This window comes from Paracoccus wurundjeri (assembly GCF_030678915.1).
GTDB lineage: Bacteria > Pseudomonadota > Alphaproteobacteria > Rhodobacterales > Rhodobacteraceae > Paracoccus > Paracoccus onubensis_A.
The window spans coordinates 1-52,331 of sequence record NZ_JAUUTZ010000031.1 but is presented as its reverse complement, the minus strand read 5'-3'; the positions used below and the strand labels follow the sequence as shown (position 1 = coordinate 52,331).

Sequence of the window (52,331 nt, the reverse complement as noted above, 5' to 3'; positions counted from 1 at the left end):
TGGGGGCAAGCAACGGGGTCCGCGGGCGTTTTCCCGTCCAGTTACACCCTGGGAGTTTTTTTCAACCGGGGGGGGGGCGCGGGCCACCCCCGGGGGGCTCCCCCCGGGACCCCCGAGGTATTTGGACAAAGAAGGAGGGGCGGGCGCGGCGTTCTGACCGGCCCGACCTGATCTGGGAGAAAAAACCGATGATGGAACGGACCTTCGCGGTCAGGGTACGGGATGGGCTGCATGCGCGCCCCGCGACCCAATTCGTGAAACTGGCGAAGAGTTTCGCGTCCGAAATCACGATCACCTGCAACGGGCAGGCGGCAAGCGCCAAGAGTGCGGTGAAGCTTATGCTGCTTGGGATCAAGGAAGATGACGAGGCGACATTGCGGGTCGAGGGCGAGGATGCGCCGGACGCGCTTTCGGCGCTATCCACCTTCCTGCAGAACCCGGCTGCCGGGGACATCGCCCTGCCAAAAACCGGCGGCGCTGCAAATGCGTCCGCTGCGAAGGCGGGGCCGGAGGATGACGGTTCCCACGGGATTGCCGGTATCGCCGCGAGTGAGGGAACCGGCTACGGCCCCTCCTTCGCATTCTTTCCGCCTGTCCTGAAAATCGAACCGCAGGCTGTTTCCGATGCCGAAGCCGAGATTTCGCGCTATCGGGATGCGGTGTCCGGAGTCACGACCGCCTTTGCCCGGAACAAGGAGCGTGCCGGGACCGAAAGCGATACGAATGCCATTATCGATGCATTGATCGATGTCGCGCAGGATACGGAATTCGCGGATGAGATCGAGGCCGCGATCCGTGGCGGTCAGGATGCCGCCAGTGCGACCATGTCGGTGGGAACGCGCCTGACCGAGAGTTTCGAGGCGATGGACGATCCCTATATCCGCGCCCGCGGCGAGGATATGCGCAGCGTGACGCGTCAGATCGTTCTGGCCCTGATCGGGCAGGCGGATGTCTCGCTTGCCGATGTGGAGTCGGGATCGGTGATTGTCGCCGATGAGATCACCGCCTGGGATCTGGCCCGGGCCAATATGGCTGATATCGCCGGGATCGTTTGCCGCAAGGGCGCGGCGACCTCGCATGTCGCGATCATGGCGCGTGCCCATGGCATCCCCGCGGTTCTGGGGGCTTCGATTTCGGCGGAGCGACTGGCGGGTTCCAAAACCGTCGGGCTGGACGGGGCGGCGGGGCAGGTTTTCATCGATCCCGACGCGGCGACCCGTGCGCGGCTGAATGATGCGATCGCGCGGGAAGCCGCCGAGAAGAAGGCGCTCGAGGCATATCGGACGGTCGAGCCGGTCACCTCTGCGGGCATCCGGGTCGAGGTCGCGGCAAATCTGGGAAGCCTGGCCGAAATCCCGGCGGCGCTTGAGGCCGGAGCAATGGGGGTCGGCCTGTTCCGGACCGAATTTCTGTTCATGGAGCGCAAGACCCTGCCGACCGAGGATGAGCAGGCCGAGGTCTATACACGCCTTGCCGAGGCATTCGCCCCTTATCCGGTGGTGATCCGGACCCTGGATATCGGAGGCGACAAACCGATCACGGGCGTCGATTTCGAACATGAGGACAACCCGTTTCTGGGATGGCGCGGGATCCGCATGTGTCTGGAGCGGCCGGATATCTTTAAGCCTCAGCTTCGCGCTCTGCTGCGGGCCTCGGTCGTCGGCAATGTCAAGGTGCTCATCCCCATGATTGCGGACGGCTCGGAAGTTCGGGAAGTTCGCAGACTGTTCGAGGAATGCCGGGACGAATTGCGACCGGAGGGCACCGCCTTCGGCACGTTCGAGCTTGGCGTGATGATCGAAACCCCGGCGGCGGTTTTTCTTGCCGCGGAACTGGCGCAGCAGGTCGATTTCTTCTCGATCGGCACCAATGACCTGACGCAATATGTGATGGCGGCGGATCGTCTGAATCCAAAAGTCGCCAGCCTCAACCGTGCCGAACATCCCGCGGTGCTGCGCGCGATTTCCGCCACCTGCAAGGCCGCGAAGGCTGCCAATATCTGGATCGGCGTCTGTGGTGAAGCCGCGGCGCGTCAGGATCTGACAGGGTTTTTCATCGAGAACGGGGTAACGGAACTGTCAATGAGTTCCACATCGATTCCACGCACAAAGCAGGCAATTACGCGTTTTTGAGGCAGGCCCGACAGGATCGCCCATAGGCCGGACTTCCCGGGCGCCCGGTTAATACTGACCTTCAATGTCAGTAAATGCGCCCGTATCCACAGGCTGGGCGCCGGGTTCGAAACCAACCGCGATTCCCCTCAGATTGGCGGGGGTCATCCATCAGGAATTCCGATTTGTATCGGGCATGTCAGTGGTGTTTGATCTGCGCATATCAGCGCATTCGGGGGACACCTAGATGGAGGGACCAAGGCTCGCGCAGCCGCTGGATCACCGGGAATCCGACATATATCCTCCCCAGCTTTCCTCGCCGGAGCGCCGCTCGCGCCGCTTCGCCTGGGTTCGCAAGGTTCACACGCTTGGCCCGCAGGGCACGAATTGCGAAAAGGCGGCCCGGTTCTGGGTTGATCGCCTTGCTCTCGACGCTCCGATCGTGCTTCATCAGAGCATCGAGCGGGCAGCCACCGAAGTGGCGGTCTGCGATGCCGAGGTCATGCTTGGCGTCGTGGCATATCCCGATCTTCATTCGGTCATGTATACCCATGTCCGGACCATGCGGCTGCTTGATCTGTTCATCATGAACACGGACGAGATGGTGATGGCCGTTCCGCCGGGCAGGGATACCGAGCCGAGGATTTGCGTCACCCATCCCGCCCCGCAAGCCCTGCTGCCCGAGCGGATCCAGCGGCGCTTTGTCGCCAGCACCGCGCTGGCCGCGCAGGAATGCGCATGTGGCAGGGCCGAGGGATGCATCACCACGCTTGCGGCGGCGGACCGGCATGGGCTGCGCGTCCTGCATCGCTATGGCCCCGTTCCGATGGGCTTTACCATTCACGGCCCGGCCGCCCGCGACACCCTGTCCCCCGCCGCCACATGCTGCCGCGCACATTTATGACCCGTCAGAAACCAGAGGACGAGATGGACGAAAAACCATATGTGACCGAGATCGAAATCCGTTATCGCGACACCGATTCCATGGGCCATGTCAGCAGTCCGATCTATTATGATTATCTGCAATCCGCCTATCTGGAATATATGCACGATCTGCTGCGCTTGCCCAAGGATCGCAAACTGCCGCATATCATGGTCCGCACCTCCTGCGAATATGTCTCGCAGGCGATCTATGGCGACAGGATCAATGTCCTGAGCCGGGTGACCAGATTCGGAACCAAGAGCTTCGAAATGGAGCATGTGATGCGGCTGGCCGATGACAGCGCGCGCGAGGTCGCGCGGGCGGCTTCGGTTCATGTGATGTTCGATTACGAGGCGCAGAAGACCTATCCGGTCCCCGACGACTTCAAATCCGCCGTTGCGACTTATCAGGGAAGCGCCTGATTTCCCGATTCGGCTTTCCGGAGGTGGCAGCTATGCAAATGCACTGGAACGAGGCGCAGACCATGATCCGCGCGAAATATGCCCGGATCGGTCAGGCGGAGCGGGACGATCCGGCACCGGCAGAGTTCGACAGGCGCCGATGGGACGACCTTGTTCGGGCCGGAATGTGGCATATGGTCGTGCCCTCGGCCTATGGCGGTCAGGGGATCGACTGGTGGAATTTCACCGCGGCACTGGAAGGGCTGGCCTCGACCATCCGCCATCCCGGGCTGGTTCTGTCGGTGATCGGTCAGGCGGGCATGGTGCGGGCGCTTGAACTTTACGGCACCGAGGCGCAAAGGGCGCGTTTCCTGCCGCGTATCCTTGCCGGGGAACTGAGTGCTACGGCAATCGCCGATCCCGGATCCGGCACGGATGTCCGCGCGACGAGTTCGATCCTGACGCCCGGCCCGAACGAGACCTTCGTGCTGAACGGCGCGAAACATAATATCGCTCATGCACCGATTTCGACCATGGTGCTGATCGTCTGCAAGCTGGCCGGGCAGGACCGGCAGGGGATCTCGCTGGTTCTGGTGGATACCGATCGGGCGGGGCTGACGGCAGGCGCGGTGGATCGCAAGCTTGGCAATGCCGATCTGCCGACGGGACGGCTGGATTTCGATGACATGCGGCTTGATTACGGGGATCTGCTGAGCGAGCCGGGCAGGGGGCTTGGGCATCTTGTCAATATCGTCTCGTTGGGGCGGCTTTATTATGGGCTGGTGGGCGGCTGGCTTCTTGAACCGGCCCTGAATGAGGCGCTGGACTATGCGCAGCAGCGGCAGACCTTTGGCGTTCCGATCCTTGATCACCAATATGTCCAGAAGAAACTCACCGATATCCGCATAGGTATCGAGACCTCGCGCTGGACTGCCTATGGCGCGTTGCATCAGCTTCTGACCGGCGATCCGGCCGCGGCGATGAGCTGTTCGATCGCCAAGATCGCCGGGGCCGACACGGTGGTCGATGCGGCGGTCGATCTGGTCCGGTTGCATGGCAGCGACGGTTATCATGCTGGACCGGTATCGGACCTGCTGCGCGATGCGATGGCCTTTGCCTCGGTCGGCGGTACCGACGAGATGCACCGGCGCAATATCATGGGGCAGATGACGCGCCTGCGCCGGAATGCGCAACAGGTGGAAACGATGCGGGTGGCGGTCTGATGGAAACCGGAACGCTTTGGGTGTTCGGATATGGTTCTCTTATCTGGGACCCGGGTTTTCGGCCTTCCCGGCAACTTCCTGCAAGGCTCGAAGGCTGGCAGCGGCGCTTCTGCATCCAGTCGCAGCATTACCGTGGCACACGTGAGCAGCCCGGTCTGGTACTGGCGCTGGACGAAGCGCCGGGGCGATATTGCGAAGGGCTGGCTTTGGCCGTGCCTGCCGGTCAGGAAGAGGCGGCGCTGGCGTCGCTTCGGGCGCGTGAGCTTGCCCGCCCCGCCTATCGGGAAATCCGGGTCACGCTGTCGCTGCGGCAGGGCGGTCAGGTCGATGCGGTGACGTATGTCGTGAACGGCGCCCATGATTCCTATTGTCTCATGCCCGTGCAGGAACAGGCCCAAATCATCGCGCGCGCCACGGGCGAGAAGGGGCCGAACTGCGATTATCTGTGGAATACCGCCGAGCGGCTGCGCCATCTGCGGATCTCGGATCCCGAGATCGAGCATCTGTCGGACGAGGTGCGGCGATTGCGCGGTGCAGCCTGATCAGCCATCCGGCCAGCCCGGATGCAGCCGCCCGTCCTTCAGATGACCGATACGGTCCGCTACGGCCTGCGCTGCCATCCGGTCATGGGTCATCAGGACCAGTGTCAGATCGCGCTCGTGTTTCAGGTGGTTGAACAGGCCAAGCAACTGGTCGCGGTTTACCGGATCCAGTGCCGATGTGGGTTCATCGGCGACAAGGATGTCGGGGCGCAATGCGATGGCGCGTGCGACGACCAGCCGCTGCGCCTCGCCTCCGGACAGATCCGCCGTGCGGCGGGCGCGGAATTCCGGCGTGTCCGGCAAACCGATATCGCGCAGCAAAGAACCGATGCGCACAGCTTCGGGCCTGTCCCCGGCAAGGCGCAAGGCTTCGGCCAATACCTCGCTGACCGGGAAATGCGCGGCCATCGCACGATGCGGATGTTGCGAGATCAATGCGACTCTCGGACGACGGGAACCGTTCTGCCAGCGAATTCTGCCTTGCGGTTGCGCAATATACCCGGCAAGTATCTGCGCCAGCGTGGATTTTCCGCTGCCGCTTGGACCTAATACGGCAAGGCATTGCCCCGCAGGGACTTGCAACGAAATGTTTCGAAGCAGAGGTTCCCTGCCGATCATATGACAAATCCCCGATATGATGAGGCCGCCTGTCCCGGGTTGTCGCGGCGCGGTGGGTGGGATCGAAAATGCAGGCTTTGTGGCAGGATCCATAAATTTGCGGATGCATTGATGCCGGGGTGCGTCCAGCACATGTGCCGGGCCGATCTCGGCCAGTTCGCCCGCGCGCATAACGGCGATACGATCGGCTAGCTGACGCACAAGCTTCAGGTCATGCGAGATCAGAAGCTGCGCCCTTTCCCCGGCCCCTTCGACAAAGCACCGCCGGGCCCAGTCGCGATTGGCGGGATCCAGTGCGGCAGAGGGTTCGTCCAGAAGCAGCAGACGCGGTGATTTCGCCAGCGCCAGCGCGGTCAGAACACGCTGGATCTCTCCGCCGCTCAGGTTGCGGGGCAGGCGGGGCAGCAAGCTGGCGGGGATATTGAAATCTGCACAAACCCGATGCGGATCCTGCCCGGTTTCGCGCAGATGCTGACCCACGGTGAGATGCGGGTTCAGTGAATCCGCAAGGGCCTGCACGATCATTCCGGCGTCATGCCTGCGAAAGCTGCGCAGGCATGACGCCGGTGCGCGCAGGACATCGAAACCGTCCACGACGATCTGCCCCGACCATCCGGCCCTGCGCGGAACAATGCCCAGCATCATCCGCGCCAGACTTGTCTTGCCGCTTCCCGACGGGCCGATCAGCCCAAGCGTTTCGCCACATGCGATCTCTAGCGAGATATCCCGCAGGATCGCCTGATCGCCCCGCCACAAAGACAGATTGCGCACGCAGATCATGCCCGTGCCTCGGCGGGGTCGTTTTCGGTCAGCAGCAGCATGATCAGCAGGAATGACGTCAGTGCGAGGGCAGGCGGCAGCAACAGCCAGAGCCACGCTGGCGTATACAGGTAATCCATCGCATCCTGCATCATGCCGCCCCAGGTCAGCAGGCGGGGATCGGTCAGGCCCAGAAAGGCCAGCCCGGCGGCGCGCAAGGTGACCTGACGGATATTCTGGATATACAGCGCCGCCAGCGCCGGCCGGATCGCGGGCATCACATGCCGGCGCAGGCAATAGGTCCGGCTTGCACCCATATGCCGCGCGAAACGGACATTCTCGCGCTGCAATTCGCGGCGCAGCATCGCCAGCGCGACCCGGACATCCTCGTGCCAGCTTGTCAGCCCCAAAAGCAGCGCCAGTCCGGCAAGACCCGGTTGCATCAATGTCCCGAGGAAAAGCAGCACCAGTATCGAAGGCACTACCTGCACGGCATCCACCAGCCGCAGGATCATGTTTCGGATCGTGGCGCTCGCCGCGGCCGCCACCCCTGCAATGATCAGTGCTGTTGCGGTGGCCACCGCGGCGGCGGCAAGTGCCATCAGCACGGTATTTGGCGTCGCATGCAACAATCCTGTCAGCACATCCTGCCCGATATCGTTCGTGCCCAGCAGATGCCCGCGCCCCGGAGGGGCAAGCACGTCGCGGCTGCTGCGGTAGGCGGGCATCAGCGGTTGCGCCGCCAGAAGCAGCAGCAGACCGGCGGCAAGACCGAACAGCACCCGCATGGCTCAGCCCCGCCCGGCCAGTGCTGTGCCGGCTGCATCGATCAGCCAGTTGAGCGCCAGCAGGCCCGCTGCCACGGCGATGGTGGTGCCCTGAAGCAATGTGTAATCCCGGTCCAGAATCGCGCCATAGATCAGGCCGCCGATGCCCGGATAGGAAAAGACGATCTCGATGATCACCACCGCACTGACCAGCCCCGAGACCGAATCGCTGAGCCGGGCGACGAAGATCGGCAATATGTTGCGGCCGTAATATTCCGCCAGCAGCCGGCGGGGCGGCAGGCCGCGCGCGACAGCGTTCAGAACAAAGGGGCGATGCGCCAATACAGCCGCTTCTCCACGGGCGAGATAGTAGAAACGGGCGAATTCATGCAATGCCAGTGCCGTGACCGGCAGGATCGCATGAAGAGCGATCTGACCCGTTCGGATCATTGGCCGGTCAGAGGGAAACATCGGCAATGCGCCGCTGGCGGGAAAGACGGGCCAGAGGATCGCAAGGCCCAGCATCAAGAGGACTGCCGTGACGAATGGCGGGATGCTTGCCAATACGGTCACGAAGCCGGTCAGGCCGCGATCGAACCTGCCGCCCGCTGCCCGGCCGGCGCCGGTACCGGCCAGTGCCGCAAGGACAAGATAGACCGGCATTGCTCCAAGGATAAGAAACAGGGTCCAGGGCAGGCTTTCACCGATAAGCGTGGCCACCGGCCGGGCATGTGTCGCCGAATAACCCAGATCCCCCCGAAGCAGATCGCTTAGCCATGCGCCGAATTGCTCGGCCCAGCCGCCGGCAAGTCCCATGCGCGCGCGCAACTCGGCCAGTTCGGCTTCTGACAGGTTCTGCGTGTAATCCGAAGACAGCATGACGCCCAGCGGATCGCCGGGCAGCAGGCGGGGCAGGATAAAGACCGCCAGAACGACCAGCATCAGCACAGCTAACCGCGCCGCCAGTCCCCAAAGTAGCGCGGCGGCCCATGCCCTGCCCGATATCGGAATTGCCCCGGCCGTCATTCCGTGACGAAGGCCGATTTGTCTATGGTCGTCGGAATGCCGATCAATGCGCCATCCGGCATGAAACTCAGGTCCACCCGGTCATTATGCGCGGTCGCCATGACCGGATCCAGCAGCATCAGCGAAGGCAGTTCCCTGGCATAAAGCCGTTGAAACTCGTGCAGATGTGTCAGGCGCTCATCCGGCGTGGCGGATTGTCCTGCCTCCTTCAGGATCGCGTCCAGCCTTCCATCGCCATGATAGCGGTCGGCGTTCCATGACTGCCCCGTGACCCGGTTTGCGATATCGCTTGGATCTCCGGTTGTGCTGGTCGATGAAATCAGCAGATCGTAATCGCCCCCGGTCGGAACCGCCTGCAATGCGGCCTGTTCCATCAGCCGCAGGTCAACCGTGAAACCGAAAGCCTCGAGCTGATCGGTGACGACCTGTGCGACCCGCGCCTGTGCGCCATCGGCAAGAAGCCTCAGCGTGACCGGAACCCCGTCGCGCTGCCATTTTTCGGAGGCGCCACGGGTCAGCCCCTGTTTTTCCAGCAGATCGGCGGCGTGTCCGGGATCATGGGCATAGGCCGGATCCGCCACGTTTTCCCGCCAGGGCGAACCCGACTGGAAATAGCCCGTATCCGCCAGCGCGGCTTCCCCGCGGGCCGATGTGATATCCAGTATCGCCTGCCGGTCCAGCGCATAGGCCAGTGCCTGCCGCATGTCCGCATCGGCAAACATTTCTTCATGGTTGAAGCCGATTTTGACGACATGGCCGCTGCGTGCCGCGACCACCTGCCGTCCCGCCGCCTTGGCATCGCCTGCCCGCTCTGGCGGCAGATAGGAAATCACGTCCACCTCGCCATTATTCAACGCCTGAAGGGCGGCATCGTCGGACATCGTGACGATCATCAACGCGTCGAATAGGGGCTTGCCGCGATAATAATCGGGGTTGGCCTTCAGGGCATATCGCCCCTGCGCCTTGTCATACTCGACAAGCCGATAAGGCCCGCTGCCGGTCGCGGCTGCCGGAGAAGCGAAATGCCCGGGATCCGTCTGCGAGGAATAGATATGCCGGGGCAGAACCGGCAAGGCCAGCAACAGGCCCGAGAACAGCCCGGCGTCCCGCTTTTTCAGTGTCAGTCGCAGATGGTGATCGGATATGGCCTCGGCCCGATCGATATTCCCGATGGACGCGAAGGGATAGGGGTTCTGTGCCATATAGGAAAAGGTGAATGCTGCGTCCTGCGCAGTGACCGGCTGGCCGTCATGCCAGGATGCCTTGGGGTTTAGCCGAAGATCGGCGGTCAGGCCGTTTTCGGACAGGGTCCAGCTTTCCGCAAGGCCCGGAACCAGTTCGCCCTTTGCGTTCTGGGCGATCAGGCTGTCGAAGACATAACTGGTGTAAAGATAGGCAATGCCGTTGCGTGCATGGACATAGGGCGCCAGCATGCCCCGATCGCCACGGGTATCCGTGATCACCAGCGGCCTGTCGCCTTGCGCCAGCGCCGGAGAGGCAAGCATGGTTGCAAGCACCAGAAGAACGGTTCGGAGAATGTGCATGTTATTTTCTTTGCGGATTGTCGCTGCCGAACCTGGCCGGGCCCCTTATTCCGGGGGCCATTGCTTGGAGACAAGGGTAAGAAGCTCATATTCGGCGATCAGCTTGTCGTCGCCATCCAGAACGCGGCAATCCCAGCGGACTTCGCCAAGATTGCCGCTGGGGCGCGGAGTGATCTGCCTGCAGGTCATCTCGACATGAATGGACGTGCCGAAATAGACCGGCATGTGAAAACGCAGCGCATTGCAGCCCAGATTGGCCAGAACCGGGCCGGGATCGGGATCCACCAGCAATCCGTTTGCGATCGAGACGATCAACTGCCCATGCGCCACGCGATCCTCGAAGAAAGGGTGCGTTTTTGCATGCTCGGCATTCATATGGGCATAAAAATGATCTCCCGTCAGATGGGCGAAACGCTCTACATCCTCGCAGGTGATCTTGTGTTCCGGGGTGATCAGGCGATCGCCGGGAGCCAGTTGCTCCAGCGATTTGCGGAACGGGTGCCCGTTCTGCCGGACCGAGGCGCCGCGATGCCATATCCCGGTCAGCTGGGTCATCTGATCGGCGGATGCACTGATCGTCGTGCGGGCCATGAAACGCAGCGGGTCGCGCTCACCCGAGCAGGTTTTGCCGTTCAGGGTTATCTGTGCGCAATAAGGGGCCAATGCGTTAAGGATCGTGGAAAGAAACACCCCGTCCCGCGACGTCAAATGCAGATAAACCTGCCCTGCATGGGACGCGGCGGTGGTAACCTCTTCGGGTTGATCATAGGGTGTCAGGCGCAGATCCAGACCGTCGACCGCGGGCAGCAGCGCGCGTGGCAGATGAACATCCGGCCCAAGTCCTGATCTGTCCACCGTCATCCGTTTTACGAAGTCCCGGAATTCCGGGGAGCCTGACGTCAGATCCGGACCAAGAACGGCAAGATGGGATTCGCCGGAAACATGTTCAAGCGAAACCTTGCCGGCGAAGACAAGGGGATGGGACGATAACGCGGCCGAGCAAGGCCGGGGATCAAGCAGGCAGACCACATCTCCGGCCGTCAGATGCGGGGCGATATCGGCCGGATCGAGGGGAATGTGCTGCAAGGCGCCATCCGGCAGCAGCGCCTGATCGGTGATGGCGCAAACGATATCCGTCGCGGGGCCTTGCCGCGAACTGCAAAGCAGGCAGGGCAAGCCCGACAGGATGGCGGGACCGATGGCCTCTATCACCGCCTCGTCGCTTGTCCCGCACAGGAATGCGATCCCTTTCCGGGGCATCATGATCCATTGCGTCAGCGAGTCGCCATCCGCGAAAGCCGCCGAACAGGGAACGAATTTTCCGTCCGGATAGTCGCAAAAACACGATGCCGCCATGCCGGACAGGCGCGTCAGTGGTATCTCATAACCCGATCCCGTCAGTTGCGGCAGTTTCTTGGTCAGGCCGCGGATCAGCTGCGCCCGTTGATGCAATCCCATCATGCGCAACGCCTTCGCGCCGGTCTGACGCGCCTGCTGAAGACAGTGCCGGGTTGTTGGATCGCTCGTTGGAATTTCGAGTTCCCAGGAAGGCCGAGGTTCCATGACGTGCCATATGTTGGTTTGCGCCGTAAATCCACCATAGCCGGGGCCGCGCCGCCAATCATTTCTTCCGAGTGAAGACCTCAGAATTCCTGATGGCGTTCCCGAGGTATAATCGAAGGTAATATCTGGCCTCAATATAACTGAATTGACCAGGTAATTTTATCGGACAATGTTTACGCAGCCTTTAGGTGCTGCCCAGCTCGGTTTCCCGTCTTACATGCCCTGTCTCAAATGGAGGAACAGGTGGATAATATCGCTTTGTCCCGGAAAGAAGGCCTTCATAGTCAGTTCGGAGAGGTCGAGGATATCGGCGGCGACCATTATCGGTCCTTTGTCGGTCCGCCGAATTACTATGACCTCGTCGGCGTGACGCAGTTCAACCTGCTGACGCTGTTCGGAATGCGCGAAACCTCGAGTCTGCTTGATATCGGCTGCGGTTCGCTGCGCGGCGGGCGTTTCGCCATCCTGTATCTGCGTCCCGGCAGGTATTTCGGGATCGATCGGGAAGAATGGCTGATTCAGGACGGTCTGCAAAGCCATTTCGGCGAGGAGCAGGTGAAACGCCGCCAGCCGACCTTTATCATTGACGAAGATTTCACCTTTACCAAATTCGACCGGAAGTTCGATTTCCTGATGGCGAATTCCATTTTCACCCACGCGCCGCAATGGCAGATTTCAAAATGCGTGACCGAGGCGCAAAAGGTCATGGTTCCGGAAACCGTTTTCCTCGCGACATTCTTCGAATCGCTGGATGGCACGGATTACGAAGGGGAGGAATGGCTTTACCCGGATATCGTGCGATATCGCAAGGAAACCATTTCGAATATCGTGAATGACGCCGGTCTGGATTGTCACCATTTCGAATGGCCGCATCCGTTCAATCAGAAATGGATCGCGGTGACCTTGCCCGGCATCGGGCTTGACGTCGAAAAAGCCCTGTCCGGTCATGTCTATTCATATGAGGCCGCGCTAGAGCGCCGGCGGACCGAAACGACCTGGCCGGGTTCGGCCACCAACTGATCCAGATATCAAGGAGATTTCGATGCCGAATGCCGAAAGCAGCCGGAAACCCAGCATTCTGATCGGTGTGACCGGATCAGTGGATGCCATGCTGGTACCCGCTTATATTCGTGCGATCCGCGCGGGGCTGGAGTGTTCGATCTCGGTCATTCTGACGCCGGACGCGATGAATTTCGTCAATGTCGACAGCCTTTCCCTGATCGTCGAGCGGGTGATCTGCGGCGAAAGCCCGAAGGACTGGAGTACCGACCGGCCCGGCCTGATCGCGGCCGGGCATGATCTGATGATCGTCCTGCCGGCCACGGCGAACACGCTGTCGGCTGCGGCGGCCGGATCATCGATGAACCGGCTGACGATGATGTTTCTGGTGGGCAATTTCCCGATCGTCTTCTTCCCGGTCATGGGACCCGCGATGTGGGATCGACCGGTCGTACAGCGCAATGTCGCGATGATCCGCGAAGATGGGCACGAGATCGTCGAGCCGGCATGGAAGGATCAGTACGAGCCGCATTATCAACGCATGTACGGCCATTACACACTGCCCGAGCCCGAGGATGTGCTTGCCGTAATCCGGCGCAAGCTTGATACCGAAGCGGTACGGATCGAGGCCGCTCAGTGATGGCGTGGAATTTACAGCAACGATATTGTTCGCGGCTTTTGTCGCCGCGATCCCGGCCATCGGTGCTGCTGCGTGGCGATATCGCCGCGACCTTTTCTGCCCGATGTCCCTGGACAAGGTGAAGCCGGTCCTCGGTTTTGCGATTTGTGCCTGTCGTCTCCTGACGCGGCACCGACCCGTGTTCCCAGCCAATACGCAGTTTCAAGCGTTCAGCCCCGGCAGCGGCATATGGCCGTTAATCTGTTGTAAGAAAGAATGCCTGATGACGTATCGTAACGAATTCCGGGGAACTGCGATCCTTGCCGCATTGCTTGCGGGCCCGGTGATGGCGCAGGATAATACGGTTCCCTTGTCTCCCATCACGCTTACCGCGCCCGGCGAGGATGACGCGGTTTCAGAGGTGATCTCTGCGGAAGACATCGAGAAACGCCAGCCCGATACCCTGAACGACCTCTTTTCAGACAGCCCCGAGGTGGTCGTCAGCGGTGCGAACCGGATGGCGGCACAGAAAGTCTATGTCCGGGGCATCGAAGAGACAATGCTGGGGGTCACCGTCGACGGCGCCCGGCAGGGGGGGAACATGTATGCCCATTCCGGCAATTTCAGCATCGATCCCTATCTGCTGAAACGGGTAGAGGTCGATGCGGGGGCGGGGTCTGCCCTTGCCGGGCCCGGCGCGCTTGGCGGTTCCCTGCGCTATCAGACCAAGGATCCCGAGGATCTGCTGCTTCCGGGACGCAATCAGGGCGTCATGCTCAAATTCTCGGCCCAGACCAATGGCCGCCGGATCGCGCCGGCGGTGGCCTTTTACGGTGCGCCGGATGATCGTTTTGCTTATCTGGTCTATGGCACGAAATCATGGGCGCGGAATTACGAGGACGGCGATGGCAACAAGGTCGCCGACACGGATAACGAACCGATGGACGGGTTGGTCAAGCTGCGTTTCCGCCCGGCAGAGGGACAGGAACTGACATTCAGCACCACCTATCGCCGGGACGAGGGACGCCGGGCATACCGGTCGAATTTCGGGATTCCGGATTATCTGCCGGACGCCATTCCCGAGGATCAGCAACTGAGCTGGCGTTCCACCTCGCTGAGCTATCGCTATGACCCGGCCGGCAATCCGATGGTCGATATGACCCTTTCGGCCTATGATACGCATAGCCGGCTATATCGTGACATCGAGGTGGATCAGACCGCGGACTGGTATACGCGCGGGATCGATCTGCGCAACCGCTCGGAATTCGGCCGCATCGCCGTGACCTATGGCTATGATTATACATGGACGAAATCGCGGGGACGCGATGGTGAGGGGCGCGACAACTCGGAAACGGGCGGGAATCACGGGCTTTATGCGCAGGTCGACTATACGCCCACCGACCAATGGTTGCTTTCCGCGGGGCTGCGCTATGATCGCGCGGTGCTGGAGGATATGAATGGCAATGATTACAGGGGTGTGCATTTCAGCCCGAATCTGCGTCTCCGCTATGAGCCGAACGAGGATCTGGCGCTGTTCGCATCCTGGGGAGAGGCGTTTCGCGGTGTGCAGCCCTATGAGGGCCTGACCCTGATCTGGCCTTTGGGACTGGGCGATGAAACCGACACCTCATTGACCGGGGAACTGGCCCGCACCGCCGAACTGGGTTTTGACTATGATGGCGGCGGCTGGCGAATGGGCATGACGGGTTTTACATCGAAGATCGAGGACAAGATCCGGTCCTGGCAGGGCCGGGGAAGCCCGTGGTTCCGGCAGAATGACGGCGATATCGAATCCAGGGGGATCACCGTCAATCTGGGGCGCGACTGGGGCAATTTATCCGCCGATCTTCACTACAGTCATATCGACGTCAAGTATAACGGCAAACCGGTCAGCCCGGGGGACTGGTTGAACGGAGTCACGCCCGGCGGTGATAAGGTCATTCTCGCGCTTGGCTATGATATGCCGTCGCAGCGGATCCGGATCGACTGGACCAGCACCTTCGTGCTGAAACAGACCGACCTGCCTGCGGATTTCGAACTGGACAATCTGCCCTCTTATGACGTCCACGACCTGTCGGTGACCTGGAGGCCGAAGGAAAACCAAAGCTACAGCCTTGCCCTGACCAATATCTTCGACAAGCAATATCTGGATCATTCCACCGCCTATTACGGTGTGGATGGATGGTCCAACCTGTACGAAATGGGCCGCAGTCTTCGGGTTTCGGGAACGATTCGCTTCTGAGCTGCCGGCCGGCGACATCTGTTCCCGGCCATGCCAGGCCGGGAAGGACCATCAAGGACGGAGAAGACGAGATGGAACGCAAACCGGACCTTTCGGACAAGGCAGAACAGAGGCAGGGCATGACTGCGCCGGGTTGGGCGCTTGCCGCTTTGGCGATTTCGATGCTGTTGTCCTCGCTGGGGATCAGCATTCCCAATGTCGCGCTGCCGTCTCTGGCGCAGGGTTTCGACGCCGGCTTTCCACAGGTGCAATGGGTGGTGCTGTCCTATCTTCTCGCGATCACCGTGCTGACCGTAAGCGCCGGACGGCTGGGTGATCTGGCAGGGCATCGCAGGGTTCTGACATGGGGCATCGGTGTCTTTACGCTGGCATCCGCGCTATGCGCCATCGCTCCTACGCTGCCGCTGCTGATCGCCGCGCGGGTCTTGCAGGGCGCGGCGGGCTCGATCCTGATGGGGCTGACCGTCGCATTGGTCCGCAGCAGCGTCCCGAAAAAGCGGACGGGCAGCGCGATGGGGCTGTTGGGAACCATGTCGGCCATTGGCACGGCATTGGGGCCGTCATTGGGCGGTATCCTGATCTCGGGTTTCGGATGGCGGGCGATTTTCGCCGTGATGGTGCCGATGGGGTTTGCGGCACTGGCGCTTGCACGACGATATCTGCCGCCGGATGCGCAGGGCGGGCGGGTCGATCATCGCGCTTTCGACAAGCCCGGAATGCTGGTTCTTGGGCTGGCGCTGGCGGCCTATGCCCTTGCGGTGACGGCCGACAGCGGGGCTTTGCACCGGCAGAACCTGATCCTGCTGATCATGTCCGCATTGGGGGCGGCCGCTTTCGTCATGATAGAACGCCGCGCTACCGCGCCGCTGATTCATCTGTCGGTCTTCCGCGACAAGCGCCTGAATGCCAGCCTGATAATGAGTGCGCTGGTGTCCACGATCATGATGGCGACGCTTGTGGTGGGGCCGTTCTACCTGGCGCGCGCATTGGGGCATCCGCCCGCGATTGTCGGATTGATCATGTCGGTCGGTCCGGCAATCTCGGCGCTTAGCGGCGTGCCTGCCGGGCGTCTTGTCGATCGTCTGGGGGCCGGTACCGTGGTGATCTGGGGGCTGGGGCAGATGGCGCTTGGCGCGTTCGCTCTGGCCAGCCTGCCGAACCTGATCGGAACCCCGGGCTATGTGATAGCGCTTGCGATCCTGACCCCCGGCTATCAGCTGTTTCAGGCGGCGAATAATACCGTCGTCATGATGGATGTGTCGCAGGAACGGCGGGGCGTGATTTCCGGCGTGCTTGGCTTGTCGCGCAATCTGGGGCTGATCACCGGAGCCTCGGCGATGGGCGCGGCATTCACCATTGCGACCGGCAGCGCCGATCTGTCGGCCGCCGGGGCGCAGGCGATATCGCGCGGCATGGGCGTGACCTTCGCAGTGGCGGGCGGTCTTGCCATCTTGTCGCTTGTCATTGCTTTGTCATCGGGGATGCGTACTCAACAGGCAGATCACACGATTGCGCCCCAGCGACAGGGCGGTAACTCTTGACCAGCCGAGCAACTTTGATATGTTGTCAATGTTTCCAACCCAGCACCTGTTGCAAGGCAGACGCGGAGCCTGGCGGTTCTTCGAAGTCCCCTGCATTTTCCGAGGTTCTGGCATGGATATCAATCAATTGCGAACATTCGTCACGGTCGTCCGCGAGGGCAGTATCACCCGTGCATCCGAGATCCTTTATCGAAGCCAGCCAGCCATCAGTGCGCATATCAAATCGATGGAGGACAGTCTCGAGGTCAAGCTTTTCGAGCGGAATTCCCGGGGCATGTCGGTGACGCGAAGCGGTTCGCGTCTGCTGGTGGTGGCCGAGAAACTTCTAGAGCAGCATCAGCGTTTTCTGGAAGAGGCAAGCCGGGTGCGCGGCTCCCTGACCGGCGAGTTGCGCATCGGCGCCGCCCGTTGTTCGTGCCGGGACACGGTGCGCAGGTTGCTGACCGAGCTTTATTCGCGGTTTCCGGAACTTGAGGTCAAACTTGATCGCGGCCCTTCCGCCGGTGTGCTCAGCGGTATCCGGAACGGCTATCTTGACGCGGGCTTCTATGTCGAGCCCGAAGAGGAACAGTCCGATCTGACTGCAATCGAGATCACGCGCTTCAGCGTCTATCTTGCAGGCGCACCGCAATATGCCGAACGCCTGCGCGGCGGCGATCTGAATGCCTTGCAGGACGTGCCATGCATCTGCCCGCCGGATCAGTCCTGCTACGGCCGGATCGCCGACAAATTCTTTGCCGAGAATGATTTCCACCCGCGCCGCATCATCCATGTCGATGACGAGGCGGTCACAAGGAAACTGATTGCGGACGGGATCGGGATCGGCGTGATCCATGCCGCGGCACAGCCAGAGAACGGCATCAGCGTGCTGTCCGAGGTGCGCCAATCCGTCCGCATCCTGTGCGGCTATCTGGCCGAACGGGCCAATGATCCTGTCGTCGGCGTGATCCGTTCGATTCTGGATGGCGGTGAAGACGCTCTGGCGCCTGTGCGTCCGAAACCCAAATTCGGCAAGCTTCCGACGCTTGTCGGCGGAGTTCGCTGATGGCGGGAATGGCGGTTTACAGCCTTTGCGCGGCGGATGGTCTGCGGCATTATTCGCCTCATGTCTGGAAGGTGATCCTTGCGTTGAAACACAAGGGTCTGGATTTCGATCTGCGTCCGGTCTCCTTCGCGGATATTCCGCAGATCGCCGGTGGAGGTTTCAGCAGTGTACCGGTGCTGGACGATCATGGCCGGCTCGAAGGCGACAGCTTCGGCATCGCCCTGTATCTTGAGCAGGCTTACAGCGGCAATCGCCTTTTTCCGCACGATGGGCAGAATGCATTGGCCCGCATGGTCGAGCATTTTTGCGATACGGTCCTGAACCCTTTGCTTTCGGTGATCGTCGTCCGACAGATGCATGACATGATGTCCCCTGCCGATCAGGAACATTTTCGGGCGGTGCGGCGAAAACGCTTCGATGCGGAGATCGAGGAAATCGCCAGGCGTTCCTCGGGCGAGGCAAAGCGCTTTCCGCAAAAACTCGCCCCGATCCGGGCGGTTCTGGAAGAGCAGCGCTGGATCGCGGGCGATGCGCCTGCATTTGCCGATCATATCCTGTTCGGCAGCCTGCAATGGCATCGGATTTGCACTGGCGCATCTCTTCTTCCTGCCGAGGATCCGGTCGAACAATGGTTTCAGCATTGTGCCGGATATTACGGCATCACCCTGTTGGCCCCCGACCTGATGCCCAGCGCATAGATCGCGATTGCCGCGAGTGTTAAAGACGCCGAAAGCCCTGCGCCATGGCCGATCCGGTCACTGACGCTTTCAACGATCGGTGCCGGTCCAAAGATGAATGCCGCAGGATTCCGGTACAGTCGCGGACATGGCGCTGCGGGAGATCACTTTCAGACCGGTGGCGACACGCCGTCAGGTCCGGCGACGATGCCACGCTCCAGAAGTTCGCCGATCCGTTCCTGCGACAAGCCAAGATCCCGCAGAATCTCGATGGTATGTTCCCCCAGACCGGGCGCCAGCCGCTCGATGGCGACGGGGGTCGAGGACATCGCCACCGGGTTGGCCATCGCGATGGTCGCGCCCTCAGTCGGATGAGCGACGGTCCTGAAAAAGCCGGTATCGGCCAGATGCGGATCCTTCAGAACCGTCTCGAATGTGTGCATCGCCATGACCGGCACATCCGCCGCGTCCAGCAGGTCGATCCATTCGCCCGAGCTTCGGGTCAGGAAAATCTCGGCCAGCCAGCCATAGACATGGGCGATATGGTCCATCCGCGACCGGAAACTGGCAAAGCGGTCATCGGTCTCCATCAAACCGTCCTGACCGATGGCTTTCAGGAAACGTCGCCAGTGATCATCAGTGTAAAGCAAGGCGCAGACATAGCCGTCTGAAGTGCGCAGCGGGCGGCGGTCGCTGGCGATCTGGCGCACATAGCCGCCTCGGTCCAGCGGCGGATCGAACGTCAGGCCGCCCAGATGATCGCTGAGGATGAAGCTGACCATTGTCTCGAACATGGGGACATCGACACGCTGCCCTTTCCCTGACCGGTTCCGCTCGATCACGGCGGCCAGAATGCCGCTTAGCGCGGTCAGCCCGACGATCCGGTCGGCGATCGCCGCCGGCACATAGCGCGGCTCGTCGGACCCCGACAGCATGAACAGATGCGACAGCGTCGAAGCGCCCTGAATCAGATCGTCATAGGCCGGACGCGCCGCATAGCGCCCGTTCTGGCCGTAACCGTAAAGCCCGGCATAGATCAGCCGCGGATTGACCGCCTGCATCTCTTCCCATGACAGGCCAAGCCGCTTCATCGCCGCCGGGCGCAGACTGTAGATCACGATGTCGGCGCCCCGGCACAGATCCAGCAGCAATTGCCGCCCTTCCGTGGTCTTCAGGTTCAGCACCACAGAGCGTTTGGAACGGTTCGAGTTCAGGAACAGCGGCCCCATGCCGGGCGAACGCGACGGCCCGACATTGCGGACAAGATCGCCCGAGGGCGGTTCCACCTTGATCACATCGGCCCCGAAATCCCCAAGGTACTGGGTCGCATACGGTCCCATCAGCACCGATGTCAGATCGATGACCTTCAGCCCTGCAAGCGGTCCCATATCCTGTCCTCTTCCATCTTCATTTCTGTTCGCAGGGGCATCAGCCACTGCCTTTCCTTCCGACAAGCGGTATCCGCCGGCAAATCGCGACGCCGGCCATCTTTGGTCGCCAATACGCCGTCATCACATCTCGGAAACACCCGGCATCGCGGCAAGCAGCTTGCGCGTGTACTCGTTCTCGGGATTTTCGAAGACCCGTTTCAGTTCGCCCTGCTCGACGATGCGCCCCTTGCTCATCACCGCTACGCGGTTGCAGATATTCGAGGCAACGCGCAGATCATGAGTAATGAACAGCATCGCGAAGCCAAGCTCGGTCCGCAGCTTCTCGAACAGGTCCAGCACCTGCGCCTGCACGGTCACATCCAGCGCCGAGACGGCCTCATCCGCGACGATCACATCCGGCTCCAGCGCAAGCGCGCGGGCGATGCAGATCCTTTGCCGCTGCCCGCCCGAGAATTCATGCGGAAACCGGTCGATGGCCGAGGGTTGCAGCCCCACCAGTTCCAGCAATTCGCAGGCGCGCCGACGGGCCTCGGCGCCGGATTTTCCCATCCGCACCGGTCCCTCGATCATCGATTGTCCGACCCGGCGGCGCGGATTGAGAGAGCTGTAGGGGTCCTGAAAGATCATCTGGATGCGGTGGCGCATCTGCCGCAACCTTGCGGGCGTCAGCCCCGGCATATCCTGTCCTTCGAACAGAATGCGGCCCCGATCGGGTTTCTCGAACCCCACGACCATCCGCGCCAGCGTGCTTTTCCCCGAACCGGATTCGCCGACAATGCCAAGCGTCTCACCCGGTGCCAGCGTGAAGCTGACATCCTGAACCGCATGCACTTCGGTGGTCTTGCCCAGCCACGAGGATTGCCGGTAGGTCAGCGAGACATTCTCGGCCTTCAGGACCGGTTCACGCTCGGCGAGTTGCGGCAGATAGCGCAGCCGGGGCACTGCGGCGATCAGCTCCTTCGTGTAATCATGCCGCGGCGATTGCAGCACGTCCTTCGCGGTACCGCTTTCGACCAGCTTTCCCCGGCGCATGACCAGAACCCGGTCGGCAATTTCTGCCACCACGCCGAAATCATGGGTGATCAGCATCACCGCGCTGTCATGCTTGGTCAGCAATTCCCGGAACAGTTTCAGGATCTGGGCCTGGGTGGTGACGTCCAGCGCGGTGGTGGGTTCATCCGCGATGATCAGTGCCGGCTCCATCGCCAGCGCCATGGCGATCATCACCCGCTGCCGCTGCCCGCCCGAAATCTGATGCGGATAACGGTGGTACATCTCTTCCGGCGCGGGCAGATGCACATCGGCCATCAGCTCCAGCACCCGGCTGCGGATCGCCGCCGTGCCCAGCCCGGGCTTGTGCAGCACCAGCACCTCGGCGATCTGCCGGCCCAGTGGCATGACCGGGTTCAAAGCGGTCAGCGGTTCCTGAAAGATCATCGCCATCCGGTTGCCGCGCAGCTGGTCCATCCGCTGCTCTGGCGCGCTGGTGATATCCTCGCCCTCCAGCATCACCGTGCCTTTCGCCACGCGCAGGCTGTTCTTGGGCAAAAGCCCCATGACGACCGACGCGGTGACGGATTTTCCCGAGCCGGATTCGCCGACAACGCACAGGATCTCGCCCCGGCGGATGGTCAGCGACACATCCTCGACCGCATGGGTCCGGTCCAGCCCGCCGGGCAGGGTCACGCTGAGATCGCGCATTTCGAGAACGGGTTTCATCTGGTTCATGACGATGCCCTCGTTCCACGGGTCAGGCGCGGATCCAGACGGTCACGCAGGGAATCCCCCAGCAAATTGACCGACATAACCGTCACCGCAAGCATCAGACCGGGTGCGATGATGGTCCAGGGCGCACGCAGGAACACCGCCCGCCCCTCGGCCATGACATTGCCCCAGGTGGGGGTGCCCTGCGGAAAGCCGACGCCAAGAAAACCCAGAATCGCTTCGGACAGGATGGCCGAGGCAAAGATATAAGTGGTCTGCACGATCAGCGGTGCGACACAATTGGGCAGGATATGACGCGCGAGGATCAGCGGCGTCTGGATCGACATTCCGATGGCGGCCTTGACATAGGGTTCTTCGCGCGTGCTCAGCACTACGCTGCGGACCAGCCGCACGACCCGCGGGATCTCGTTGAAGACCAGCGCGGCGACGATGGTGGCCAACGAGGCCCCCAGAAGCGATACGACCGCGACGGCGAACAGGATATTCGGGATCGCCATGATCGCGTCCATGATGCGCATGATCACGCCATCGATCCGGCGGAAATAACCGGTTACCAATCCGATGACCGTGCCGATGGCACCCCCCGCCAGCGCGGTCAGCAACCCGACCAGCAGCGACAGTTTCGCGCCCTCGACGGTCAGGCCGAACACATCGCGCCCCATGGCATCGGTACCGAACAGTGCCAGATCCGAGGGCGCCTGCAAGCGCATCCGGGGCCGCACCTGCGTTAGTTGCGCGTCGATGATCCAGGGCGCCGCCAATGAAACCACGGTAATCGCCAGCAGCAGCGCCGCGCAAAGGGCGGACAGCTTGTTCTGGCGCAGAAATCCCAGCCAAGCCGTGGCGGGCGCATTCGTAAGGTGACTGCTCATGCCCCGCGCCTCAATACCGGATCCGCGGATCGACGATGATATAGGCGATGTCGATCAACAGATTCACGCCGACATAGATCAGGGCGAAGAACAGCATCAGCCCCTGCACCACCGGATAGTCGCGAGCCAGAATCGCGTCGATGGTCAGCCGCCCGATGCCGGGAATGTTGAACACGCTTTCGGTCACCACCACGCCCGAGATCAGCATGGCGATCCCGATGCCGATCACGGTGATAATCGGCACGGCGGCATTGGGCAAGGCGTGACGCCACAGAACACGGCGCTGCGAATTGCCCTTGGCGCGGGCGGTGCGAACGAAATCCTGATTCAGCACCTCGAGCAGGCTTGAGCGTGTCACCCGCGCGATCAGTGCCATGAAGACCAGCGCCAGCGTTACCGATGGCAGGATCAGATGCCGGACGGCGCCGCCAGGATCGGCGAAGGGGCTGACATAGCCCTGTACCGGCAGCAATTCCCATTTGACCGAGAAGAACAGCATCAGCAGATAACCGATCACGAAGGCCGGCACCGAGAAACCCGCAACCGACAGCGCCATGACCGCGCGGTCGATCCAGCTGTTGTGACGCCATGCCGCAATCGCGCCCAGTGGCACCGCGATCAGAACGGTGATGATGATTGCCGAGACGGCCAGTACCAGCGTCGCCTCGAGCCGGTCGAAGATCAGCGCCAGAACCGGCATCCGCGACAGGATCGACTGACCGAAATCGCCTGTGGCGACCCCGGCAAGCCATGTCACGAACTGGATCGGCAGGGGTTGATCCAGCCCCAGTTGCTGACGCAGGGCGGCGATGGCTTCGGGCGTGGCGGAATCGCCTGCAAGGATCACGGCGGGATCGCCGGGGCTAAGGCGCAACAGGCCAAAGACGATCACCGCGACGATGAACATCACTGGCACCGATGACAGGATACGAAGCGCGACCAGACGTAACATCACGCCTTGTCCAGCGAATACACGACCGTTACCGGGGCATTGACGAAATCCGTCACCTCGGGCCGCAGCGCGGTATATTGGTGATAGGTGCCCAACGGGATGTAGAAGACCTGATCATAGGCCCGCTTCTGCATCTCTTCGGCGATCGCCTTCTGTTTTTCTGGATCGGGTTCGCGTTGATACTGGGTCTTCAGTTCTTCGGTCTCGGGGTCGTCGACAAAGCCGGTATAGCCTTCATTGCCGCGCGCATCGAAATTCATATTGCCAAGCGGCGACACCAGATCGATCCGGTCAAAGACGGCATGCGCAACGTTCCAGCCGCCTTCCGCCACCGGATCGGTGCTTGATCGGCGATCAAGGAAGGACGACCATTCCATCGTCTCGATCTCGCTCTTGATCCCCAGCTCGGTCAGAAGCTGCTGGGTCAGTGGGGCCAAAGCCGAGAATGAGGCGACATCCCCCGGCGTGATGATGATCACCGTCTCGCCATCGTAATCGGATTCGGCTACCAGTTCCTTGGCGGCTTCCAGATTTTCAAGACTGCCGTCGGTATAGCCTGCGTCCGTTTCCAAGGGCGTACCGCAGCCGAACAGGGCGCCACAGGTCTGATAGGCTTCGGGATCGCCGACGCCGATATCCAGATAATCAAGCTGGCTGACCACCATCTGCACCGCCTTGCGCAGACGCACATCGTTGAAGGGCGGCTGCGACCAGTTGAAACGGATGGTCGAGGCCGTGGGGCTGGCGCGCTCGACAAGTTGCATATCGGTCCCCTGCAGCATGATGCGGCGATCTGGGCTGACGGTCTCGATGATATCCAGTTCGTTATTCTGCAACGCACTGATCGCGGTGTCGGGACTTGGGAACCAGATCGTATCGATGCGCTCGACCCGCGGCACCTTGCCACCGGCAAGACCATCGGCGGGCTCGGAGCGCGGAACGTAATCCTCGTTGCGGATATAGGACCAGCTGACGCCGGGCCGGAATTCTTCGGCCAGGAAACGATAGGGGCCGGAGCCGATGACCTCTTCCAGCATGGTCGAAGGATCCAGATCCGCGATCCGCTTCGGCATCACGAAAAGCGGGATCGAGCTGGATCGCGCCAATGCCTCCAGCATGGCGCCGAAAGGTTCGGAAAGCCGGAAGCTGAAACTGGTTTCGTCATCCGCGGTCAGTTCCTCGGTCACGCTCTGAAGGCGCAGGCCGACGACATCCACCTGCCACCAGCGCCGGATCGAGGCGATCACATCCTCGGCCGTGACCGGCGCGCCATCATGGAACGCCAGGCCGTCGCGCAGGGTGAATGTCCAGTTCAGCCCGTCATCCGACATCTCCCAGCTATCCACCATCTGCGGCTGCGGGGCATAGTTGGAATCGACCGCGAACAGCGTATCATAGACAAGATAGGCGTGGTTGCGCGTGACATAGGCGCTGGTCGTCACCGGATCCAGCACGCGCAGCGCGGCATGCGGAGCAAACCGCACGACGCTTTCCGCCCCCTGTGCAGCCAATCGCGTGCTGGTCGCGGCAAACAGCATCGCGCTGGCAGAAAAAAGCATCGCCTCCCGGCGGTTCATCTTCATGGCTTCCTCTCCTGTTCGTCCGATTGCAGGTTTTCTATGTTATTGTTTAATTTCAATATATCTTGCCGCGCCGCGGATCGGGCCAGAACGAGGTATCGGCCCGCGCCGGACCACCGCCAGCCGCCATCGGCACGCCATCGGCGCGCCAGCAGGCGGCGCCTTCCATCACCCCGTTATCCAGAAAACGGATCGCCCCCATCCCGCCCGCGACATGGGCAACGGGCGCGATGCGATGTCCCTTGGCTGCCAGCGCGTCCCGGACGGGCTGCGGAATACTGTCCTCGATCTCGACCTCCTGCCCCCAGGTGAAGATGCGCGGGGCCTCGACCGCCTCTTGCAGCGACATGCCGTGGTCGATCAGGTTGATCACCCCCTGCGTGGCCGAGGCCGGAATGCGATGCGCGCCGGGCAGGCCAAGCGCGAAGGCGACCTTGCCGCCCCGCTTGACGATCAGTGCGGTGATGCCGCTGGTAATCCGTTTTCCGGGCGCCAGAGACAGCGCCCTGCCGGGATGGGGATCGAACAGATACATGTAATTATTCGGGATGATCCCCGTGCCCGGAATGATCACCCGCGCGCCGAACAGGCTGTTGATCGTCTGGGTCGAGGTCACGACATTGCCTTCGTGATCGGCGATGGTGACATGGGTGGTATTGGCGGATTCATTGGTCAGGATTCGCGCGACCTGCTGGCGGGCGCGATCCGGATCGATATCGCCGCGGCGCTCATCCGCATAGGCTTTCGAGATCAGCCTGTCTGTCGGCACATCGATGAAATCGGGGTCGGCGGTCACGGCCAGCCGGTCGGCGGCGGCGATCTTCAACGCCTCGATCAGGCGGTGCAGGGTTGCTTCGGTCCCGAAGCCACCGGCGCCGACATTCGACGGCTCCAGCAGGTTCAGAACCTGCACCGCCTGCACGCCGCCCGAACAGGGTGGCGGAGGGCCGATGATCTCGTGGCCGCGATAGGTTCCCCGCACCGGCTCGCGGCGGATCACCCGGTAGTTCCGGATATCCTCTTCGCTGACCCATGTTCCCGACTGTTCCAGAAAAGCCCGCAGATACTCGCCAAGCTGCCCTTCCAGCAATGCGCCGGCGCCACCTTCGGCAATGGCACGCAGGGTCCGCGCGTAATCCGTCTGCACCAGACGGTCACCGGCTTTCAGTGGCACGCCGCCCGGCACGAATATCCCCGCAATGGCCGGATCCAGAAGCAGATCGGGCGAGATTTCCTGAATGCAGGTCGCCAGATAAGGTGACAGGATGAACCCTTCTTCCGCATGGCGGATCGCGGGACCAAGCAATTGCTTCAACGGCAGGCGGCCATGCCGTTCGGCCATCTCGCACCACGCGATCAGATTACCCGGAACCGCGATGGCCCGGGGGCCGACGCGGTTCTCGCGCCCTTTGGTTTCCATGTAATCGGGCCAGACATCCGCGATGGGCGTATAGCTGTCGGGGCGCGTGGATGAGGGCGCGGTGGCCAGCCCGTCGTAGACATGGGTTTCGCCATTCGCCAGATGAATGACCGACGCACCGCCGCCGAAGATCCCGACCATCATCGGCTCGACCACGGTCAGTGCGAACAGCGCCGAGACGGTGGCGTCGAATGCGTTCCCCCCGGCGGCGAACATCTCCATCGCGGCAGCGGAAGCCAGCGGATGATTGGTCACGGCGACCCCGCGCGTTCCGGTGACGGCACCCTTTTCACAGGTGAAACTCATGCTTGCGCTATTCTTCCAGGTCGCCACTCTCGCTGCCTTTCATCGGTCCGGTATGGCTGCCACATCTCTGCTCAATGCGACGGCCCGCCATCTCCCGTGATCGACAAATTTCGCAGGAATCGATCCCGGATGGCTGTAGCCGGAATTATGACGGCCATGTATCTTACGGCTCAATATATCTTTGCGGCGAATTTGATAGGTTCAGCTTATCGAAATGCAGGTATATGAGCGCGGCCATCGCATACCGTGCCTCTTCCTCTGCTTCTTCTTTGTCTAAATACCTTGGAGGTCGCCGGCGGGTCGCGCCACTGGTTCAAGAGACGTGTCGGCGACGGGCAGCGCCTCCGGCCATCGCGGGACGCAACTCACCCGCATTTCCGATCCGACGCGACACGCTCTTTATGCGGGTTCAGCAATCGATGATCATGTCGCTGCGGGGGATCGCCTGACATAGCAGGATCTGGCCTTGTGCCAGAACCGGCAACTCGCCCGCCGGATAATCGGCTGCGCCCTCAAGAACGCGTTGCAGACATGACTGGCAATCACCGATGCGGCAGGAATAGGCGACCTTCACCTGATTGCTCAGCGCCAGGTCAAGCAAGGACCCGGAGGCAGGAGTCCATGTCGCGGTTTTGCCCGACTGCGCGAATGTGACTTTGCATTCGGCAGCGGTCTCCTTGTCGCCAAGGTCAAAGGCCGTACCCGCCTGCGCCGAAAACTCTTCGAAGCGGATGTTTTCCGGCGCGGCCCCAAGCGCAACCAGCCCTTCGCGCAGCCCCTGCATGAATGCCTGTGGCCCGCAGATGTAGAAATCCGTATCGGCCACCGGCATGATCCCCGCGACGGTGGCGGCGTCCAGCCGCTTGCCCAGATCGCAGGCATCGCCTTCGCGGGGCCGCGAATATGCCGAAAACATGCGGATACCGCCATTCACGGGGCGTTTCGCGATCTCGCATACCTCGCCCGGGAAAAGATGATGCGCCGCATCGCGGGCGGCATGCAGGAACCAGACCTCACGGCCGCTATCCTCTTGCGCCAGCCGCTCCAGCATCGGCAGCAGCGGCGTAATGCCTACACCGGCACTGATCAGCGCCACCCGTCTGCCCGGGGGGCTGTCCAGCACGAACCGGCCGGCAGGGATGCCCACAAGCAGCTCGGACCCCGCATGAACGCTATCGTGCAGAAGATCCGACAGGCCGCCATTGCCCATACGCCGGACCGAGATGCGCAGGCTGTTCCCGTCAGGCCGGCCGGAAACCGAATAGGACCGCCTGTGCGCGACTGTCTCGGGGTCGTGGGGCAGCGACACGGTGACATATTGGCCGGGACCGATCGGGCCGATCGGCGCATCGTCGCGGGGCTTCAGCATGAAGGAAACCACATCCGGGCTTTCCCGTCGCCGGGCCGCACAGATGAAACGGCGGCGGCCGGCCCAATAGACCCTGCGGTCATCCTGCCAGATCCGCGCCCGGCTTAGCGAGGCGGGGCAGTGAAAATACACCTCGCGCGGCACGATCTTCAGGCTTTGCCCGTTCCGCGCCGGTTCCTTTTCGAACCGGCCATTCACGCGCAGCATCTCGTTGCGGCCGGGGGCGATGGTGACAAGGGCGCATTCGCCCTCTTCAGTGGTCGCAAGATCCGGCGGCAGATGCAGGCGATAAGCCTGACGGTTGTCGAAAGGGATCACCGATAGCGGCGCTTCGCCGGTCAGGTCGATCTCCATCCCGCCCTGCGCATTCTCGTGCGACAACACGATGAAACGCGCCTCCTCCATAAAGGCCAGCCCACCGGGGCCGGCGATGTCGAACACCTTGGTCTGAACCGCCTCGCTGGAGCTGCCATAGACCTCGCGCATCCCGCGCGTGGCCAGCAGCTGTTCTTCCCCGGCATGTTTGCGCACCGGGCTGAACCCGGCATCCGCCTGTGCAAGCTTGTCGCCCCGGACAACCGCCCCAAGATCCAGCGGCGCCTTGCGTATCGCCGGACCAAGCCAGAATCCGGCATTCCGAAACGCAGTGGTTTCGACGAATTCGCACCGGGCCGGAGTCAGGACCAGAACACTGATCGGCGGATTTTCATCCGCAGGAAACGCGGCGATATCGCTGTCGCGAAACGACACCTCGCCTCGGCCCGAGATCCGCAAATAGCGATCCACGCCACGATTGACGACGATCATCGCGATTTCGGGATTGCTCAGCAGGTTGCCGATCGTGTCCAGCCTGCGATTGCCCTTGTAATCGGGCAACAGCAACGCGCCGCTGTCACTGACACGCATGACCGAGGGCTGCCCCCCGCGCGGCGATACATCCAGCGCGCCTTCGGCATTGCGAGAGGCGATGAAAAGCAATGTGGCATTATTGATGAACTCTCTGGTATCGCTGTCCATATCAGGTTTACCGGTTCCGGTCATTTTCACGGTGGCCGGGACATGCCGCGCCCTACCGACGGCCCGACCGGCGCGTTCAGCGGACATCCAGCAACCAGAGCGCCAGCAGCGGCGCATCCTCGTCGGCCGCCATGGCATGCAGGATCCCCGGCGGGTTATAGAACACACCGCCGATTCCCGGCGAGAACCATTCGCCCCCGCCCTGCAGGAACCTGCCGGGCGACAGGACAAGATAGACCTCGGGCGGGGCATGATCGTGATCGGGATATCGGGTGCCCGGTGCCAGAAGCGATATGCCGATCCACAGATCCCGCCGTCCTTCGACTCCGCCGGGGCCGACGATCATGGCGTTGGCATGACTTTCGGCGAAATCCGCGCTTGCATTCGGTGCCGGTCCCGGCCGCGCCCTCCAGACCAGCCGGGGCAGCACCGCATGCAGCCTGCCGGCAAGCTCGCGCAGGGGATGGCCTTCCTGCGCGATCACATCCATTGCCGGTGTCAGATATTCGCAAACCGGCAGCAAATGCCCATCCGCTTCGCTGGCTTCCCCGATATCCTGCAGCTTTTCATATACCCGACCGACCATCGCATCCGCGTTACCGTCGGTTCTGGATGCCAGTACGTCTTTCAGGCTGGCCAGAAACGCGGTCAGATCGATATCCCGTTCACTCATCGGTATCTCCTTCTGTCTTGCCGTTGACTGGCCATCGCCACCCCGATCATGACGCCATGTCATATTCGCTGCAACGCCATGCAGGGCGCAAGTTCGATAAGTCCGGCTTATCAAACTTGCCATTTGCCTTCCTTGGTCAAGCATCGGGCCGCGGTTAGGTTCCACGCTGTCCGGCAGGCCCGGCAGGCAAGGAGAAGCGACGATGAGGCATGCGCCCGCCTATAAATCCGTTTCCGGCTGGAACGCGCTTTTGCCCGCGCGGGACGTCCGGCAGGATCCGCCCGCCACGCGCCGGTTCCGGAATATCGTGATCGGGGCGGGGTTTACCGGGCTTGCAACCGCGCATCGACTGGCCGAGCTTTGCCCGGACGAAGATATCCTTGTCATCGAGGCCGCGACGCTTGGCGAAAGCGCCTCGGGCCGGAATTCGGGATATCTGCTGATCAATCCCGGCGAGCCAAGCGCGAATGCCACGGATTTCACGGATGACTGGGCAACCCGGCAGATGGCGATGGTTCAGGCCGGGTTCGATCTGCTTCGTACAAGGGTGAAAACCCATGGTATCGACTGCGACTGGAACAGCGATCCGCTGGCGATCACAGCCGCCGCCACGACCCGGGTCGAAAAAAGCGCCCGCGAGACAAGACAGAAATATCAGGAATGGGGGCTGAGTCCCCGGGAATACGACCGCAAGGCTCTGACCCGGATCATCGGAACCGATTATTACCGCTATGGCCTGCAATCGCTGACGCGCGCACTGGTTCAGCCCGCGGCCCTGCATCGCGGGCTGGGCGACGCGCTGCCGGGCAATGTCCGGCTGCTTGAAAATTGCGCGGTGCGGGCGCTGGGCGGTGACGCGCCTTACCGTCTGGCCACGGACCGGGGCGAATTCGTCGCGGATCGCGTATTCGTCACCAACAACCTGCATGCGCGCTTCTTCGGCATTGCCCGGAACCGGATGATCGGCATCTATACCTATGGCGCCTTCACGCCTGAACTGGACGACCGCGATCTTGATCTGCTGGGCGAAGAGCCCGACTGGGGGATCCTGCCGGCGCATCGGATGGGAACGACGATGCGCAAGACCGGGCGTCGTCTTCTTATCAGAAGCGGCGATTCATACGAACGGGAAGACGCGCCCGAGAAAGCCCGCGCCATGCTGACCCGGCTTTATCGCAACCGCTTCCCGCATATGAAGACGCATGATCTTGAACATGTCTGGGGGGGCGTCACCGCCGTGACCCATAATGGCAGATTCACGTTCGGTCAGGTCAGGCCCGGCATTTATGCCTCTGCGGGCTGCGATGGCGCGGGCGTCCTGCGTGGCACGATCCACGGCACGCTGCTGGCCGAACTGGCCTGTGATTCGCGCTCGCCCCTGCTTGAGGAACGGATGAAAATGGGCGGCCCGGATTGGCTTCCGCCCGAACCCTTGCGTTATATCGGGGCAAGCACCCTGCTGATGCTTGAACAATGGCGCGCCGGCAAAGAGCGGTGATCCGATCATCAATCCCGAAGCGAAAGCCTGACCCGATGGCCGGGATCGATCTCGACCAGTTCGGATGGCGTGGGTGCCGTGAAGACATCGGGTGTGTTGCTTCCGTCCATGGCAAAACTGCGCCCCTGCGGAAGCGGCACATCCGTGAAGCCGGCTGCGGGGTCGCGGGCCCGGATTGCCACATCGGGATCGGGGATCTCGGCGATCAGCCGGCGGGTATAGGGATGGACCGGATTGGCAAAGATATGCTGCCAGCTTCCCTCCTCGACGATCTGGCCGAAGAACATCACCGCAACCCGGTCGCTCATATGCTCGACCACGCTGAGATCGTGACTGATCATCAGATAGGACAGGCCATATTTCTCCTGCAGGTCCAGCAGCAGGTTGATGATCTGCGCCCGGATCGACACGTCCAGCGCCGAGACCGGCTCATCCAGAACCACGATCTCGGGCTCAAGAATAAGCGCTCTTGCGATGCCGATCCGCTGTCGCTGCCCGCCCGAGAATTCGTGGGGATAGCGCCGCGCCTGATCGGCAGTCAATCCCACATTGATCAACATCGTCTCGACCCGGTCGGCGATTTCGCTTGCCGAACGGATGCCGTGAAGACGCAATGGCGCGGCAAGCGAAGCATGCACCGTCTGACGGGGATTCAGGGATGCATAGGGATCCTGGAACACGATCTGCACGGCCTTCGCGCGCTGCATCCTGCCCGGCGCGCCGGGTCCGCTGAACGGCGCGCCGCGAAAGCTGACGCTGCCTGAACTCGGCTCCTGCAAACCCATGACGGTCAGGGCGGTCGTGGATTTCCCGCAGCCGGATTCGCCGACAATGGACAGGCATTCGCCTTTCTCCAGCGTCAGGCTTAGCCCGTTCACCGCGTGAAGCAGCCGCCGGCCAGTACCCAGCAGGCCGCCTCCGGCGATGGGAAAGCGGACATGAAGATCATCGATCTGCAACAGCGGTGTGCCCGTCATGCGCTTTCTCCGTTGGCAGCCCCGCGCGGCGTGATGAAACGGGTCTTGGTCAGGACCGAGCGATCCGCGATCACACTGTCGATATCGACCAGCCGCTGGCGGCCATGCGTCAACCGGCTGCCCAGACGCGGCAGTGCGCCCATCAGGCCGCGCGTATAGGCATGCCGCGGATTGGAAAACAGCGCGACAGTATCGTTTTCCTCGACCAGACAGCCGGCATACATGACGCCCACACGCTGACAGATGCTGGCGATCACGCCCAGATCGTGGCTGATGAACAGCACCGCGGTGCCCCGTGCCGCGCAAAGTTCCTTGATAAGCCGCAGTACCTCGGCCTGAACCGTCACGTCCAGCGCCGTTGTCGGTTCATCGGCGATCAGCAGATCCGGGTCGCAGGCCAGTGCCATCGCGATCACCACCCGCTGCCTCAGGCCGCCGGACATCTGGTGCGGATAATTACCCACCCGGCGTTCCGGGTTGGGCACCTTGACGCTGTCCAGCGCGTCGATGGCCAGCCGCCGCGCCTCACGCCAGCTTTTGCCCTGATGCAGGACATACATCTCGGCGATCTGGCGACCCACCGTGGACAGGGGATTCAACGCGGTCATCGGTTCCTGAAAGATCATCGCCACGCGGTCGCCACGAAGATCGCGCATCCTACGGGGCCGCAGTTTCAGCAGATCCTGCCCCTGAAAGACGACTTGCCCGCCCGACACCTTCAACGGTTTTTTCAGCAAGCCCATGATCGCCAGCGAAGTGACGGATTTCCCTGAACCGGATTCGCCGACCAGCCCATATGTCTCACCGGGCATGATCTGAAATGAAATATCCTGCAATATCGGCACGTTGCCGCCGCGGCGCGACAGGACCAGATCAAGGTTGCGGACATCAAGAAGAGGTTCAGTCATGCCTTGCGCGTCCTCATATGCGGATCGAGACTGTCGCGCAGCCCGTCGCCCAGCAGGTTGAAGCCAAGTACCGACAGGAAGATCGCAAGACCGGGAAAGATCGCCGCCCATGGCGCCAGCCGGATCAGTTCGCGCGCATCCGTCAGCATCGAGCCCCAGCTTGGATAGGGCGGCTGAATCCCAAGGCCCAGAAAGGACAGGGCAGCCTCGGCCAGCACGGCGGCGCCCATGCCCAGCGTCGCCATGACCAGGATCGGCCCCATGATATTGGGCAGGATCTGGGTCATCATGATACGGATATCGCCATAGCCCAGCGTCTGCGCGGCCTGCACATATCCCTGCGATTTGAGTGACAGGGTGGAACTGCGGGCGATGCGGCAGGTCCAGCTCCAATTCGTCAGGCCAAGCGCGATCAGCAGCGAAATCAGCCCCGGCCCAAGAACCGCCATGACCGCCAGTGCGAAAATTAGCGAGGGGATGGCAAGCATGACATTGGTCAGGCCGTTGACCAGATCGTCCCACCAGCCGCCCCAATAGCCTGCCGAGATGCCCAGAGCCACGCCGATCAGCGTATTGATGATCTGCGACACGATCCCGACCGTCAGCGAGATCTGCGCGCCATAGAGGATCCGGGAATAGACGTCGCGCCCCTGCGAGTCGGTGCCGAACCAAAAGGTGGAATCCGGCGGCAGTTCCGCGTTCATCAGATTGGCGTCCAGCACCGGATCAAAAGGCGCAAGCCAGGGCGCAAGCAAGCCGCCGACGATCACCAATGCGGTCAGGCCGCCCCCCAGAAGGATGTTGAATCCCAGCTTCATCAATCTTTACCTCTGCTTGATGCGCGGATCGATCGCGGCATAGATCAGATCGACGGCCGTATTGATAAGCAGGAACCAAAGGACGATCACCAGGATCGTTCCCTGTACCACCGGGATATCGCGGATCGCCACGCTGTCCACCAGAAGCGACCCGATCCCCGGCCATGCGAACAGCTTCTCGATCACCACCGCCTGCCCGATCATCGAACCGAACTGAAGCCCGACGGTCGTGACCACCAGCACAAGCGCGTTCCGCGCCACATGCCAGCGGACGACCTTGCTTTCGCTCATGCCCTTGGCATGGGCAGTGCGGATGAAATCGGCGTTCATCACGTCCAGCACGCCCGCCCGCGTGGTGCGTGCCAGCAACGCCAGAGGCGTGACGCCCAGCGTGATCGCGGGAAGGATCAGGTTGCGCAGCGAGCCGTCGCCATAGCCGAAGCTTGGCAACCAGCCCAGTTGCAGCGCAAACAGATACATTAGCAGCAGGCCAAGCCAGAATTGCGGCATCGACAGGCCCGAGACCGCCCCGATCATGGTGACCGAATCCAGGATCGAACCGGGACGCATCGCCGCTGTGAAACCCAGCGGAACCCCGATGACCACCGCAAAGATCATCGCGGCGACCGCCAGTTGCAGCGATGCCCACATCCGGTCGTTGATCAGTTGCAGAACCGGCTGCCGGGTGCGGAAGCTGGTGCCCAGATCCAGATGCGCAAGATCCATGACGTAGTTCAGGAACCGTTGCGGCAATGGCAGGTCAAGCCCGAGTTCCCGGTTGAGTTGCGCGATCATTTCCGGATTGGCGGTCGTCCTGCCGTCGGAAAACAGGCTGGCCGCGAAACTTCCCGGCACGACGCTGAAGATCACGAAGATCAGCAGCGCCACGACCAGAATCGTCGGGATCACCTGCAGAATGCGTCTTATGGTAAATTGAAGCATGCTCAGCCTTGTTCAGAGGGGCTGTCCGCCATCACCGGATATAACGGCGCCGGGCGGGACATATGGCCGCCACCGCCGCCGGGGGCGGTGGCCGAGTTCCCTTACTGACGCGATTCGGGCGCGCTTTCGTCCAGCCAGATCAGTTCATAGGGCTGCAACGCCAGTTCATTCGCATTGGGCACCAGCCCATGCACCCAGGGCTGATAGGCCATGACCGCCTTGTTGTAGTTGAAGAACCAGACCGGCGCCTCGTCCTGCAACAGGTTGTTGGCCTGACGCAGCAGGTCGGTCTGTTTTTCGGGATCAAGTTCTGCTTCGGCCTCTTCGAACAGGGCGTCGAATTCCGGGTTCGAGAAGGCAGTGTAATTACAGGAGCTTTGAGCGGTCTTGGAGTAGAAGCATCGCAGCACGCTCAGCGGGTCGGGGCCGGTCTGGTTGGACCAGATGAACGCCTGGAAATCGCCGGAAGACACGGTTTCGCCAAGGGCCGCGCTTTCGATCGGCTTGGGCCTGACGGTTATGCCGACCTCGTTCAGCATCGGCAGGATCGCCTCGACGATCGGAACGCCCCAGCTTTCGTCCGGCGTCGCCGTCACTTCGAATTCGAACCCGTCCTCGTAGCCTGCCTCTGCCAGCAGCGCCTTGGCCTTTTCGGGATCGTATTCATAAGGCTTCCTTTCCTTGTCGAATGCGCTCAGGGACATCGGCAGCCATCCCACCGCCGGATAGGCCTTGTCCTTCAGCAGCCTTTCGATGATCAGCGGCGAATTGATGGCATGATTGATCGCCTGCCGGACCCGCTTGTCCTGAAACGGTTCGAATTCCGGGCTGAAACCGATATTCCGGGTAAAGACCTCGGCCACCTCAAGCAGGTGCTCCTGAAGCGCGGGATCTTCCTGATAGGATTGATATTGCGTCGATCCCAGGATTGATACGTCCACCTCCTGATTGCGGAAGGCCACGTCGCGGGCGCTGCCTTCGGCCATCAGGATGATATTCACGCGGTCGAGATAGGGTTTGTCATCTTCGTAATAATCCTCGAATTTCTCGACCACCACCTGCGAACCGGGAACATGTTGCTTGAACACGAAGGGGCCAAGACCCACGGGTTCGGTCGCCTGCGTCGCCACGTCGACATTCGAGGGATAGATCGCCATGTTGTTTTCCATCAGGGCGAAACCCGGATTGGCCGGCGTGGTGAAAGTGATCTCAAGCGTCTTGTCGTCGATCTTCTTCAGGCCCTCGATCTCGTCGGTCTCGCCCGCGATGAATTCCGCACCGCCCTTGATTGTACTGATCCGCCGCGCGCCCGGAAAGGCATTCGCGGGATCGGCGATCCGCTTGTAGCTGAAGATCACGTCATCCGCCGTCAGCGGGTCGCCGTTATGGAACACCGCGTCGGGCAGCAGGTGGTAGGTATAGACGAGACCGTCATCCGAAACATCGACCGATGTCGCAAGTTCAAGAACCGGTTCGTTCGCGGTCGCGTCCCATGAATACAATGTCCGATGGATTGCCTGCGAGATGAACATCTCCTGAATGCTGGGGCTCGAGTGGATATCCAGCGTTGCGAAATTCGATCCGTATGGCGCCGTGAAATTCAGCGTCCCGCCATGTCGCGGTTCTTCCGCGAAGGCGCAGATTGCGGTGCCAAGCGCCAGAACTCCGGCAAGTGAAATCCTTTTGAACATGCTAGTCTCCCTGTAAGCGCCGCGGTTTTTCTGATGATGCGGCATTGCTTCTGTAATTGCGCCGCGGCGTCGGGGCCGCGGCTGACAAGTCGTTTCATTATCGCGCGTCGTGAACCACCTTGCCGGCAAGGATGGTCAAAAGGCAACCGGTCTGTGTCAGCAGGATATCGGTATCGTCACCCAGCAGATCCTGATCGAAGACGGCGATATCCGCCCATTGCCCCGGCACCAGCCGGCCCTTGACGTTCTCGGCCTTCTGCGACCAGGCACCATTTTCGGTATAGACCTGCAACGCCTCGGCCGCGCTCAGGCGTTCATCGGCGCCCAATACCGTGCCGCCAACGGTCTTGCGTGTGCGCATCGCGTGAAGATCATGGAAGGGATTGGGCGAGCAGACCGGCGAATCCGAACCGGTCGACGGGCGCATTCCCGCGCGCATCCATGTCCCGATCGGATAGGAACGAAGACCCCGTTCCTCGCCAAGGACCGACAGGTAGCTGTCGCCGAAATTATGAATGAAAGCCTGCTGCGGCGCGGGCAAGATACCGGCGGCGCGCATCCGTTCCTCTTGCTCGGGAGTCGAGTATCCGCAATGCTCGACGCGGTGGCGGCGGTCAGGATCGGGATTGTCGGCCAGCGCCTTTTCATAGGCGGTGATCAACTGCTCGATCGCGCCGTCGCCAATGGCGTGACAGGCCATCTGATATCCCCGGTCGTGACAGGATTTGACAAGCGCCTCGACCTCGCTGTCGGGAAGCATCTGGACCCCCAGATTGTCGGGCTCGTTCACATAGGGCGCCTTCATCCACGCGGTCCGGCCACCTGCGGAGCCATCGAGAAAGATTTTCACCCCGCCCATGCGCAGCAGGTCGTCGCCCACGCCCGATATCAGCCCCGCGCGCCAGCATTCCTCGACGATAGAGCCGTCCGGATCGCCAAGGATGGTCAGCCAGACCCGGACCGGCAGGCGATTCTGCAATCTTGCCGCCTGATAGGCGCGGATTTCGTCCATCCCCGCGATCTGCCCGACGGCGGCATCCATGCAACTGGTGATACCGAAGGCAAGCAGATGCCTGCCCGCGCGTTCGATGGCAGCCACCAGATCGTCGAATTTGCAGCGAGGGATGGCGGATGTCACCAATGCCTGCGCATTCTCGGCCAGCAAGCCGTTCAGCCGGTTCCCGTCACGCCCGATCACCGCCCCTTCCGGCGTCGGCGTATCCCCGGTCACCCCGGCCAGTTCCAGCGCCTTCGAATTCACTACCGAGATATGACCGCAGGCCCGCGTCACCACCACCGGGTGATCCGGTGCGACCCGGTCCAGATCGTCGCGTGTCGGATGGCGGCCGGTATCCAGCTTGACCTGATCATAGCCGCGCGCGCGGATCCAGTTTCCCGGCGGCGTTTCCGCAACCCGCGCGGCGACCTGCGCCAGCAAAGCCTCGAGCGTAGGCGCCGCTTCCGGCGTCACATTCACCCAACCCATCACCAGCCCGGTCGAGATCAGGTGAAGGTGATTGTCGATCAGTCCGGGACAGGCGAAGCGGCCCTGAAGATCGATCACCTCGCTGCGGTCCCCTTTCAGCGACAGCATCTCGTCATCCGATCCTGTCGCCAGAACCTTGCCCTGCCAGATCGCGACGGCGCTACAGGTCCCGTCATTCCGACCACGCCATATCTTACCGTTCACAAGGATCAGATCAGCGTGGACATTGGATGACATCGATTGCACCTCGGTTGCTGGTTGGAAACCGCCACCAATATGCACGACATATCCAGTCAGAATGCCTCGCCCGGCGGCAAAAGGCGTAAGGCCCTGATTGACCTGAACTTTCTGTCCGTGTCGCGCCAGTCTGGAGACCGGTCTGTTTCGCCCTACCCTGAAAGCTTGGCATTCATCATGCAAATACACTTACGGCAATATATGATGCATTTATTGCATAACCATGCAAAAATAATGAATTACAAGTGAAAAAACGGAGGGGAGGATGGAGATCAAATGGCTTGAGGATTTCGTCTCACTTGTCGACACATCAAGCTTTTCACGCGCGGCAGAGCAGCGGAACGTCACCCAGCCGGCATTCAGCCGAAGGATCAAGCAGCTTGAGACATGGCTGGGAACGATCCTGATCAGTCGCGCCACGCTGCCGCCTGAACTGACGCCTGCGGGCCAGCAATTCCTGCCTGTCGCCCGCGAGACGATCCGCACCTATTACGGCCTGCGCGAGACATTGGGCCCGTCGGCAGGCCCGGGCCTGATCCGCTTCGCCGCGCTTCACACGCTGACCGTCACGGTGTTTCCCGAATGGCTGGGCAAACTGCAGACGGAAGGCCGGAGTTTTTCGACATCGCTGCTGCCGGATCGCGGCGGCATCGAGGCGAATCTTGACGCGCTTGTCGCGGATGAAGCGGATTTCTTTCTGACCTATGCGCATCCGATCGTTCCGTTTCATCTGGATCGCAGCAGATTTCCCTATCTCACCATCGCAGGCGACAGGCTGATCCCGCTTGCCGCGCCCTTGCTGCATACCGATACGGGCACGCTGTCCGGCAAGGGCATTCTGGACCGGGCCATCACATCGGGCATACAGGTGCCTTATCTCAGCTATGGCCTGAACTCGTTCTTCGGCATCGCACTGCTGCGATTGCTTGCGCAGCGCCCTTCCTTCCGGAAACGCGTCACGCATGAGAACACGATAAGCGCAGGGCTGATGAGCATGGCGATATCGGGCGCGGGCCTTTGCTGGTTGCCGGAAAGGCTGGTGCACGAGGATATCCGGGCGGGCCGTCTGGTCCCGGCGTCGGATGACAGCCGCTGGACGCTGGATCTGGATGTGCGGCTTTATCGCCACTCTGGCAATCGCGTCGGCGCAGTCGAGGCACTATGGCGGGCCGCTTCGGAACGTGCCGGCCAGCCGCCTGTCACGCCATCATGAATGGCAAGCCCCGCAAGATCGCCTTTTGGCAAATTCCGCGATGATCTTCACGACAACGGATTCTGCTTCAGCCAGTCCGACAAAGCAGGAAAGATCCGGCCATTGCGGCCCTGAGCCGGTTCCGCAAAGCACAGCGCGTTCAGAACAGCCTCCTGCGTGGTCTCGGCGGCGGCGCGGAAGACCAGATCGATATGTTCATCCGACAGCCGCCCCTGGGTCACGACATCCGCATCGGCCGGAAACACGACCGGATCGGCGGTGGTGAAGCACAGCACGATATCGCCGCTGCCGTGACCCCAGAAAGCGCCCAGCCGTGCAAGACCAGCGCCACCCCGCCGCGCTACCCGCTGAAGCTGACGGTCGCCCAGCGGCAGATCGGTGGCCATCACCACGATCACCGAACCCCGTTCGGCCTCGGCGCGCCGTGCCGGCCGGGGCCTCCGGCTATCCGGCAGGATCAGATCGCCCGCATTCCCGAAATTCGCCAGAACAAGGGCGGCAAGAACATGTCCGCCGCCGATCTCCAGACAGCGCGAGGCGGTGCCGATACCGGCCTTGAAACCAAAAGCGGTCATCCCCGACCCGGCACCCCGGGAACCCTGCGGAAATTGCCCGTCCAAAGCGGCATCCAAAGCGGCTCCGGCATGATCGGGGGTGACGGCCAGCGCCTGTATATCGTTGATCTGGCCGTCATTGCATTCGCAAACCAGCGCGTTCACCGTCGACCAGTCCCGGCCGATCTGCGGATTATCCGCGATCGCGCGCCGGATAAGCATTTCGGTGCAGGCGGCGACGCCGAAAGTGTTGGTCAGCATAACAGGCGTCTCGATCGTGCCGAGTTCAGCGACCTGCATCAGCCCGGCGGATTTGCCGAAACCATTGATCACCTCGACCGCCGCGCGGGGGCGCAGGCGGAAGATATCCTTGCCATGCGGGATGATCGCCGTGACGCCGGTCATCAGACCCGGTCCCCGGATATCGCAATGCCCGACCCTGATACCGGGCACATCGGTAAGGGCATTCATCGTACCGGTCTTCATCCCGGTCGGGATCAGCCCCCAATCCCTGGCTGTCTTCATCCTGTCCCTCCCAGAGCGCCGCCGCCGTTACCGAACCCGCATCACCGCCCCCATCACCGGATGCTGCGGGCATGCCGATCCTTCGGCATTTCCGTGATATCCGCAAGACGCTCTGGACCTTGCCGCCGATCCCGGCGAAGCTTGTGACTTTCGTGGAATGCTTTTGAAAGCGACTGACCGACATGACCAACCGTCTGACCTTTCCCGATCCGACCGAAGAGGATCTGCGTGAATTGACGGCTTTTCGCCGCGACCTGCACCGCAATCCCGAATTGCCCGGAGAAGAACAGGAAACCGCCCGCCGCGTCTGCGAGATGTTGGCGTCAACCCGCCCCGATCACGTGCTGACCGGTTTGGGCGGGCATGGGGTCGCGGCCATTTTCGACAGCGGCGCGCCGGGCCCGACGATCATGTTCCGGGCCGAACTCGATGCCTTGCCGATCCAGGAGCTGGGCGAGATCGCCCATCGTTCGACCGTGCCGGGGAAGGCGCATCTTTGCGGGCATGATGGCCATATGACCATCCTGCTGGGTTTCGCCCGCATCCTGTCGCGCAAACCTCCGTCAAGCGGCCGTGTGGTGCTGATGTTCCAGCCGGCGGAAGAGGATGGCTCGGGCGCGGCTGCCGTCATTGCCGATCCGCGCTATGACCGGATCAGGCCGGATTGGGCCTTTGCGCTGCACAATATGCCGGGGATCGAATTCGGCACCGGCAAGATCAGCATCGGGGTTGCCAATTGCGCTTCACGCGGGGTCTGGATCCGGCTGACCGGCAGCACCGCCCATGCCTCGCGGCCTTCGGACGGGCGCTCGCCGATGCAGGCGATGTGCGAGATCATGCCGGCGCTGGAAAATCTTGGCAGTGGCCAGCCGCTTGGGCCGGATTTCACCATGGTGACCCTGACCCACGCGACCATGGGAGCCGAATCCTATGGCGTCGCGCCCGGCGAGGCGCTTATCATGGCGACCTTGCGGACCGTTGCGGACGATCAGATGGACGCCCTTGTGGAGCAGGCGGAAACCCTGATCCGTGATGTCGCGCGGCGTCATGATTTGCAATATGAACTGGGATATGACGACGTGTTTCTGGCCTGCACCAATGCCCCCGAGGCCGTGGCCCATCTGACGGCGGGTCTGGAACGTGCCGGAATGACGCCCCGTATCGAAAACCTGCCCTCGGTCGCGTCAGAGGATTTCGGGCGCTTCGGTCTTGGTGGCGCGCATTCGGCGATGGTGTTTCTTGGGGCGGGACTGGACCGGCCGGGGGTTCACACGCCGGAATATGATTTCCGCGATGAGATGATCCCGATGGGCATCCGGCTGTATTCGGAAACGCTGGCGGAATGCCTGTCAGAGAGCTGACGGCTCGGACGGGTCCGCTGCCCGTTTCGCAAGTTTCCGCGCGAGCGAGATGAAATTCTTCACCGCCACCGAGGGATCGCCGCGCCGGAACGCCACCGCAAGATCCCCGCGCGGGACATCGCCGGTAAGGGGCCGGTAGACGACATTCGGCAACTGGATGCAGCGCACCGATTTCGGCACGAGCGCCACGCCAAGCCCGACCGAAACCATGCTTGCGATGGTCATGAAATCGCGTCCCTGCGGGCCAAGGCGCGGTTCGAACCCTGCAGCCATGCAGGCATTGACCGTATGGGCGTTGAAACTGACCTGATGCGGATGTTGTGGCGTGATGAAGACCTCGTTCCGCAGATCGCACAGGGCGACGGAGGATTCGGAGGCATGCGCATGGATGCTGGGCAGGGCGATCAGCAATGCCTCGCTGAGAACCGGAACCGATGCGATGCCTTCGGGCAGGGGAACCGGCGGACGAATGAAACCGACATCCAGCGTGCCTTGCGCGATCGCCTCCAGTTGCTGAAGCATCTCGAGCTCCGAGATCTCAAGCTCGATCAGGGGATGATCTGCACGAAACCCGCCGACCAGCCGGGTCAGCACCCCGGTATAGGCCGCCGATCCCACATAGCCGATCGCCAGCCGCCCGATTTCACCGCGTGACGCGCGCTGGGCGATCTGGGTCGCGCGTTCGACTTGCTGCATGATCTTGCGGATCTCGGTCATGAACATCTCTCCGGCCAGCGTCATCCTGAGACGCCGCCGGGAGCGGTCGAACAACGTCACCTGAAGGATCTGCTCCAGCGCCTTGATCTGCTGGCTCAGGCCCGGCTGCGCGATGTTCAGGCGCTCTGCCGCCTGCCGGAAGCTCATTTCCTCCGCGACGGTCAGGAAATATCGCAGATGACGTAATTCCAGATTTCCGGTGCTTGGGCGTTGTCCCAACTGGAACCTCATATCGATATGTTCAACTTCCGGATCGCAGTATGATCGCAAGTTCTACTGATGTAAAAGGCTGGGAGCGGGCTGCCCGCAGATGATGCCGATCTTGCCGCGACGCTTGCAGTCGCTTGAACAGGGGGGCGAAGAGTGGGCGGCTGGGATCGGGGCGGGGGGGGGGGGGGGGGGGGGGGGCGCGCCGGCCCCGGGCCCCCCCCCCCGCGGCCCCTGCATTACGACACGGCCCGTTTCACGTTGGGCAGCAGCCGCAGCAGCGTCGCATCCATGATCAGCACCGCCAGAATGGCAAGCCCGCCCATCGGGAACAGTACCCCAAGCGTGACGACAAGGGCGGCCGCGCCTTTCCAAAGCGGCAGATCGCGCGGTTTCGGCGGTGCGGCAAGGCGGGTCCGGTCGCTGGGGCGGCGCTTCCACCACATGATCAGCCCGGACAGGGAAACCAGGATCACCGACAGGCAGAAAACCGTGTTCAGCACAAGATTCCAGACCCCCATATCGCCCTCGTGGAAGGCGATGCCCCAGGCCATCGCCCTGGCATAGGGCGAGTAGTCGGAATATCGCACATCGGCCAGCACATTGCCGGTATATTGGTCGATATGTATCGTCTGGTCCGCCGCAGGGTTTGGCCCATCATTCGACATGCTGTCATGGCTGACCGTCCAGACCCCGGTTTCATCGCCGGGAAGACTGATCTGGAAGCGACCGACGAAACCCAGTTCGCGGGCGAATTCCGCGACACCATCGATATCGACATGGCCCGTAACCGCGCTGGACCCGGCAAGCGAGCCTGACCTTGGCATCGGCGTCTGCTCCAGCCCCCAGGGAACCTCATGCGCGCCGTCGTGATTCATGGCGGCATGGGTTGCGTCAGATAGCGGGGCGGCCATTTTCTCGGCCGGGAAGCTGTTCCACGCCTGCACGATCCGCTCGCCCCAGATCCCGCTCCAACTAAGGCCCGACAGCAGGAAAACCACCAACATCAGCGAGATCCAGACGCCAAGGGTTCCATGCAGGGATTTCCAGAATGAGCGTCCGCGGGCCGACAGCCGAAGAAGGAATATTTCGCGCCAGCCCGTGCCGCCCCGCGGCCAGTGAAGATAAAGCCCGGTCGCGACCAGCAGGATGGCGAGGCTTGCGGCGATCTCGATCAGCCGGTCGCCCAAAGTGCCCAGCATCAGAGAACCGTGGATATTGCTGGCGAAATCGTACCAGCCCGCCCGCCATGGGAATTCGTGCATCACCTTGCCGCTATAGGGATCAAGCGCGATCCCGATCGTGCCGCTTTCGGTTTCCACCGCGAAACTGGCGACGCGATCGGGCGCCAGCGGCGCGACATATTGCACGGCGCGGCCCCCGGGCGCGACCGCCTCGGCGGCGGCCTGAAGCTCGCTTACCGGAAGCGGTGTCCCGCCCGGCGTCACGGCCATGCGTTCGGCGCCAAGCCCGGCCCCCCAGGAAATCCACAGCATCACCAGGCCGGTGGTGGCCAGCATCAGCAGGAAGGGGATAACATAAAGCCCGGCGTAGAAATGCCATCGCCAGGCGATGAAATAATAGGCATTCGCGGCGCGACCGGCCGCCGGGGCATGCGCCCCGCTGGTGACATCCGTCATTTTGTCCTCGTTCGTATCTGTATCTTCGGAAGCGAAAGATCAGATCACGGCAGGAGGACCCGTCGATGGCGGCAGACCGGTTGCACGACCGGCGGTCAGGATGGAAGACGCGATCAGGGCCGTTTCGGCAAGGATCGGTGTGACTTCGCCCGGAGAAACGGGCGCATCGGGAAGATAGGCGGTGAAATTGAAGCTGGCCCAGTCACAGGGTTTGTGTTGTCCCGGGGTCTTGTCGTCGGCCGGTTCCCCGGTTCGGGGATCGATGCGGAGTTCAAGGGGGCCATCGCCCGAGCAGATGACCATGACGACGCCTTCGGAACTGCGCAGGGGCATGAGGCCGTTGGTCGTTGCGGACAGCAGAAAGACGAGGGCGGTAACGGCCCATATGAGGATTTTGCCTGACTGAACCCCGTGCGTCGCTTTCATGATTTGGGGTGCTAGCCATTAAAGCCGCAGGCCGTCAACAGAAACCGGTGCCGATCCAGGTGCATATTGTCGCATCGGTGAGAAGGCCCGCGTGGCACGGGGCCCTTGGACCGCCTGCGCGATCAGCCGCGGTTCCATCTAATCCGGCGGATCCGACGAAGATCGATTTCCGGCTTTCAAGTGCGGAAGACGCATGTCCGACGATCAGGGGGGACACGGTTTCACTATTGCCCATGAGCTCGCTTTACGACGGCGCGCAACAAGTTGCCAATCATAAGGTCGGTTCTTCTGGGCGGCCAGTCAACCGACTGGTCACGGACCAAGTCGTCGCGCGGGGGCCATATGAAAGCGGGGTCGGCGACGCCATTGTCGCGTCAATTGCCGCGGGCAATGATTTCTCTGGTCTCCCCGCGATCCACAGGCTACAGGTCTTTTCATGACCCAGACCCTGCCTGCCTGCCCCGAATGCGCTTCGAGCTTCACCTATCAGGTCGATGCGCTTCTGCTTTGCCCGGAATGTGGCCATGAATGGTCACCCGAAGCCGATGATGTGACGGACGGCGTGCGTGACAATGTGGGAAATATCCTTGCCGATGGCGACACGATCACCGTCATCAAGGATCTGAAGGTCAAGGGATCTTCGCAGGTGGTGAAGGTCGGGACCAAGATTCGCGGCATCAGACTGGTTGATGGCGATCACGATATAGATTGCAAGATTCCGGGTATCGGGAAGATGGGCCTCAAATCGCAATTCGTGAAGAAGGTGACCGACTGACGCGTTTCGGGTGTGGCCTCGGCACCGGCGGATCTTCAATGGTTTCCAGCGCAAGAGGCTGGCAATTTCTTATCGCCCCGTGCAATCAGTTTTTCCGGACCGAGCGAATGAAACGATAGATGGCATAGATCGCCGAGACGGCATAGAGAAAACCGCCGATGAACAGGATGCCGATAACGCCGGCGAAAAGTTCGCGGTCGAGCTCATAGGTATCCGGTTTCAATGTTGCCGAATAAAGGAAGATCGCGATCAGGTGGCCGATGGCGTAACCCGCCAGAACGCAGACCGGAACAAGCACGGCCAAGGCAAGGACGAGAAGCGCGATTTTCTTCACCATCACGGGTATCCTCAGAAGATTGTCAGGTGATCGACCGAGAACCTGTCGGAATCGGCCTCGCATCTGTGCCAGTCCTTCTCGGCATTGGCTTCATGGGTCCGGCCATAGCACCAGCCCCGTTCGTTCAGCGCCAGCCCGTAAATGGTCATTGCCTTGCAGGCGACTGCGACCTGAACGTCGCGGCTTGGATTCCGCAGGCAGATGTCTCCGGCCTCGTCATACAGCGCCCTTAACTGTTCGTCGCTTTCGCCCGCTCCGTCGAAAAGTTTCTCATCGGCAAGAACCGGTGAGCAAATGCCGAGCGCGGCAATGATCGTCAGCGAAACAACTGTGGTCCGACGCATGAGAGTCTCCGATTATCTGGTAGGGTCGCGGGAAACATCGGGTTCATATCAGGCCCGAATGTAACATAATCCGGCCATGACGCCACCGCAGCGGCCTTTCCGGCGCCGGATCAGAGATAGCGGCCTGCGCGTTGCAGCACCTCGATCTCGTAGCCGTCGGGATCGGTAATGAAGAAGAAACGCGCGATCACCTGACCCGCAGGGGCGAAATCCACGAGCTTGCGCGGGCGATGGCCCAACGCGGTAAGACGGGCATGTTCGGCATCGACATCTTCGACCGATACCGCCAGATGGCCATAGCCATTCCCAAGCTCATAAGAGGCGTTCTGATCCTTGTTGACCGTCAGTTCGAGTTCGAAGCTGCTTTCGGAATTGGACAGATAAATCAGGCTGAATGTCTCGAAATCGAAACGCTGGGCGATTTCAAGCCCGAATGCGTCTTTGTAGAAGGCAAGCGAACGCGCCTCGTCCATAACGCGGATCATCGAGTGAATCATTTTGGCCATCTGCGGCTCCTGTCCTGATTGCTGCGCCATGAGCGGAAATTTTTGCCACGATATCAGGATTTGGGCGCAGAGGAAGGCACAGCGTCCGGCAAAGCCCGGGTCAAGCTTGCGGGTACGGGGCAGGAACTCACCACATAAGGGCGAAACAGATTTTACAATTTCCGGCTTTCGATCCGTGGCATTTCAGGCGATGGTGCGCCCGTGCAAAGACAGGATCGCCATCATGCAACTTGCTATCGTCCCGGTCATCTTCGTCATTCTTGCAGGGGCCGCCATTTCATTTCAGGCTCCGCTGAATGCGGCGCTAAGCCGTGCGGTGCACAGCCCGCTTGCAGCGGCGGCGATTTCCTTTGGCGTGGGGTTTGTCCTGCTGACTTTCATGGCGCTTGTGGTCGGTGAAGGGCGGGGTTTCATTGCCGCCACACGACAGGATTGGCGTCTGTGGCTGGGTGGGTTTCTGGGCGCGTTTTATGTCTGGACGATTGTCTGGACGCTGCCCCGCATGGGGGTGCTGACCGCCATTTGCGCGCTGGCCCTGGGCCAGATGGTCGCGGCGATTCTGCTTGACCGGGCAGGGGCATTCGGCATGCCGGTCCGCGATATCTCGTTGCCACGCATCCTGGCCGCGATCATGGTGGGAAGCGGGATCGTTTTGTCCCGGTTCTGATTAAAGCGTATCGGGTCTGACATGAACCAGACAATCCTTGCAGGCTATCAAAGCCGCGTAGTGCCCGGCCGCGGATGGGCGCAAATCGATTTGTGGGCTACACTTTATCCCGCAACCCCGCACGAAGCTGCACCCGCAGGATAACGGCACCAAAGCGCCCGTCCGGGGGGCGGCCGGGCGCTGCGCGGCGGGCCTGCGGCCCTTGAGTCCGCGTGTGGACATAGCCGGGCTATCGGTGGTTCATGTCAGACCCGATACGCTTTAGTCACCGTTCCCTTATTCCGCGACCGGCGCCCAAAGCGATCGTGCTTCGGGCGCCATTCCTGACAGAACCCTGTCGAAATCGATCACCCTGACTTCCCGGCGCACGCCCCAGACAAGATCGTCCAGAATACCCTCTGGCGCGAAATTGTGATCCTGCCTGAGTCTGCGGATCTCCGTTTCCAGCCCTGCCCGAGGGAGCCAGGGTTTCAGCGGCGCAGAGATATCCCAGCGCCAGGTCAGGATCGCCCGCATGACCGCCGGCAATTCATCGCCGAATGCCAGAACCTGAGGGGCCGGAACCCGGCTGCGGAACGCACGGAACAGACCGTCGAGCGATGTATAGATCACGTTGTCGCTTTCGATCAGCGTCCGGTCGCGCATCGATGCAAGGAACCGGCGCCATTCATCGGTTGCGTGCCGGTAGGTGAAGGGCATGGGCATCGCCGACCTCTTTGGATTGTTTCAGCCAAAGAGTTTCTTGAGGCCCGGAAGCGGCAAGTCAACGGGTAGGGCGGCGGTCCGGGGATGTTCGGCGATGCGCCGCCCTTGCGCAAAGCGGGTCTTTCACTTCGCCCGATGCGGCATCGTCATGCCATGTGCGCCTGGAATGCGCTCGGCCAGCCATGCCAGTGCCGCCTTCAGACTTGCGGAGCGTTCGCGATTTGCCTTGCGGGCAAGGCTCTGCAAGTCGGGTCTGGAAAGGGAATTGATCGTGTAATGCGACATCCGAGCCTCCATCTGGTCTCATGTTCAGGAAATAGGGACATCGGCCCGCAGCGTTCGGTCAATCGTTTCCGGCGGGATGGCAATGCCGCTTCGGAATGATTTTCCGACGATAACGTCCGAGTCCCTGATGATATAGTTTCAGATGTCAGATCACTCAATGGAACTTATTTGCCATATTGCGTGAAATTAATTAACGTTACGTCATGTCCCGCCAGTTACCCAATCTGAACGCCGTCCGCGCATTCGATGCCGCCGCCCGTCATCAAAGCTTTTCGCGGGCAGCGGACGAGCTTGGGGTCACGCATGGTTCCGTCAGCCGCTATATCAAGAACCTGGAAGCGGACCTTGGGATCCAGCTTTTCGAACGCCGTCACCGGCAGGTGGCACTGACCCCGGCGGGATCGCGTTATGCGACAATCGTTGCCGAGGCGCTTGTGCTGATCTCACTGGAAACAGGTACGCGGGTGGCCGGTGACGCCAGAGGAAAAGTGGTGCTGGAAATCGATTCCGATCTGGCGATCCTGTGGTTGATTCCGCGCCTGAACGGCGAAACGCTTGATCAGCTTGGCATCGACCTTGAGATGCGGTCCTATGCCGAGCCGCCCCGGACGATTGCGCCGGGCACGGATCTTGCCATCACATGGGGCGCGATCGATGCGCCCGGATATTCGCGCGAGCTGTTTCTGAGCTTCACGACCTTTCCCGTATGCGCGCCTGGCCTTGCTTCGGAATTGCGGCGTAATGGATTGGCCGGGCAACGCCTGATCCATGATCGCAGCATGGGCAGTTGGGACGAAATATTCCGGCGCAACGGGCTGGTGCTGTCCTCGGCTGCCGGTCATCTGACTTTTCACCGTACCTATCTTTGCCTCGATGCGGCGGCGCGCGGGCTGGGGGTTGCCATCGGCGATGATGTGACCGCTGCCGAACTGCTTGGACAGGGACGGCTGGTCCGGCCGTTTGGGCCGGATATCCCGGGGCGGAAGTCCTTCGGGATCTCGACCAGCAACCGGACACCGATCCGCCCGGCGGTGCTGGCGCTGCGCAGCTGGCTGCTGGCGCAGGCCGAGGATCACAGGCAAAGAATAGAGGCATCGGCTTAGGCTGTTCAGGCACAAGTCGCCAGCATGAGAGATCACAGCCGGTGCAGCCATCCCGTGAACGGGGGGTTGAAACTGCCCGGAACAACAAGAATGTCGCGGCGGCCAAACGGACCGGCCGGGGCATAATCGGCCCGTCTGCCAGCTATGCATCGGCCCGGAATGCTTGCGAAAGCGGCAAGGATATTGGGGGCACGCGTTTTTCCGGTCGCAAGGCGCGGCATTCTTTTGACCGCAATCCCGCCCCGCTGTAAGAGAGCGTCAGCGGCGAGACCGCCGGGAGGACATATTTCTATGCGTATGCGTGACACTTTTATCAAACCGATGCACCGGGAAGGGGTCCGGTTCGTGGCAATTTTTGCCGTTGTGACGATCGGGTTATTCCTTGTTTCGGAACTGCTTGGCTGGATCGGCGTCGGCCTGACGGTCTGGTGCTATTATTTCTTTCGCGATCCGGTCCGCGTCCCTCCTGCGCGCGGCGGTCTGGTTCTGAGCCCGGCTGACGGAATCGTCTCGCTGATCGAGCAGGCGGTGCCGCCCAAGGAACTTGGGATGCCCGAAACATCGCTGACACGGGTCAGCGTGTTCATGAATGTCTTCAATTGCCACGTGAATCGCAGCCCGGTGGCAGGCGAGGTGGTTTCCATCGCCTATCGCCCGGGGAAATTCTTCAATGCCTCGCTGGACAAGGCCAGCGCCGATAACGAGCGAAACAGCCTGCGCATCCGCATGGAGGATGGGCGCGAACTGGCAGTTGTGCAGATCGCGGGGCTGGTGGCCCGGCGTATCGTCTGCTTCGTGAAGCCGCAGGAGCGGTTGCAGGCCGGGGACCGGTTCGGGTTGATCCGGTTCGGATCACGGCTGGATGTCTATCTTCCCGAAGGCGTGACACCGCTGGTCAGCCTTGGGCAGACGATGGTTGCAGGTGAGACAGTCATCGCGGATTTGATTTCAACAGATCATATCAGGTAAAAGGGTCCATGGCAGATCCTTTGAATGGCCCGAAGGCCGAGTTTTCGCTGTTACAATTATTGCCGAACATGCTGACTATCGCCGCGATTTGCGCGGGGCTGTCGGCCATCAGATTCGGTGTTCAGGGCAATTATATGCTTGCAGTCCAGCTTATCATCCTTGCCGGTATTCTTGACGGGCTGGACGGGCGCATTGCGCGTTTGCTGGATTGTTGCAGCAGGCTTGGCGCGGAACTCGATTCACTTGCCGATTTCATGAATTTCGGGGCGGCGCCCGCACTTATCCTTTACTTCTGGGCGTTTCAGGATAATCGCGGGGCAGCATGGATCGCGGTTCTGGTATTCGCGATCTGTTGCGGGATACGGCTGGCGCGGTTCAATGTCGGCAGCAAATCCGACAGCGACAATCACGATAACGCTTATTTTGAAGGTATACCGTCTCCGGCGGGGGCGATGCTTGTCATGATGCCGATGTATCTGTCATTCGCATTCTCGGATTTTCCCCGATTGCCGGATGTGATTATCTGCATCTACATGATCGTGATCGGCCTTCTTCTGGTCAGCCGGATCCCGACATGGTCATTCAAGACCACCCGGATCCCGCGCGAGAAGGTCAAGTTCTTCCTGATCGGAGTGGCGGCGGTGGGCACCGCTTTGGTGACCTTTCCCTGGGCGATGCTGATCGTGCTTTGCGTCGGGTATGTCGGGATGGTCATCTGGGCATGTATCGACAGGAAACGTCCTGCAGGCTGACAAGGAACGGACATGGATATCGACGCGGTTCAAACTTCTTATTCCCGGTGGGCCCCGGTCTATGACAGAACCTTCGGAGCGGTTACCAATGTCGGCAGGCGCCGGACGGTCGAATATATCAACACCCGCCCGGGCAGCGTTCTTGAAGTCGGCGTGGGCACCGGCCTTGCGCTACCGTTTTACAACGCGGAAATGAACGTGACCGGGATCGATTTCAGCGAAGAGATGCTGCAGAAGGCGATCGCCAAGGCGCAGCGGCTTGATCTGGGCCATGTCAGGGAACTGCGGCAGATGGATGCGCGGTCGCTTGACTTCCCGGATAATCATTTCGACACCGTCGCGGCGATGCATGTCCTGTCGGTCGTGCCTGAGCCCGAGCAAGTGATGTCCGAGATTGCGCGGGTATGCAAACCCGGCGGCAGGGTGGTGATCACCAATCACTTCGCGCGGACCGCGGGCGTTCTGGCGGCTCTGGAAAAGGTTTTCGCGCCGCTTTCGAACGCAATCGGCTGGCATTCCGACTTCAGGATAGAGACTATCCTGCAAGAGCGGGAACTGGTGATCGAGGAACGAAAGCCCATGCCGCCCCTTGGCATGATGACATTCCTCATGCTGCGAAAAACAGCGAGCTAGCGCCTGTCGCGCTGAATCGGAAAGGCAGGTTGTTTGCGTTCCGCGATGGGGGGGGGGGGGGGGGGGGGGGGGGGGGGGGGGGGGGGGGGGGGGGGGGGGGGGGGGGGGGGGGGGGGGGGGGGGGGGGGGGGGGGGGGGGGGGGGGGGGGGG

At 61.6% G+C, this 52,331-nt stretch carries 48 protein-coding genes; 20 read left to right on the top strand and 28 right to left on the bottom strand.

Annotation, left to right across the window (positions count from 1 at the left end; genetic code table 11):
* The first annotated feature begins 188 nt into the window (after positions 1–188).
* From ptsP to Q0601_RS21490, 5 genes are all read left to right on the top strand, one after another.
* A complete protein-coding gene (gene ptsP, locus Q0601_RS21510) occupies positions 189–2,132 on the top strand; it encodes a phosphoenolpyruvate--protein phosphotransferase (protein WP_305291974.1) in 1,944 nt (647 codons plus the stop codon).
* A 226-nt stretch (positions 2,133–2,358) separates the two neighbouring features.
* The gene (locus Q0601_RS21505; RefSeq protein ID WP_305291973.1) at positions 2,359–3,015 is read left to right on the top strand and encodes a prephenate dehydratase; all 657 of its coding nucleotides are present in this window, start codon (positions 2,359–2,361) and stop codon (positions 3,013–3,015) included.
* Positions 3,016–3,038: 23 nt separating this feature from the next.
* Positions 3,039–3,455: an acyl-CoA thioesterase gene (locus Q0601_RS21500; protein ID WP_305291972.1), complete on the top strand. Its 417-nt coding sequence runs from the start codon at positions 3,039–3,041 to the stop codon at positions 3,453–3,455.
* A gap of 32 nt (positions 3,456–3,487) precedes the next feature.
* On the top strand, positions 3,488–4,657 hold the full coding sequence (locus Q0601_RS21495; protein WP_305291971.1) for an acyl-CoA dehydrogenase family protein: 1,170 nt from the start codon (positions 3,488–3,490) through the stop codon (positions 4,655–4,657).
* Entirely contained in the window at positions 4,657–5,199 is a 543-nt protein-coding gene (locus tag Q0601_RS21490) for a gamma-glutamylcyclotransferase (RefSeq protein WP_305291970.1), read from the top strand. The genes Q0601_RS21495 and Q0601_RS21490 overlap by 1 nt, the downstream gene beginning before the upstream one ends.
* Here Q0601_RS21490 and Q0601_RS21485 read toward each other — a convergent pair whose 3' ends face one another.
* From Q0601_RS21485 to Q0601_RS21465, 5 genes are read right to left on the bottom strand one after another with little or no spacing between them, the layout of a single operon-like run.
* On the bottom strand, positions 5,200–6,597 hold the full coding sequence (locus Q0601_RS21485) for an ABC transporter ATP-binding protein (RefSeq protein ID WP_305291969.1): 1,398 nt from the start codon (positions 6,595–6,597) through the stop codon (positions 5,200–5,202).
* Complete coding sequence (locus tag Q0601_RS21480) at positions 6,594–7,364, bottom strand: ABC transporter permease subunit (protein ID WP_305291968.1); 771 nt, start codon at positions 7,362–7,364, stop codon at positions 6,594–6,596. The genes Q0601_RS21485 and Q0601_RS21480 overlap by 4 nt, the downstream gene beginning before the upstream one ends.
* Positions 7,365–7,367: 3 nt before the next feature.
* Positions 7,368–8,369 (bottom strand): ABC transporter permease, encoded by a 1,002-nt coding sequence (locus Q0601_RS21475; protein WP_305291967.1) that lies wholly within the window; start codon positions 8,367–8,369, stop codon positions 7,368–7,370.
* Positions 8,366–9,913, bottom strand: a complete 1,548-nt coding sequence (locus Q0601_RS21470) for an ABC transporter substrate-binding protein (protein ID WP_305291966.1) — start codon at positions 9,911–9,913, stop codon at positions 8,366–8,368. The genes Q0601_RS21475 and Q0601_RS21470 overlap by 4 nt, the downstream gene beginning before the upstream one ends.
* Before the next feature lie 45 nt (positions 9,914–9,958).
* Positions 9,959–11,374, bottom strand: a complete 1,416-nt coding sequence (locus Q0601_RS21465) for a MaoC/PaaZ C-terminal domain-containing protein (RefSeq protein WP_305291965.1) — start codon at positions 11,372–11,374, stop codon at positions 9,959–9,961.
* 345 nt (positions 11,375–11,719) lie between these two features.
* Between Q0601_RS21465 and Q0601_RS21460 the strand changes: the two genes are divergently transcribed.
* The 6 genes from Q0601_RS21460 to Q0601_RS21435 all read left to right on the top strand — a co-directional run bounded on the left by Q0601_RS21460 (position 11,720) and on the right by Q0601_RS21435 (position 18,620).
* A complete protein-coding gene (locus tag Q0601_RS21460; protein WP_305291964.1) occupies positions 11,720–12,496 on the top strand; it encodes a class I SAM-dependent methyltransferase in 777 nt (258 codons plus the stop codon).
* A 22-nt stretch (positions 12,497–12,518) separates the two neighbouring features.
* Positions 12,519–13,115, top strand: coding sequence for a flavoprotein (locus Q0601_RS21455; protein WP_305291963.1), 597 nt, complete (start codon positions 12,519–12,521; stop codon positions 13,113–13,115).
* 262 nt (positions 13,116–13,377) lie between these two features.
* Positions 13,378–15,336, top strand: a complete 1,959-nt coding sequence (locus tag Q0601_RS21450) for a TonB-dependent receptor domain-containing protein (RefSeq protein ID WP_305291962.1) — start codon at positions 13,378–13,380, stop codon at positions 15,334–15,336.
* A gap of 71 nt (positions 15,337–15,407) precedes the next feature.
* A complete protein-coding gene (locus Q0601_RS21445) occupies positions 15,408–16,877 on the top strand; it encodes an MFS transporter (RefSeq protein ID WP_305291961.1) in 1,470 nt (489 codons plus the stop codon).
* A 112-nt stretch (positions 16,878–16,989) separates the two neighbouring features.
* On the top strand, positions 16,990–17,922 hold the full coding sequence (locus Q0601_RS21440) for a LysR family transcriptional regulator (RefSeq protein WP_305291960.1): 933 nt from the start codon (positions 16,990–16,992) through the stop codon (positions 17,920–17,922).
* Positions 17,922–18,620: a glutathione S-transferase N-terminal domain-containing protein gene (locus Q0601_RS21435; protein ID WP_305291958.1), complete on the top strand. Its 699-nt coding sequence runs from the start codon at positions 17,922–17,924 to the stop codon at positions 18,618–18,620. Before Q0601_RS21440 ends, Q0601_RS21435 begins: the two co-directional genes overlap by 1 nt.
* A gap of 149 nt (positions 18,621–18,769) precedes the next feature.
* Here the strand turns inward: Q0601_RS21435 and Q0601_RS21430 are convergent, their stop codons facing one another.
* From Q0601_RS21430 to Q0601_RS21395, 8 genes are all read right to left on the bottom strand, one after another.
* Positions 18,770–19,987: a CaiB/BaiF CoA transferase family protein gene (locus tag Q0601_RS21430; RefSeq protein WP_305291957.1), complete on the bottom strand. Its 1,218-nt coding sequence runs from the start codon at positions 19,985–19,987 to the stop codon at positions 18,770–18,772.
* Positions 19,988–20,110: 123 nt separating this feature from the next.
* Positions 20,111–21,718, bottom strand: coding sequence for an ABC transporter ATP-binding protein (locus tag Q0601_RS21425; protein WP_305291956.1), 1,608 nt, complete (start codon positions 21,716–21,718; stop codon positions 20,111–20,113).
* Entirely contained in the window at positions 21,715–22,587 is an 873-nt protein-coding gene (locus Q0601_RS21420; RefSeq protein WP_305291955.1) for an ABC transporter permease, read from the bottom strand. The genes Q0601_RS21425 and Q0601_RS21420 overlap by 4 nt, the downstream gene beginning before the upstream one ends.
* A 10-nt stretch (positions 22,588–22,597) precedes the next feature.
* Positions 22,598–23,539, bottom strand: a complete 942-nt coding sequence (locus Q0601_RS21415; RefSeq protein WP_305291954.1) for an ABC transporter permease — start codon at positions 23,537–23,539, stop codon at positions 22,598–22,600.
* Positions 23,539–25,122: an ABC transporter substrate-binding protein gene (locus tag Q0601_RS21410; protein ID WP_305291953.1), complete on the bottom strand. Its 1,584-nt coding sequence runs from the start codon at positions 25,120–25,122 to the stop codon at positions 23,539–23,541. The genes Q0601_RS21415 and Q0601_RS21410 overlap by 1 nt, the downstream gene beginning before the upstream one ends.
* Before the next feature lie 52 nt (positions 25,123–25,174).
* Complete coding sequence (gene ggt, locus Q0601_RS21405) at positions 25,175–26,845, bottom strand: gamma-glutamyltransferase (RefSeq protein WP_305291952.1); 1,671 nt, start codon at positions 26,843–26,845, stop codon at positions 25,175–25,177.
* A 409-nt stretch (positions 26,846–27,254) separates the two neighbouring features.
* Positions 27,255–29,231: a pyridoxamine 5'-phosphate oxidase family protein gene (locus Q0601_RS21400; RefSeq protein WP_305291951.1), complete on the bottom strand. Its 1,977-nt coding sequence runs from the start codon at positions 29,229–29,231 to the stop codon at positions 27,255–27,257.
* 76 nt (positions 29,232–29,307) lie between these two features.
* Complete coding sequence (locus Q0601_RS21395; RefSeq protein WP_305291950.1) at positions 29,308–29,904, bottom strand: dimethylsulfonioproprionate lyase family protein; 597 nt, start codon at positions 29,902–29,904, stop codon at positions 29,308–29,310.
* Positions 29,905–30,106: 202 nt separating this feature from the next.
* On the opposite strand from Q0601_RS21395, the gene Q0601_RS21390 reads away from it, so the two are divergent.
* On the top strand, positions 30,107–31,402 hold the full coding sequence (locus Q0601_RS21390) for an NAD(P)/FAD-dependent oxidoreductase (protein ID WP_305291948.1): 1,296 nt from the start codon (positions 30,107–30,109) through the stop codon (positions 31,400–31,402).
* 8 nt (positions 31,403–31,410) lie between these two features.
* Here Q0601_RS21390 and Q0601_RS21385 read toward each other — a convergent pair whose 3' ends face one another.
* From Q0601_RS21385 to Q0601_RS21360, 6 genes are all read right to left on the bottom strand, one after another.
* Positions 31,411–32,379, bottom strand: coding sequence for an ATP-binding cassette domain-containing protein (locus Q0601_RS21385; protein ID WP_305291947.1), 969 nt, complete (start codon positions 32,377–32,379; stop codon positions 31,411–31,413).
* Complete coding sequence (locus tag Q0601_RS21380) at positions 32,376–33,287, bottom strand: ABC transporter ATP-binding protein (protein ID WP_305291946.1); 912 nt, start codon at positions 33,285–33,287, stop codon at positions 32,376–32,378. The genes Q0601_RS21385 and Q0601_RS21380 overlap by 4 nt, the downstream gene beginning before the upstream one ends.
* Positions 33,284–34,105, bottom strand: coding sequence for an ABC transporter permease (locus tag Q0601_RS21375; RefSeq protein WP_305291945.1), 822 nt, complete (start codon positions 34,103–34,105; stop codon positions 33,284–33,286). The genes Q0601_RS21380 and Q0601_RS21375 overlap by 4 nt, the downstream gene beginning before the upstream one ends.
* A 6-nt stretch (positions 34,106–34,111) precedes the next feature.
* The gene (locus tag Q0601_RS21370; RefSeq protein WP_305291944.1) at positions 34,112–35,047 is read right to left on the bottom strand and encodes an ABC transporter permease; all 936 of its coding nucleotides are present in this window, start codon (positions 35,045–35,047) and stop codon (positions 34,112–34,114) included.
* 101 nt (positions 35,048–35,148) lie between these two features.
* Complete coding sequence (locus tag Q0601_RS21365) at positions 35,149–36,738, bottom strand: ABC transporter substrate-binding protein (RefSeq protein ID WP_305291942.1); 1,590 nt, start codon at positions 36,736–36,738, stop codon at positions 35,149–35,151.
* A gap of 97 nt (positions 36,739–36,835) precedes the next feature.
* On the bottom strand, positions 36,836–38,461 hold the full coding sequence (locus Q0601_RS21360; RefSeq protein WP_305291941.1) for an amidohydrolase: 1,626 nt from the start codon (positions 38,459–38,461) through the stop codon (positions 36,836–36,838).
* 265 nt (positions 38,462–38,726) lie between these two features.
* Between Q0601_RS21360 and Q0601_RS21355 the strand changes: the two genes are divergently transcribed.
* Positions 38,727–39,674, top strand: a complete 948-nt coding sequence (locus Q0601_RS21355) for a LysR family transcriptional regulator (RefSeq protein WP_305291940.1) — start codon at positions 38,727–38,729, stop codon at positions 39,672–39,674.
* A gap of 47 nt (positions 39,675–39,721) precedes the next feature.
* On the opposite strand, the gene Q0601_RS21350 is transcribed toward Q0601_RS21355, so the two are convergent.
* Positions 39,722–40,753 carry a P1 family peptidase gene (locus Q0601_RS21350; RefSeq protein WP_305291939.1) on the bottom strand — a complete coding sequence of 344 codons (1,032 nt, stop codon included), beginning with the start codon at positions 40,751–40,753 and terminating at the stop codon, positions 39,722–39,724.
* A 182-nt stretch (positions 40,754–40,935) separates the two neighbouring features.
* Here Q0601_RS21350 and Q0601_RS21345 point away from each other — a divergent pair, with 182 nt between their 5' ends.
* Positions 40,936–42,114, top strand: a complete 1,179-nt coding sequence (locus Q0601_RS21345; protein ID WP_305291937.1) for an amidohydrolase — start codon at positions 40,936–40,938, stop codon at positions 42,112–42,114.
* Here the strand turns inward: Q0601_RS21345 and Q0601_RS21340 are convergent.
* From Q0601_RS21340 to Q0601_RS21330, 3 genes are all read right to left on the bottom strand, one after another.
* A complete protein-coding gene (locus Q0601_RS21340; protein ID WP_305291936.1) occupies positions 42,103–43,050 on the bottom strand; it encodes a LysR substrate-binding domain-containing protein in 948 nt (315 codons plus the stop codon). The genes Q0601_RS21345 and Q0601_RS21340 overlap by 12 nt on opposite strands.
* A 227-nt stretch (positions 43,051–43,277) precedes the next feature.
* The gene (locus tag Q0601_RS21335) at positions 43,278–44,678 is read right to left on the bottom strand and encodes a PepSY-associated TM helix domain-containing protein (protein ID WP_305291935.1); all 1,401 of its coding nucleotides are present in this window, start codon (positions 44,676–44,678) and stop codon (positions 43,278–43,280) included.
* Between the two features lie 39 nt (positions 44,679–44,717).
* Positions 44,718–45,104, bottom strand: a complete 387-nt coding sequence (locus tag Q0601_RS21330) for a hypothetical protein (RefSeq protein WP_305291934.1) — start codon at positions 45,102–45,104, stop codon at positions 44,718–44,720.
* Between the two features lie 436 nt (positions 45,105–45,540).
* Here Q0601_RS21330 and Q0601_RS21325 point away from each other — a divergent pair, with 436 nt between their 5' ends.
* Positions 45,541–45,879, top strand: a complete 339-nt coding sequence (locus Q0601_RS21325) for a zinc ribbon domain-containing protein YjdM (protein WP_305291933.1) — start codon at positions 45,541–45,543, stop codon at positions 45,877–45,879.
* 85 nt (positions 45,880–45,964) lie between these two features.
* Here Q0601_RS21325 and Q0601_RS21320 read toward each other — a convergent pair whose 3' ends face one another.
* The 3 genes from Q0601_RS21320 to Q0601_RS21310 all read right to left on the bottom strand — a co-directional run bounded on the left by Q0601_RS21320 (position 45,965) and on the right by Q0601_RS21310 (position 47,066).
* A complete protein-coding gene (locus Q0601_RS21320) occupies positions 45,965–46,216 on the bottom strand; it encodes a hypothetical protein (RefSeq protein ID WP_305291932.1) in 252 nt (83 codons plus the stop codon).
* 11 nt (positions 46,217–46,227) lie between these two features.
* On the bottom strand, positions 46,228–46,560 hold the full coding sequence (locus Q0601_RS21315; RefSeq protein WP_305291931.1) for a hypothetical protein: 333 nt from the start codon (positions 46,558–46,560) through the stop codon (positions 46,228–46,230).
* A gap of 110 nt (positions 46,561–46,670) precedes the next feature.
* The gene (locus Q0601_RS21310) at positions 46,671–47,066 is read right to left on the bottom strand and encodes a VOC family protein (protein ID WP_305291930.1); all 396 of its coding nucleotides are present in this window, start codon (positions 47,064–47,066) and stop codon (positions 46,671–46,673) included.
* A 223-nt stretch (positions 47,067–47,289) separates the two neighbouring features.
* Here Q0601_RS21310 and Q0601_RS21305 point away from each other — a divergent pair, with 223 nt between their 5' ends.
* Positions 47,290–47,733 carry a DMT family transporter gene (locus tag Q0601_RS21305; RefSeq protein WP_119745163.1) on the top strand — a complete coding sequence of 148 codons (444 nt, stop codon included), beginning with the start codon at positions 47,290–47,292 and terminating at the stop codon, positions 47,731–47,733.
* 276 nt (positions 47,734–48,009) lie between these two features.
* On the opposite strand, the gene Q0601_RS21300 is transcribed toward Q0601_RS21305, so the two are convergent.
* Positions 48,010–48,438 carry a DUF2267 domain-containing protein gene (locus Q0601_RS21300; protein WP_305291929.1) on the bottom strand — a complete coding sequence of 143 codons (429 nt, stop codon included), beginning with the start codon at positions 48,436–48,438 and terminating at the stop codon, positions 48,010–48,012.
* A 123-nt stretch (positions 48,439–48,561) separates the two neighbouring features.
* Positions 48,562–48,723, bottom strand: a complete 162-nt coding sequence (locus Q0601_RS21295) for a hypothetical protein (RefSeq protein ID WP_182912699.1) — start codon at positions 48,721–48,723, stop codon at positions 48,562–48,564.
* Between the two features lie 203 nt (positions 48,724–48,926).
* Between Q0601_RS21295 and Q0601_RS21290 the strand changes: the two genes are divergently transcribed.
* The 4 genes from Q0601_RS21290 (at position 48,927) to Q0601_RS21275 (ending at position 52,180) form a co-directional block, all read left to right on the top strand.
* Positions 48,927–49,826 (top strand): LysR family transcriptional regulator, encoded by a 900-nt coding sequence (locus Q0601_RS21290; RefSeq protein ID WP_305291928.1) that lies wholly within the window; start codon positions 48,927–48,929, stop codon positions 49,824–49,826.
* A 291-nt stretch (positions 49,827–50,117) separates the two neighbouring features.
* Entirely contained in the window at positions 50,118–50,795 is a 678-nt protein-coding gene (locus Q0601_RS21285) for a phosphatidylserine decarboxylase (RefSeq protein WP_305291927.1), read from the top strand.
* A gap of 8 nt (positions 50,796–50,803) precedes the next feature.
* Positions 50,804–51,547: a CDP-diacylglycerol--serine O-phosphatidyltransferase gene (pssA, locus tag Q0601_RS21280; RefSeq protein WP_305291926.1), complete on the top strand. Its 744-nt coding sequence runs from the start codon at positions 50,804–50,806 to the stop codon at positions 51,545–51,547.
* A 12-nt stretch (positions 51,548–51,559) separates the two neighbouring features.
* Positions 51,560–52,180 carry a class I SAM-dependent methyltransferase gene (locus Q0601_RS21275; protein ID WP_305291925.1) on the top strand — a complete coding sequence of 207 codons (621 nt, stop codon included), beginning with the start codon at positions 51,560–51,562 and terminating at the stop codon, positions 52,178–52,180.
* Positions 52,181–52,331 lie beyond the last annotated feature (151 nt).

Coding starts and splice junctions, on each gene's coding strand:
- ptsP (WP_305291974.1), top strand. CDS start 189: ATGATGGAACGGACCTTCGCGGTCAGGGTACGGGATGGGCTGCATGCG.
- Q0601_RS21505 (WP_305291973.1), top strand. CDS start 2,359: ATGGAGGGACCAAGGCTCGCGCAGCCGCTGGATCACCGGGAATCCGAC.
- Q0601_RS21500 (WP_305291972.1), top strand. CDS start 3,039: ATGGACGAAAAACCATATGTGACCGAGATCGAAATCCGTTATCGCGAC.
- Q0601_RS21495 (WP_305291971.1), top strand. CDS start 3,488: ATGCAAATGCACTGGAACGAGGCGCAGACCATGATCCGCGCGAAATAT.
- Q0601_RS21490 (WP_305291970.1), top strand. CDS start 4,657: ATGGAAACCGGAACGCTTTGGGTGTTCGGATATGGTTCTCTTATCTGG.
- Q0601_RS21485 (WP_305291969.1), bottom strand. CDS start 6,597: ATGATCTGCGTGCGCAATCTGTCTTTGTGGCGGGGCGATCAGGCGATC.
- Q0601_RS21480 (WP_305291968.1), bottom strand. CDS start 7,364: ATGCGGGTGCTGTTCGGTCTTGCCGCCGGTCTGCTGCTGCTTCTGGCG.
- Q0601_RS21475 (WP_305291967.1), bottom strand. CDS start 8,369: ATGACGGCCGGGGCAATTCCGATATCGGGCAGGGCATGGGCCGCCGCG.
- Q0601_RS21470 (WP_305291966.1), bottom strand. CDS start 9,913: ATGCACATTCTCCGAACCGTTCTTCTGGTGCTTGCAACCATGCTTGCC.
- Q0601_RS21465 (WP_305291965.1), bottom strand. CDS start 11,374: ATGATGGGATTGCATCAACGGGCGCAGCTGATCCGCGGCCTGACCAAG.
- Q0601_RS21455 (WP_305291963.1), top strand. CDS start 12,519: ATGCCGAATGCCGAAAGCAGCCGGAAACCCAGCATTCTGATCGGTGTG.
- Q0601_RS21450 (WP_305291962.1), top strand. CDS start 13,378: ATGACGTATCGTAACGAATTCCGGGGAACTGCGATCCTTGCCGCATTG.
- Q0601_RS21445 (WP_305291961.1), top strand. CDS start 15,408: ATGGAACGCAAACCGGACCTTTCGGACAAGGCAGAACAGAGGCAGGGC.
- Q0601_RS21440 (WP_305291960.1), top strand. CDS start 16,990: ATGGATATCAATCAATTGCGAACATTCGTCACGGTCGTCCGCGAGGGC.
- Q0601_RS21435 (WP_305291958.1), top strand. CDS start 17,922: ATGGCGGGAATGGCGGTTTACAGCCTTTGCGCGGCGGATGGTCTGCGG.
- Q0601_RS21430 (WP_305291957.1), bottom strand. CDS start 19,987: ATGGGACCGCTTGCAGGGCTGAAGGTCATCGATCTGACATCGGTGCTG.
- Q0601_RS21425 (WP_305291956.1), bottom strand. CDS start 21,718: ATGAACCAGATGAAACCCGTTCTCGAAATGCGCGATCTCAGCGTGACC.
- Q0601_RS21420 (WP_305291955.1), bottom strand. CDS start 22,587: ATGAGCAGTCACCTTACGAATGCGCCCGCCACGGCTTGGCTGGGATTT.
- Q0601_RS21415 (WP_305291954.1), bottom strand. CDS start 23,539: ATGTTACGTCTGGTCGCGCTTCGTATCCTGTCATCGGTGCCAGTGATG.
- Q0601_RS21410 (WP_305291953.1), bottom strand. CDS start 25,122: ATGAAGATGAACCGCCGGGAGGCGATGCTTTTTTCTGCCAGCGCGATG.
- ggt (WP_305291952.1), bottom strand. CDS start 26,845: ATGAGTTTCACCTGTGAAAAGGGTGCCGTCACCGGAACGCGCGGGGTC.
- Q0601_RS21400 (WP_305291951.1), bottom strand. CDS start 29,231: ATGGACAGCGATACCAGAGAGTTCATCAATAATGCCACATTGCTTTTC.
- Q0601_RS21395 (WP_305291950.1), bottom strand. CDS start 29,904: ATGAGTGAACGGGATATCGATCTGACCGCGTTTCTGGCCAGCCTGAAA.
- Q0601_RS21390 (WP_305291948.1), top strand. CDS start 30,107: ATGAGGCATGCGCCCGCCTATAAATCCGTTTCCGGCTGGAACGCGCTT.
- Q0601_RS21385 (WP_305291947.1), bottom strand. CDS start 32,379: ATGACGGGCACACCGCTGTTGCAGATCGATGATCTTCATGTCCGCTTT.
- Q0601_RS21380 (WP_305291946.1), bottom strand. CDS start 33,287: ATGACTGAACCTCTTCTTGATGTCCGCAACCTTGATCTGGTCCTGTCG.
- Q0601_RS21375 (WP_305291945.1), bottom strand. CDS start 34,105: ATGAAGCTGGGATTCAACATCCTTCTGGGGGGCGGCCTGACCGCATTG.
- Q0601_RS21370 (WP_305291944.1), bottom strand. CDS start 35,047: ATGCTTCAATTTACCATAAGACGCATTCTGCAGGTGATCCCGACGATT.
- Q0601_RS21365 (WP_305291942.1), bottom strand. CDS start 36,738: ATGTTCAAAAGGATTTCACTTGCCGGAGTTCTGGCGCTTGGCACCGCA.
- Q0601_RS21360 (WP_305291941.1), bottom strand. CDS start 38,461: ATGTCATCCAATGTCCACGCTGATCTGATCCTTGTGAACGGTAAGATA.
- Q0601_RS21355 (WP_305291940.1), top strand. CDS start 38,727: ATGGAGATCAAATGGCTTGAGGATTTCGTCTCACTTGTCGACACATCA.
- Q0601_RS21350 (WP_305291939.1), bottom strand. CDS start 40,753: ATGAAGACAGCCAGGGATTGGGGGCTGATCCCGACCGGGATGAAGACC.
- Q0601_RS21345 (WP_305291937.1), top strand. CDS start 40,936: ATGACCAACCGTCTGACCTTTCCCGATCCGACCGAAGAGGATCTGCGT.
- Q0601_RS21335 (WP_305291935.1), bottom strand. CDS start 44,678: ATGACGGATGTCACCAGCGGGGCGCATGCCCCGGCGGCCGGTCGCGCC.
- Q0601_RS21330 (WP_305291934.1), bottom strand. CDS start 45,104: ATGAAAGCGACGCACGGGGTTCAGTCAGGCAAAATCCTCATATGGGCC.
- Q0601_RS21325 (WP_305291933.1), top strand. CDS start 45,541: ATGACCCAGACCCTGCCTGCCTGCCCCGAATGCGCTTCGAGCTTCACC.
- Q0601_RS21320 (WP_305291932.1), bottom strand. CDS start 46,216: ATGGTGAAGAAAATCGCGCTTCTCGTCCTTGCCTTGGCCGTGCTTGTT.
- Q0601_RS21315 (WP_305291931.1), bottom strand. CDS start 46,560: ATGCGTCGGACCACAGTTGTTTCGCTGACGATCATTGCCGCGCTCGGC.
- Q0601_RS21310 (WP_305291930.1), bottom strand. CDS start 47,066: ATGGCCAAAATGATTCACTCGATGATCCGCGTTATGGACGAGGCGCGT.
- Q0601_RS21305 (WP_119745163.1), top strand. CDS start 47,290: ATGCAACTTGCTATCGTCCCGGTCATCTTCGTCATTCTTGCAGGGGCC.
- Q0601_RS21300 (WP_305291929.1), bottom strand. CDS start 48,438: ATGCCCATGCCCTTCACCTACCGGCACGCAACCGATGAATGGCGCCGG.
- Q0601_RS21295 (WP_182912699.1), bottom strand. CDS start 48,723: ATGTCGCATTACACGATCAATTCCCTTTCCAGACCCGACTTGCAGAGC.
- Q0601_RS21290 (WP_305291928.1), top strand. CDS start 48,927: ATGTCCCGCCAGTTACCCAATCTGAACGCCGTCCGCGCATTCGATGCC.
- Q0601_RS21285 (WP_305291927.1), top strand. CDS start 50,118: ATGCGTATGCGTGACACTTTTATCAAACCGATGCACCGGGAAGGGGTC.
- pssA (WP_305291926.1), top strand. CDS start 50,804: ATGGCAGATCCTTTGAATGGCCCGAAGGCCGAGTTTTCGCTGTTACAA.
- Q0601_RS21275 (WP_305291925.1), top strand. CDS start 51,560: ATGGATATCGACGCGGTTCAAACTTCTTATTCCCGGTGGGCCCCGGTC.